41 protein-coding genes and 5 pseudogenes are annotated in these 50,404 nt (G+C 65.4%); 35 read left to right on the top strand and 11 right to left on the bottom strand.

From position 1 onward, the window contains the following. A pseudogene (locus AC5Y5O_RS28235) lies at nucleotides 1–210 on the top strand (PPE domain-containing protein); the annotation flags it as partial. Then, nucleotides 207–521, top strand: coding sequence for a hypothetical protein (locus AC5Y5O_RS28230; protein ID WP_330981157.1), 315 nt, complete (start codon nucleotides 207–209; stop codon nucleotides 519–521). The pseudogene AC5Y5O_RS28235 and the gene AC5Y5O_RS28230, both read left to right, overlap by 4 nt. Before the next feature lie 293 nt (nucleotides 522–814). Here AC5Y5O_RS28230 and AC5Y5O_RS28225 read toward each other — a convergent pair whose 3' ends face one another. From AC5Y5O_RS28225 to AC5Y5O_RS28195, 7 genes and pseudogenes are all read right to left on the bottom strand, one after another. After that, a complete protein-coding gene (locus AC5Y5O_RS28225) occupies nucleotides 815–1,375 on the bottom strand; it encodes a hypothetical protein (RefSeq protein ID WP_330981158.1) in 561 nt (186 codons plus the stop codon). A gap of 53 nt (nucleotides 1,376–1,428) precedes the next feature. Next, nucleotides 1,429–2,067, bottom strand: a complete 639-nt coding sequence (locus AC5Y5O_RS28220) for a class I SAM-dependent methyltransferase (protein WP_330981159.1) — start codon at nucleotides 2,065–2,067, stop codon at nucleotides 1,429–1,431. A 313-nt stretch (nucleotides 2,068–2,380) separates the two neighbouring features. Then, nucleotides 2,381–2,847 (bottom strand): annotated as a pseudogene (locus AC5Y5O_RS28215) (DsbA family protein). Then, complete coding sequence (locus AC5Y5O_RS28210; RefSeq protein WP_330981160.1) at nucleotides 2,840–3,484, bottom strand: class I SAM-dependent methyltransferase; 645 nt, start codon at nucleotides 3,482–3,484, stop codon at nucleotides 2,840–2,842. The pseudogene AC5Y5O_RS28215 and the gene AC5Y5O_RS28210 overlap by 8 nt, the downstream one beginning before the upstream one ends. After that, nucleotides 3,481–4,110 (bottom strand): YHS domain-containing protein, encoded by a 630-nt coding sequence (locus tag AC5Y5O_RS28205; RefSeq protein ID WP_330981161.1) that lies wholly within the window; start codon nucleotides 4,108–4,110, stop codon nucleotides 3,481–3,483. The genes AC5Y5O_RS28210 and AC5Y5O_RS28205 overlap by 4 nt, the downstream gene beginning before the upstream one ends. Before the next feature lie 52 nt (nucleotides 4,111–4,162). Next, nucleotides 4,163–4,813 (bottom strand): methyltransferase family protein, encoded by a 651-nt coding sequence (locus AC5Y5O_RS28200; protein ID WP_330981162.1) that lies wholly within the window; start codon nucleotides 4,811–4,813, stop codon nucleotides 4,163–4,165. Continuing rightward, nucleotides 4,813–5,394, bottom strand: a complete 582-nt coding sequence (locus AC5Y5O_RS28195) for a class I SAM-dependent methyltransferase (protein WP_330981163.1) — start codon at nucleotides 5,392–5,394, stop codon at nucleotides 4,813–4,815. Before AC5Y5O_RS28195 ends, AC5Y5O_RS28200 begins: the two co-directional genes overlap by 1 nt. 158 nt (nucleotides 5,395–5,552) lie before the next feature. Between AC5Y5O_RS28195 and AC5Y5O_RS28190 the strand changes: the two genes are divergently transcribed. The 25 genes and pseudogenes from AC5Y5O_RS28190 (at nucleotide 5,553) to AC5Y5O_RS28070 (ending at nucleotide 35,708) form a co-directional block, all read left to right on the top strand. Beyond that, nucleotides 5,553–6,326 (top strand): helix-turn-helix domain-containing protein, encoded by a 774-nt coding sequence (locus AC5Y5O_RS28190; protein ID WP_330981164.1) that lies wholly within the window; start codon nucleotides 5,553–5,555, stop codon nucleotides 6,324–6,326. A 46-nt stretch (nucleotides 6,327–6,372) separates the two neighbouring features. After that, the gene (locus AC5Y5O_RS28185; protein ID WP_330981165.1) at nucleotides 6,373–7,368 is read left to right on the top strand and encodes a sterol desaturase family protein; all 996 of its coding nucleotides are present in this window, start codon (nucleotides 6,373–6,375) and stop codon (nucleotides 7,366–7,368) included. Next, on the top strand, nucleotides 7,359–7,769 hold the full coding sequence (locus AC5Y5O_RS28180; protein ID WP_330981166.1) for an ArsR/SmtB family transcription factor: 411 nt from the start codon (nucleotides 7,359–7,361) through the stop codon (nucleotides 7,767–7,769). The genes AC5Y5O_RS28185 and AC5Y5O_RS28180 overlap by 10 nt, the downstream gene beginning before the upstream one ends. Beyond that, on the top strand, nucleotides 7,766–9,730 hold the full coding sequence (locus AC5Y5O_RS28175) for a heavy metal translocating P-type ATPase (RefSeq protein WP_330981167.1): 1,965 nt from the start codon (nucleotides 7,766–7,768) through the stop codon (nucleotides 9,728–9,730). Before AC5Y5O_RS28180 ends, AC5Y5O_RS28175 begins: the two co-directional genes overlap by 4 nt. Before the next feature lie 34 nt (nucleotides 9,731–9,764). Then, a pseudogene (gene lspA, locus AC5Y5O_RS28170) lies at nucleotides 9,765–10,218 on the top strand (signal peptidase II); the annotation flags it as partial. A 14-nt stretch (nucleotides 10,219–10,232) separates the two neighbouring features. Continuing rightward, nucleotides 10,233–10,831 (top strand): annotated as a pseudogene (locus AC5Y5O_RS28165) (cadmium resistance transporter). Between the two features lie 64 nt (nucleotides 10,832–10,895). Then, nucleotides 10,896–11,075 (top strand): annotated as a pseudogene (locus AC5Y5O_RS28160) (TlpA family protein disulfide reductase); the annotation flags it as partial. A gap of 482 nt (nucleotides 11,076–11,557) precedes the next feature. Then, the gene (locus tag AC5Y5O_RS28155) at nucleotides 11,558–12,124 is read left to right on the top strand and encodes a hypothetical protein (protein WP_330981168.1); all 567 of its coding nucleotides are present in this window, start codon (nucleotides 11,558–11,560) and stop codon (nucleotides 12,122–12,124) included. A gap of 1,056 nt (nucleotides 12,125–13,180) precedes the next feature. Continuing rightward, complete coding sequence (locus AC5Y5O_RS28150; protein ID WP_342930783.1) at nucleotides 13,181–13,660, top strand: hypothetical protein; 480 nt, start codon at nucleotides 13,181–13,183, stop codon at nucleotides 13,658–13,660. A gap of 1,538 nt (nucleotides 13,661–15,198) precedes the next feature. Then, nucleotides 15,199–16,101: an EspK C-terminal domain-containing protein gene (locus AC5Y5O_RS28145; RefSeq protein WP_330981170.1), complete on the top strand. Its 903-nt coding sequence runs from the start codon at nucleotides 15,199–15,201 to the stop codon at nucleotides 16,099–16,101. After that, a complete protein-coding gene (locus AC5Y5O_RS28140) occupies nucleotides 16,101–16,349 on the top strand; it encodes a hypothetical protein (protein ID WP_330981171.1) in 249 nt (82 codons plus the stop codon). The genes AC5Y5O_RS28145 and AC5Y5O_RS28140 overlap by 1 nt, the downstream gene beginning before the upstream one ends. After that, nucleotides 16,349–16,666: a hypothetical protein gene (locus tag AC5Y5O_RS28135; protein ID WP_330981172.1), complete on the top strand. Its 318-nt coding sequence runs from the start codon at nucleotides 16,349–16,351 to the stop codon at nucleotides 16,664–16,666. Before AC5Y5O_RS28140 ends, AC5Y5O_RS28135 begins: the two co-directional genes overlap by 1 nt. Nucleotides 16,667–16,777: 111 nt before the next feature. After that, complete coding sequence (eccCa, locus tag AC5Y5O_RS28130; RefSeq protein WP_330981173.1) at nucleotides 16,778–21,028, top strand: type VII secretion protein EccCa; 4,251 nt, start codon at nucleotides 16,778–16,780, stop codon at nucleotides 21,026–21,028. A 150-nt stretch (nucleotides 21,029–21,178) separates the two neighbouring features. Next, nucleotides 21,179–21,484 carry a PE domain-containing protein gene (locus tag AC5Y5O_RS28125; protein WP_330981174.1) on the top strand — a complete coding sequence of 102 codons (306 nt, stop codon included), beginning with the start codon at nucleotides 21,179–21,181 and terminating at the stop codon, nucleotides 21,482–21,484. Nucleotides 21,485–21,511: 27 nt separating this feature from the next. Continuing rightward, entirely contained in the window at nucleotides 21,512–22,708 is a 1,197-nt protein-coding gene (locus AC5Y5O_RS28120) for a PPE domain-containing protein (protein ID WP_330981175.1), read from the top strand. An 86-nt stretch (nucleotides 22,709–22,794) separates the two neighbouring features. Next, complete coding sequence (locus AC5Y5O_RS28115; RefSeq protein WP_330981176.1) at nucleotides 22,795–23,118, top strand: type VII secretion target; 324 nt, start codon at nucleotides 22,795–22,797, stop codon at nucleotides 23,116–23,118. Between the two features lie 48 nt (nucleotides 23,119–23,166). Further along, nucleotides 23,167–23,469: a WXG100 family type VII secretion target gene (locus tag AC5Y5O_RS28110; protein ID WP_330981177.1), complete on the top strand. Its 303-nt coding sequence runs from the start codon at nucleotides 23,167–23,169 to the stop codon at nucleotides 23,467–23,469. 93 nt (nucleotides 23,470–23,562) lie between these two features. Continuing rightward, a complete protein-coding gene (locus AC5Y5O_RS28105; protein WP_330981178.1) occupies nucleotides 23,563–24,417 on the top strand; it encodes an ESX secretion-associated protein EspG in 855 nt (284 codons plus the stop codon). A gap of 75 nt (nucleotides 24,418–24,492) precedes the next feature. Beyond that, complete coding sequence (gene eccB, locus AC5Y5O_RS28100) at nucleotides 24,493–25,995, top strand: type VII secretion protein EccB (protein ID WP_330981179.1); 1,503 nt, start codon at nucleotides 24,493–24,495, stop codon at nucleotides 25,993–25,995. Between the two features lie 76 nt (nucleotides 25,996–26,071). Further along, nucleotides 26,072–27,715 (top strand): MinD/ParA family ATP-binding protein, encoded by a 1,644-nt coding sequence (locus AC5Y5O_RS28095; RefSeq protein ID WP_330981180.1) that lies wholly within the window; start codon nucleotides 26,072–26,074, stop codon nucleotides 27,713–27,715. Further along, entirely contained in the window at nucleotides 27,696–29,198 is a 1,503-nt protein-coding gene (gene eccD / locus AC5Y5O_RS28090; RefSeq protein ID WP_330981181.1) for a type VII secretion integral membrane protein EccD, read from the top strand. The genes AC5Y5O_RS28095 and eccD overlap by 20 nt, the downstream gene beginning before the upstream one ends. Beyond that, nucleotides 29,198–30,823 carry a type VII secretion-associated serine protease mycosin gene (gene mycP, locus AC5Y5O_RS28085; RefSeq protein WP_330981182.1) on the top strand — a complete coding sequence of 542 codons (1,626 nt, stop codon included), beginning with the start codon at nucleotides 29,198–29,200 and terminating at the stop codon, nucleotides 30,821–30,823. The genes eccD and mycP overlap by 1 nt, the downstream gene beginning before the upstream one ends. After that, entirely contained in the window at nucleotides 30,820–32,568 is a 1,749-nt protein-coding gene (eccE, locus tag AC5Y5O_RS28080; protein ID WP_330981183.1) for a type VII secretion protein EccE, read from the top strand. The genes mycP and eccE overlap by 4 nt, the downstream gene beginning before the upstream one ends. Nucleotides 32,569–33,162: 594 nt before the next feature. Continuing rightward, nucleotides 33,163–34,533: a type IV secretory system conjugative DNA transfer family protein gene (locus AC5Y5O_RS28075; protein WP_330981184.1), complete on the top strand. Its 1,371-nt coding sequence runs from the start codon at nucleotides 33,163–33,165 to the stop codon at nucleotides 34,531–34,533. Between the two features lie 503 nt (nucleotides 34,534–35,036). Next, nucleotides 35,037–35,708, top strand: coding sequence for a hypothetical protein (locus AC5Y5O_RS28070; protein WP_330981185.1), 672 nt, complete (start codon nucleotides 35,037–35,039; stop codon nucleotides 35,706–35,708). Nucleotides 35,709–35,716: 8 nt separating this feature from the next. Here the strand turns inward: AC5Y5O_RS28070 and AC5Y5O_RS28065 are convergent, their stop codons facing one another. After that, the gene (locus AC5Y5O_RS28065; protein WP_330981186.1) at nucleotides 35,717–36,214 is read right to left on the bottom strand and encodes a hypothetical protein; all 498 of its coding nucleotides are present in this window, start codon (nucleotides 36,212–36,214) and stop codon (nucleotides 35,717–35,719) included. Between the two features lie 89 nt (nucleotides 36,215–36,303). Between AC5Y5O_RS28065 and AC5Y5O_RS28060 the strand changes: the two genes are divergently transcribed. The 8 genes from AC5Y5O_RS28060 (at nucleotide 36,304) to AC5Y5O_RS28025 (ending at nucleotide 45,889) form a co-directional block, all read left to right on the top strand. After that, nucleotides 36,304–36,654 carry a hypothetical protein gene (locus AC5Y5O_RS28060; protein ID WP_330981187.1) on the top strand — a complete coding sequence of 117 codons (351 nt, stop codon included), beginning with the start codon at nucleotides 36,304–36,306 and terminating at the stop codon, nucleotides 36,652–36,654. Beyond that, entirely contained in the window at nucleotides 36,647–37,762 is a 1,116-nt protein-coding gene (locus AC5Y5O_RS28055) for a hypothetical protein (RefSeq protein WP_330981188.1), read from the top strand. Before AC5Y5O_RS28060 ends, AC5Y5O_RS28055 begins: the two co-directional genes overlap by 8 nt. Before the next feature lie 13 nt (nucleotides 37,763–37,775). After that, a complete protein-coding gene (locus AC5Y5O_RS28050; protein WP_342930784.1) occupies nucleotides 37,776–38,723 on the top strand; it encodes a conjugal transfer protein in 948 nt (315 codons plus the stop codon). An 18-nt stretch (nucleotides 38,724–38,741) separates the two neighbouring features. Beyond that, nucleotides 38,742–39,035 carry a hypothetical protein gene (locus tag AC5Y5O_RS28045; RefSeq protein ID WP_330981190.1) on the top strand — a complete coding sequence of 98 codons (294 nt, stop codon included), beginning with the start codon at nucleotides 38,742–38,744 and terminating at the stop codon, nucleotides 39,033–39,035. Next, nucleotides 39,035–39,400 carry a hypothetical protein gene (locus AC5Y5O_RS28040; RefSeq protein WP_330981191.1) on the top strand — a complete coding sequence of 122 codons (366 nt, stop codon included), beginning with the start codon at nucleotides 39,035–39,037 and terminating at the stop codon, nucleotides 39,398–39,400. Before AC5Y5O_RS28045 ends, AC5Y5O_RS28040 begins: the two co-directional genes overlap by 1 nt. After that, nucleotides 39,397–41,997 carry an ATP-binding protein gene (locus AC5Y5O_RS28035; protein ID WP_330981192.1) on the top strand — a complete coding sequence of 867 codons (2,601 nt, stop codon included), beginning with the start codon at nucleotides 39,397–39,399 and terminating at the stop codon, nucleotides 41,995–41,997. The genes AC5Y5O_RS28040 and AC5Y5O_RS28035 overlap by 4 nt, the downstream gene beginning before the upstream one ends. After that, the gene (locus tag AC5Y5O_RS28030; protein WP_330981193.1) at nucleotides 41,991–44,009 is read left to right on the top strand and encodes a hypothetical protein; all 2,019 of its coding nucleotides are present in this window, start codon (nucleotides 41,991–41,993) and stop codon (nucleotides 44,007–44,009) included. The genes AC5Y5O_RS28035 and AC5Y5O_RS28030 overlap by 7 nt, the downstream gene beginning before the upstream one ends. A gap of 104 nt (nucleotides 44,010–44,113) precedes the next feature. Further along, entirely contained in the window at nucleotides 44,114–45,889 is a 1,776-nt protein-coding gene (locus tag AC5Y5O_RS28025; protein WP_330981194.1) for an AAA family ATPase, read from the top strand. Between the two features lie 83 nt (nucleotides 45,890–45,972). Here AC5Y5O_RS28025 and AC5Y5O_RS28020 read toward each other — a convergent pair whose 3' ends face one another. From AC5Y5O_RS28020 to mobF, 3 genes are all read right to left on the bottom strand, one after another. Continuing rightward, a complete protein-coding gene (locus AC5Y5O_RS28020) occupies nucleotides 45,973–47,235 on the bottom strand; it encodes an RNA polymerase sigma factor (RefSeq protein ID WP_342930786.1) in 1,263 nt (420 codons plus the stop codon). A 108-nt stretch (nucleotides 47,236–47,343) separates the two neighbouring features. Further along, a complete protein-coding gene (locus AC5Y5O_RS28015; RefSeq protein ID WP_330981196.1) occupies nucleotides 47,344–47,523 on the bottom strand; it encodes a hypothetical protein in 180 nt (59 codons plus the stop codon). Between the two features lie 50 nt (nucleotides 47,524–47,573). Continuing rightward, the coding region (mobF, locus tag AC5Y5O_RS28010; RefSeq protein ID WP_500028334.1) for a MobF family relaxase at nucleotides 47,574–50,404 on the bottom strand (2,831 nt) is incomplete at its 5' end.

Below are 50,404 nucleotides of genomic sequence, written 5' to 3'. Positions count from 1 at the left end.
GAGCGCGACCGGGAACGTAAAGTGACTGTGCGCGATATCCCGCACACCGAGGACGTCACGGGGCGAGTCGATACGAACCGTTTATCGGTGGCCGCGGCGGCTACTCAGCGCGACCGTAACCCTGAGCCGCCCGACGATGATGACCCGCCCGATGCGGGGACCCCGGTCGTGCGCCGCCTGGTGACCCGCCCGCCCAAGGAGCCGTCGTGACGATCAGCGCCGACGACGAGTTCAACAACCTCGGTGATGCCGAGAAAGTTAAATTCAGCCAAAACGAAACCGCCGCAACGCTGTCACGGCTCGATAAGCTACTTAACGAGCTCGACGGCTTACGCGCCGGCATCGATGACCCCGAGGGCCTGGTGTCGCTCACTCTGGGTTTCGATGGGCGCCTGCTCGAGGTGCGGATCGCTGACGCGATCGGCAACGTGATGACGAATCTGCAGCTGGAGAAGAAACTCAACGGCCTTTTCGCTGCGGGAAACAAGGGTGTCGACGAGATGCGCGGCGAAATCCTCTAACCGCAGAGCACCTGACTGCCTGCATCTCTAGCCGCGGCTATCAACCGTCCGCAACCTGTTTATCTGTAGATCGATTAGGGGTGTACTTGACTGTCGCTGACGGTGGGTATTGGTGCGGTGCACACCGTGAGGGACCAGTCTATCTGTAGAGCTGTACTTGACGATATTCGGGTGCACCGCGCCCGCTGCCCGATCCGCGTGCATTTGAGAGTTTCACGGTGCTGGCTGACGTTAGTTCGTGGTGTGGAGTTTGCGCGGATCGCCGTAGGCAATGTTGCTCAGTCGGTCGGGTGTTAGGGACGCATCATTCCGCCGCCCATCATTCCGCCGCCCATCATGGGGCCCATCATGGCGGGCATGCCGTCGGTGACAAAGCCGGTGACTTCTTGTGCGTGGGCGCGGATGGCGTCGGTGAGGGCGGGATCAGTGGCGGTTTCGGTTACGGCAACACCGTTGGGGGTCAGGGTGATTCGGCGTTGGTAGTCGGATGCTCGGCGGAATAGGGTGGGCAGGCTGTCGCTCATGCAGGTCACTTCTGCGCCCTGGTTGAGGTGGTCATACATCGAGGACACGTGGGCATGCAGTTGCGCGACGAGATCGGGCGCGTCGGATTCGGTGGTGGTGCGGATCCCGCCGGGAATGTTCTCGACGGTACGACGCAGTTCGGTGTGGCGGGCGAACATGGTCATATAGCGGCTCATATCGGTGCCCGAGATACCACCCATCATCCCGGGACCGTCGGCTCGGCCGGCGGGCATCCGAATAGTGGTGGTGCGCAGAAGGTATGCCAGTGCGGCCACGGCGCCGGCCGCACTGAGGACGGCGAGTGCGGTGCGTCTGGGTATTTCGGTCATGTGCGGCTTCTTTCATGATGGTGTCCTGCTCGGAATCACCGCCGCCGGGCAGGTCAGGTCGTGGCGGTTTTGCGGGCGACGACGCGTTCGACGAGCCCGAGGGCGAACCGCTCGACGCGGTCGATATCGAGGTTGTCGGCGGCGCGCAGATGATTGAGGGGTCGGCGCAGGAAGTGTTCGCCGCCCAGCGGCACGGTGAACAGTTCCAGCAACCGCTGTACCGCCCGCACCGCGGCAGCGGTGCTGCGGACGTGATCGACCAGGATGAGCCGTCCGCCGGGGCGCAGCACCCGGGCCATCTCGGTGAGCGCCCGGGTGTGGTCGGGAATGGCGCACAGCCCGAACGTGCACACGACGGTGTCGAAGCTGGCGTCGTCGAACGGCAATCGGTGGGCGTCGGCCCGTTGCAGGATGGCGGTATGGCCGAGGTCGGCGGCGCGGCCGCGGGCGAGTTCAAGCATCTGTTCGCTCCAGTCGATGCCGGTCAGCCTGACAGTCTCTGGGTAGAAGGGCAGGTTGAGGCCGGTCCCGATGGCGACCTCTAGGACTTCGCCGGTGGCTTGGCTGCAGACCCACTGGCGGGAATCGCCGAACAGGTGGCGGTCGAAGAACCCGATCTCACGGTCATAGTTGCGGGATTTTTTGTCCCAATACCGGTTCCAGCGGGCGCTGCGGTCATTTGATGTGGCCATGAGTTCACCTCGCGTCGCCGGTCAGACGTTGCGGTGCGTCCGATGTGGGCAACCAACCGGCCGACAGTCTCACAGTAGTCGCGCAGGCCTGGCCGTGGGTGTCGTTCAGGTCGGGCTCCTCGACCACGCGGACCTCGGCTTCGATCGCGGCCAGCACCACCGTCTATGCGGCCATGGCGAGCGGGTTGGGTCATCGCGGTGATGCCGGTGGCGCGGCACTGGGCATCGGGGTGAATCCTACTGTCGGAGTGCAGATGTGGCTGACTATCGGGTGTTGCACGTTGCCGACGAGGAAGGCCCGGCAGCTGGCTGCCTAATCTCTGAGTGCCTTGTCGAGCGCTGTGGTCACGTCCTCGTAGCTTCTGGGCTGGAACCGGGTGCCGTTGAGGAAAAAGGTCGGGGTACCCTTGCGGTACATCGCCTCCAATTGCCCCTGCTGGGCGGCCGCTTCCACGGCACGTGCGGCCCGCTCAGAGTTGTAGTGCGCTTGCAGCTGGAAGTAGCGGATGACGAAATCACCCGGTCCCCGTATTCGGCCCTCAGCTGTTCGATCACGGGATACAGGGCACCGCAGCCTTCGCATTCGAAGTCGAGAAACTCCACGAAGGTCACGTCACTGCCGGGTGCCGAATTCAGCCGGTGACTGTTCTCGCGCACCACCCGGCCCACCTCGCTGCCTTCCGGCCGCGCTTGGGTGGTAGCCCCGCGATCGCGCACCGACAGGTAGACCAGCACACCGATCGCCAACGCGGCAATGACAACCGCGGTGAGCTTAGGCACCTCTTTTCTGGGCGTGGATGATCTGGAACGGCGCGGCCCAGCTGCGCGCGGGCTGGTGGGCGGTGATGGTCAGGCCGTGCGCGGTGAAGGTGTCGGCGAGCCCGCTGCCCACGACGTCGCGGGCATAGGGCCGTTCAGCCAGCCGCAGGTAGATGCCGTAGACCCACCGCGCGGCCGGTGGTGGATCGAGGTCGATGGCGATGACCTGCCCACCAGCGCGCAGCACGCGCAGGGTTTCCTCGACCGCCCGGTGGCGGGTATCGGTGGGGAGTTCGTGCCAGCCGAACACGCTCATCGCCACGTCGAACGTACCGTCCTGGAACGGCAGGGCCGCAGCATCACCTTCACGCAGCGCCACATTGGTGATCCCGGCGCGGTGCAGTCGGGACCGGCCGACGGCCAGCATTTCCGGGGAGAGGTCGAGAGAATCGATGGTGGCAGTGGGCAGGCGTTTGGCTAGCAGGCGGGCGGCATAGCCGGTGCCGCCGCACAGTTCGAGCACCCGCTGGGGATGTTGGTCGGCGACCAGGCGGGCCAGCCGGTCATGCGGCCGGCCGGGGATGAACCGGTTGCCGGCTTCGAACACAGGCCCGGCGAGAGCGAATTTGAGCCGGTTGCGGCTCCAGTGACGGCTCATCGGTGGTGCCTTTCGCTGGCGGCGATCGGGGGTTGCTGCAGTGTGGAAATGCTTGGGGTGGTGGTGAATCGGTGGGCGCAGTCGGTCGAGCAGAACCACCAATCCCGGCCATTGCGGTGGTGGTGGGCCGCGGCGGTGGCCGGGTCGATGCGCATGCCGCAGACCGGGTCGCGCGGATAGTGTGCGGCGGCCAGTGCGATCGTGTGCAGTGGGATCGGGGTGGTGATATTGCGCAACCGCGGTGCGCCCATGGCAGTGGTGGGTAGCCCGAACTCGCCGGCGGCGTCGATGATCTGGTCGGTCAGTACCGCCTGCCCGGCGCCGGCCAGGGCGGTGATCCGGGCGGCGATGTTGACCGCATGCCCGAATAAATCCCCGTCGCGGGCAATCGCGGGGCCGTGATGGATGCCGGCCCGTATCGGCAGAAATCCGTCTTCACTAGCCACCCGGTCGGCCAGCTCGGTGATCGTGGCCATCATCTGGGTGGGAGTGTCGGCGGCCAGCATGGCCGCGTCCCCGATCGTCTTCACCAGCCTGGTGCCCGGTTGTAGGGCGCTGTGGGCGAGTTCGGCCAGTCGCGCGGCCAACTGGGCGGCCTCGCGGTCCCCGCAGGCCTCGGTGAGCACGCTCTAGCCGGCCAGGTCGACGAACGCCACCGTCACCTCCACGGTGTCGAAGTCAGTTGTCGTGTCGGGCAGCATCATTGGCCTCACGTCGTGAGTTGGAGCGGGTGCGGCCCAGATGCGGCAGGAAGCGGCCCACCGTGGCGGTGTAATCGGTGTAGGCGCGGCCGTGGACGCGGCGCAGGTAAGGCTCCTCGGCCCGGCGCACCTGCAGCTCGATCCCCGCCACCGCGACCAGGAGGCCGACGACCGCAACGGGGTTGGGGACCATCAGGGCCAGCCCGGTCAAGGTGAGCAGCAGCGCGGTAAAGATCGGGTTACGCACTATCGCGAACGGGCCACCGGTGACCAGGGCGGTGGTCTCGGTCTCGTCGACCCCGATCCGCCACGACGCCCCCAACCCGAGTTGCGCGAACAGAGTCAGGGTGATCCCGGCGACCGCCACTACCATCCCGACCACCTGCACCCACGGCCGGTCGACGATATCCAGTGCCGGCAGACCGGCCAGGGCCGCCGCCGGGGCGGCGATCCCGACCAGCAGATACCCCACGTCGGCGAGGACCAGAGCCCACCACTCCAGAGTTCCGTCGGGACGCCAGGTGCGTCGGTTGCCACTGTCGCCGGTTTGGTGCAGTTGGATGCGCCGGCGACCCGCGCCGATCACCACCATCATCGAAGCAAACAGGACCAGGACCGCGACGGCCATCATTGCTCACCGCCGGTGGGTAGCGGCTTGGCGGCCACGCCGAGTAGGTAGTCGCCCTGGATGCGGGTCAGTGAACCCAGGACGACGAGCCCGTGGTGGGCGAGTTCATCGAGGAATTGCTCGGCGCTGAACCGGTCTACGGTCGGGTGGTCGAACAGCCGCTTGTAGGTGGGCCGGGCGAGGGCGTGGGCGGTGACTTCGTCGAAGTAGAACCGCCGTCCCGGCGCAAGTACTCGCGCGACTTCGGCGACTGCCTTCCGCCAGTCGGGAATGTGGTGGACGATTCCGAAGTCGAACACCGCCCCATAACTGCCGCCGCCGGCATTGAGTGCTGTGGACAGGTCGGTCGCGCTGCCCTGGACCAACCGAACCCGGTCGCCGTAGGCGGTCAGACGCCGACCGGCCCGTCGGATCATCGCCGGGTCGAGGTCCACGGCCTCCACGGTGGCAGCGCCGAATCGCTCCAGTATCAGCTGCGATCCGTATCCAGATCCGCACCCGATTTCGAGGGCTCTGCTGTCCGGGGGCAGCCGGCCGCCGAACCGCAGCAGTACCGGCACCTCGTGTGGCGTTGCAACCACCGCCGCGGCGGCGAGTTGATCAGGGCCGTCTCCGTCCGATTCATCAACACCGCAAACCCCTTCCCACCCAGTCGGCAATCGCCACGGGTATCAACACCAACGGACGACATCGGTGGCATCGCCTGTTAGCGATCTATGCTTGACGCTATCATCGTCGTATGACGATTAATAGGTCTGGCGGTGATCTCACCGTTGACCCGCGCTGGGGCGGGGCGGCGCTGCTGCGTCCGGGGGTGCTGGCCTTCACCGGGTCGATCGGCACCACCGATACCCATGTCCATCACGCGGTACAGGTCATGACCGCCACAACGGCTTTCGCGGTGCTCGACGAGCACGGCGCTCGACACTGCGGGACGAGCGTGGTCGTGCCCGCCGATGCACCGCACCGGATCGAGGTCGGCGCCGAGGAAGGCACGGTGGTGTTCCTGGAGCCGGAATCCGCGCCGGGCCGATCCGCGCATCTGCGTGCGGTCCGCTCCGGATGGGCCGTCACCACCGCCCTCACCCACGCCCAGCGACGACCGCTTGCTGTCGTGGTTGACAATGTGGTCGCGCACCTGGCGTCCGCCGGGGCAGGCGAGGTCGCGCCGCGCCACCGGGCGGTCGATGACGCGTTGGAGTTGCTGCCCGACCTTGTGGCGGCAGGCCCGGTCAGCGGTACGGAACTCGCTGCGCAGGTGGGTATCTCGGCGAGTCGGCTGACGCATCTGTTCACCGAACAGGTGGGCATCCCGCTGCGCCGGTACGTGTTGTGGTCGCGTTTGCAGATCGCGATCACCCGGGTGCAGGCCGGTGACGACCTGACCGGTGCTGCGCACGGTGCGGGGTTCGCCGACAGCGCGCATCTCACCCGCACCACCCGCGACATGTTCGGCCTGGCGCCTTCGGTGCTGAGCCGGCACGTGTCCTGGGACCTTCCCACCAGCGGTTAGCCGAATCATTCAAGCTCGCCTCGGGTAGGGCGCCGACCATCAAGCCATGAGCACGATTACTTCTTCAGCCGTGGCCAGCATCCCGGTCCACAGGGTGGCCCGCTACGGCTACGTGCCGTTCATGCTGATCGGCCTCAACGGCACAGCCATCACCCTGACCGCCTTGGGCGCACCGAAACTGTGGCTGCTGCCCATCTTGGGCGTCGCGATCGCGACATCGTTTCTGGTCGAGCGGATCATCCCCTATGACCGCGACTGGAACCATGACCGCGCCGACACCACCCGCGACCGCCTCCACGTCGCGGTCAACGAAGCCCTCATCCTGGCCAGTGTGGGGGCCATCCCACTGGTGGCCGCGATCGTTCCCGCTCCGCAGCTGTGGCCGCACAACTGGCCATTTCTGCTGCAGGTCCTTGCCGCGATCCTGATCGCCGACCTCGGCATCACCGTCGCACACCTGGCCAGCCACAAGATCGGCGTGCTGTGGCGCTTCCACGCCGTGCACCACAGCATCACCCGCTTCTACGGCCTCAACGGCCTGATGAAACACCCCCTGCACCAAACCGTCGAAATGGCCGTCGGCGTGGCCCCCCTCATCTTGATCGGCCTCCCCGTCGACGTCGCCTCGGTGCTGGCGCTGGCGGTGGCAATCCAGTTGCTGCTGCAACACTCCAACGCCGACTACCGCATCGGCCCCGCCAAGTACGTCTTGGCCCTCAACGAGGGGCACCGCTTTCATCACCTCAAATGGGCCGGCGTCGGCGACGTCAACTTCGGGCTGTTCACCCTGGCGTGGGATCACCTCATGGGCACCTTCTCCTACGACCGGACCCGCCGATTCGATTCCACCCAACTGGGCATGGCTGCCAAACCCGACTACCCCAGCAGCTACCTGCACCAGATGATCTACCCGTTCACCCGCAGCGGTGGCTGCACACTCAGCTCCACCCCCACCGAGCCCGCCAACGAGACGCAGACGGCGGGTCCCAACCCCACGTCGAAGCATCGCCGCTTGTCGGATATCATCGCCATATGGCGATGAATAAATCGGATGCCTGCCTCGTCGGCAGTACCTCAGGGACCTCCTCCAATTTGGATGCCGCGGTGGCGCTGTTTCACAGCCTCTCCGATGGCGCCCGGCTGGCGATCGTGCGCCGGCTGGCCGACGGGGAAGCCCGCGTGGTCGACCTGATCGGTGAGCTGGGGTTGGCGCAGTCCACCGTCTCGGCGCATGTGGCATGTCTGCGGGACTGCGGACTGGTCACCGGCCGCCCCGAAGGACGACAGGTGTTCTACTCGCTGACGCGCCCCGAACTGCTCGACCTGCTCGCCTCAGCGGAGACGCTGCTGGCCGCCACGGGCAGCGCGGTGGCGCTGTGCCCCAACTACGGAACCCGCTCCCGCACGGGCGCGACGACCACCACGAAGCAGGCCCGGCGATGAGCGACGCATGCGGCTGCGGCAACGACGAACCCCGCGGCGCCGACGAGCAAGAGCATGAGCCCGAGCGGCTCTGGCAGATCAAAGAACTGCAGTTCGCCGCTATTTCGGGGGTGTTCCTGCTGGCAGCGCTGATCGCTGGATTCCTCGACGCCGCCGCCCCGGTCGTCCTCACGCTGCAAGCGGTGGCGCTGCCGGCCGGTGCCTATACCTTCGTGCCGTCCACCCTCACGCGGCTGGCCAACGGCAAGATCGGGGTCGGCACGCTGATGACCATCGCCGCGGTGGGCGCGGTGATCCTCGGCGAGGTGGGCGAGGCCGCCATGCTGGCCTTCCTGTACTCCATCAGCGAGGGACTGGAAGAGTACTCGCTGGCCCGCACCCGCCGCGGACTGCGTGCATTGCTGTCGCTGGTGCCCGACGAGGCCACCGTGCTGCGTGACGACGCCGAAATCGTCGTCGCACCAGCAGAATTGCAGATCGGCGACCGGATGCTGGTCAAGCCGGGTGAACGTGTTGCTACCGACGGCATCATCAGGCAAGGCCGCACCGCGCTCGACGTCTCGGCCATCACCGGAGAGTCAGTTCCCGTCGAAGGCGGGCCAGGCGATGAGGTGTTCGCCGGGTCGATCAACGGCACCGGCGTCCTCGAGGTGGAGGTCACCACCACCGCCGAGGACAACTCGCTGGCCCGCATCGTGCGCATCGTGGAAGCCGAACAGTCCCGCAAAGGCGCCTCCCAACGCCTGGCCGACCGCATCGCCAAACCGCTGGTGCCCGGGGTCATGATCGCCGCGACCCTGATCGCGGCGATAGGCAGTCTGCTCGGTGACCCGGCCACCTGGATCGAACGGGCCCTGGTGGTGCTGGTCGCCGCCTCCCCGTGCGCCCTGGCGATCTCCGTGCCAGTCACCGTCGTGGCCGCCATCGGGGCCGCCAGCAAGCTGGGCGCACTGGTCAAGGGCGGGGCCGCACTGGAAGCGCTGGGCAAGATCCGCGGCGTTGCACTGGACAAGACCGGCACACTCACCGCGAACCGGCCCACCGTCATCGACGTGGCCACCACCAACGGCGCCACCCGCGAACAGGTGCTGGATCTGGCGGCTGCCCTGGAAGCGCGCAGCGAACACCCGCTGGCCGCGGCGATCCTCAACGCGGTAGACACCGTCATTCCCGCTGCCGACGTCGAGGCCGTTACCGGTGCCGGGCTCACCGGACATCGCGACGGGCACACCATCCGCCTCGGCCGCCCCGGCTGGCTCGACCCGGGCCCACTCGCCGGCGACGTCGCGCGCATGCAGCAGGCAGGCGCCACCGCCGTCCTCGTCGAAGACAACGGACAGTTGATCGGTGCCATCGCCGCGCGCGACGAGTTGCGCCCCGAGGCCGCCGAAGTGGTCACCCAACTGCGCCGCGACGGCTATCACGTGGCGATGCTCACCGGCGACAACCACGCCACCGCCGCCGCGTTGGCCCACGAGGTCGGCATCGAGGCCGTGCACGCCGAGCTGCGCCCCGAGGACAAGGCCCGACTGATCGAACAGCTACGGGCCCAGCGCCCCACGGCGATGGTCGGTGACGGCGTCAACGACGCCCCTGCCCTGGCCACCGCCGACCTGGGTATCGCGATGGGCGCGATGGGCACCGACGTGGCGATCGAAACCGCCGACGTCGCGTTGATGGGCGAAGACCTACGCCACCTGCCGCAGGCCTTCACGCATGCGCGCCGGGCGCGGCGGATCATGCTGCAAAACGTCGGCCTATCCCTGGGCCTGATCGTCGCGTTGATGCCGCTGGCCTTGTTCGGGGTGCTCGGACTGGCTGCGGTCGTGCTGGTCCACGAACTCGCCGAAATCGTGGTCATCGCCAACGGTGTACGGGCCGGGCGCACCAAACCGCTGGCCGCGCCGGTGAAACGGCCCGCCAGCCCGACCCGCGCGGCGGCGGTCGGCGCGACGTCGTGACGCCCCGACCACCTCAGCTGGGCAGCCGACGGTGATGCGGGCGCGGATCACCCTGGCCGCCACGGCGGTCCTGGTCGCGGGACTGGACCTGGCCGTCAAGATGTGGGCCGGCCGCGCGCTGAACGACGGCAGCACAACTGATCTCGGGCCGCTAGAACTGCGGCTGACGTTCAACCCTGGTGTGGCATTCAGCCTCGGCGACACCCTGCCCCACGGTCCTGCTCGGCGTCACCGGCGTGATCGTGGCCGCACTTGCGGTGTTCGCCTTCCGCTTCACTCGCACCGCTGCGCTGCCCTTCGTGCTGGCACTGGCCGCACTACTGGGTGGCGCTGCGGCCAATGTGATCGACCGCGCCGCTGATGGGCTGGTCACCGACTACCTGCACACGGGCTGGTTTCCCACCTTCAATCTCGCTGACGTCTTCGTCGTCACAGGCGCAGCCGTACTCGCTCTGGCTAGCTGGCGGGCAAGTGCCCCCGCAGACACCGGGACGGGTGCACGATCGCGTCGTCCGTGCTGCCAGCGATCGGGCTGTTCACCGTCACCAACATCGACGACATCATCGTGCTCTCACTGTTTTTCGCCCGCGGCGCAGGACAACCCGGGACAACGACCCGGATCACCGCAGGCCAGTACCTGGGATTCGCGGGCATCCTGGGCGCGGCGGTGCTCGTCACGGTGGGTGCGGGAGCGTTTCTTCCTCCAGAAGTCATCCCGTACTTCGGACTCATACCGCTCATGCTGGGGCTGTGGGAGGCATGGGAAGCCTGGCGTGACAACGACGGCGATGACGATGCTGCGAAGGTGGCAGGCAAGAACGTCCGCGTCTGGACCGTCGCTGCAGTCACCTTCGCCAACGGCGGGGACAACATCGGCGTCTACGTCCTTGTGTTCCTGTGTTCCTCAGCGTGGGACCCGCAGCCGTGGTGGCTTACTGCATCGTCTTCCTCGCGCTCGTCGCGGTCCTCGTCGTCGCCGCCAGATTCGTCGCCACCCGCCGGCCGATCGCCGAAGTCCTCGAACGCTGGGAACACATCCTGTTCCCGATCGTCCTGATTGCCCTGGGCATCGTCATCCTGGTCAGCGGCCTCGCCGACTAAGGGTCAGGAAGCCCCTCTCGCGCACCGGTTCACCGCCGAAAGCGTTGCCGCCCAAAGGAGATCTATGCGTAGCGTCACGCGATCTGTCGCCGTCATGGCAACCCTTGCCATCGCTGCAGCACAGGTCACCGGCTGCACCACTGGCGAGGATGCCGTGGCCCAAGGCGGCACTTTCGACTTCGTTTCCCCCGGCGGCAAGACCGCGATCTTCTACGACCCTGCTTCGGCACGGGGCACGATCGGCGCAACCGCTCTTGTAGGTTCGCACGGCGAATTTCGCACACAAAAACAGGGAGTGCAAGCAACACGCCGTACCGGCGTAGCGCCGAGATTTCTATTGCTAGACACGTTCATAGAGTACATGTACTTCACGATAAATATGCAGATAAACACGCATATTTAGCTCTCTGTAATCTAGTTAACTACAGATAAGCGGTTCACACTGCTATGTGTGCGAGACGTGTTGGCGCGCAACACAAAGTTGAAAGGGCTCGGCTTGAAGTGGGAGTTCGCCGAGCTCTTTCCGCCACACCGTGGTGGGGCGTCTTCAACCCTACCGCCCCGGAAATGCCAGCCATGCACAATCTTTCGCCCACCAAAAGCGAATCACCGTCAGCGACATCCGAACTGGCGTGGACCAGCGCAGCCGATTCGAGGACGACGAACGCCAACGATCGAGGAAATATCGCGTCAGCCGTGGTGCCCAGGAGGCTTTACCCTGGAACCGTGAATTGGCCAACCCCGCCGGCACCACCTCAGCGAAACAAGGCAGTAGCCATCGCAATCGGGACATCATTGGTGGCCACGGTTATCGCGATTGCCGCCCTCATCGTCGGCATCATCGACCTAACTCGGCCGACGACCTCAGCTTCGCCAACCACAGAAACGTCAGTCTCCACTCCGGCCCGTCAACCCAACCCAAGCGACATTGCTGCCGCGAACCGCGCATTGTGTGGTGCGATCGCGCCGATGACGACGGAGAGTGATCGGATCTCAAAGGCCTACTCAAGCTTGGGCCCGGCAGGCAGCCCAACATATAGCGCGGGCGTATCGACGTTCATGGGCGACACCAGAAACTGGGTGGGAAGGATTCAACCGGTCATCGATGGACACTCGAATGTCGATCCCTACTTACTTCGCTCGCTGCAGCGCTTTGTCGATGACCGCAGATATCTCATCGCTGATCTTGAGGAAGGCGAGCCACAGCCGTACGACCAAACTGACTGGAATGACAGCTTATCGGCGTACAACGGTCCGTTGGTTACATGCTGGAACGTCGTTGTCAACTGGTAGCAAAAGCGATGGCTCCTCGGAAATGCCAGTCGTGCACAATCTTTCACCCACCAAAAGCGAATCACCGTCAGCGCCAGCTGAGCTGGCGTGGACCGGTGCAGCCGATTCGAGGACACCGAGCGCCAACGATCGACCAGATTTCGCGTCAGTCGTGGTGCCCTGCAGGCTTTACGCTGGAACGGTGAATTGGCCAACGCCGCCGGCGCCACCGCGGCGAAATCAGGCAGTAGCCATCGCAATCGGCACGGCGTTGGTGGCGCTGGTTGTCGCGATTGCCGCGCTCATCGTCGGCATCATCGACCTAACCCGGCCGACGACCTCAGCGCCGCCAGCCACAGGAACTTCTTCGTCGCCAGCCCCCCACGCTGCGCCGGCGAATAGCAGCGGGGCCGATCGAGCCCTCTGCACAGAGATCGCACCACTGATGTCCGAAAGCAATCGAACGGCGCAAGCATATTCGAGGCTAGGCGCGGCGAATACCCCCGAGTGGAATACGAGTGCGCGAACATTCATCAGCGACACGCGGGATTGGGTACGGCGAATCCAACCGGTGATAGATAGCCATCAGGACGCGGACCCCTATTTTCGACGGTCGCTTCAACGATTCGTCGACGACCGTAGGTATCTGATTGCTGACCTTGAGGCTGGCCCCTGGCAGCCATACGACCAGACAAACTGGAACGACAGCCTGTCGGCGCTGGGCGGTCCACTGAGCATTTGCTGGGATTTAGGTGTCAAGTGGTAGTTGAAAGCGAGGGCTGCCAGGGCACGCGAAGGGTCTCGACCGCGACTTAACTCATTAAGCCGACCAGCGAGCGTACCTTTCGTGATGAGTTTTCCGTGGCTAGTCCCGCTTGCGGGCCTTAAGCTGGATTAATGTCGACGACGCATCATGGGGGGCCCGGCACACAGGTAGGGCCGCGCTCGGACCCGTTTCTGCCGGGTGCTCCTCCTCCTGCCCCTCTACCCACTCCGCCAGGGGCGAACTGGCCATACTCGCAACCGCTACCTCCGCGACGAAGCAAGACGCTGGCCATTGCTGTCGGCGCAGCAATCGTGATCTCTACCGCGGCGCTCGTGGTGGGCATCATCGGCCTGATACGGCCCACAACGTCAGCCGCGCCAGCTGCCGGAACATCGTCGCCGCCCGCACGGTCGGCTCCTGTCGACATGGCCGCCGCGAATCGGGCGCTCTGCAGTGCGATCGCGCCTCTGATGGGCGAGAGCGATCGAATGGGAAAGGCCTTCACCAGTTTAGGGCCGCCAGACTCAGCAACGTCGGCTGCAGGGGTGCCGAAGTTTGTTAGCGATACCAAGGATTGGGTGGGGCGCATTCAGCCGATCATCGACAGTCACCCCGACGTCGACCCGTACTTCCAGCGGACGCTCCAACGCTTCGTCGACGACGAGAAGTCGTTGGCAATCGACCTTGCTGCCGGTCCGTGGCAGCCGTATGACCAGACCATATGGAACGACGCGTTAGGCGCAGAAAACGGGCCTATGAGCACCTGCTGGGCTCTGGGAGTCAAATGGTAGGGATGAGCGCGCCGGCGGGTATGCCACACCGGCGATACTCGGCGGTGATCCTTGGCGGATCCTGGCCGCACACAGACCCGCAAAGCTGCCAGTCGTGTTCTGAGGCGCAGCATGGCGAAGGCGTTAAGAATCTCGATTTAGCGGACGTAGTGCGTGGGGCCTCTGATCGGGTTGCTACGGAACTTTCGGGCCATGTGGCGGATGGGTTTGTCCAGGCCTGCGGCCGCATTGCCGCTATGTACGTTGGACATGCCGACCGTTGGTTCGCGTTCTCCCGGGTTTCCGAGGAGGTTGGGCGGCTCGGCTACGGTCTGCGCGAAGATCTCGACCAGATCGATCTACAGGCGCACCAGGAGATTGCGCGCCTAGAGGAGCAAGCCCGGCTCGGCATGGGAATGATGGCGCTGTCCGAGATTGGCCTGGTCATCGCTAAGGCGCGTGCGGAGGCGATGGCCAAGTCTGCGACAGCGACCGCCGCCGTGGAAAAACTGGCCCCACAGCTCAACCCGGGCGGCGGTCAAGGGTCCACGCCAGCAGGAGGCCCGCCGGGAAACGGCGACGACCCCGTCGATCCAAAGCTACGTGAAATGCAGGAGGCCGGTAGTGGCCCCGGCGGCGGACGCGGCATAGGCAACATGCCAAAAGGACCAGTACTTGGAAACCCGCCGCCAGAGAACCCGCCGCCTTCCCCATCCCCAAAGCCAGGCAACGCTCACAATGCTGCCCCGCCCGGGCAACAACCTGGCGATCCAGGCGGACAGATAAACCCTGCTGACAATCCGACGGGGAAAAACGGCACTCCGGACTCTTCTCCCAATCCCAAGCCGGGTAATCAACATGGGGGCTGGGATAACAACAACATGCCCCTGCCGCCCTTGCCGTTTAGTGGTGGCAGTGGGGGCGGTCTCCCGTCGCCGTCGAGTGGCGGCGGTATGGGTGGCGGAATCCCTGGTGGCGGTGGTTTTAAGTTGCCGGAGTCTCCGGGCGGTCTGGGTGGTCTGGGCGGTGGTGGTTTGCCGCAGGGTTTGACGCCTACGGGTTTGTCTTCGGGAGCTGGGGGGATGGCTTCGCCGGCCGCCTCTCCGACGGATTTCTCTCGTGGGTTGGGCGCGGGTTTGGGTGCTGGTCCCGCGCCGTTGGCTCCTCCGGTGACGCAGCCGTCTCCGATGTCGACGAGTGCGGCTCCGGCAGGTGCGTATTCGCCGGGGCCGGCGCCGGTCGCTGCTTCTGGGGGTGCGCCGGCGGTGTCGTCACCGGTGGCTACGCCCGCCCCGGCGGGTGGCGGTGGTGTGCCTGCGGGCCCGGTCGGGCCGTTGCCCCCGTTCGGGTCAGATGTCCCTCGTGCAGCGGCGGCCGCTTCGGCTGGGGCGGCGGTAAGCCCCGCGTCGGGTGCGCCGCTGGCTCCATCGTCTCCGGGTGGGGGCTCGTCAGGGTCAGCGTCGGTGGCGCCGCTTCCTCCGGGTGTGGTTGGTTCCGGCGTGGGAGCCAGCGCGGGGGCTGCGACTGAGGGAGTGCGCTCGTCGCGGCCGGATCCTTTGTTGGAGTCGGCGTCACAGCTGGTTTATCAGTTGCTGCATGCTTCCCAGAAGAGCAAGTACTTGTTTATGGACTGGTGTGTGGGGGTGTTTCGCACGCAGTCTGGTGTTGAGACCGTTGTCGTGAATAGTGATGGCGCGGGCTACATTCCGGCTGGGGTGTTTGTGCCGCGTTCGGCGCGGATGCTGTTCGCGGATTCAAGTTTGAGTCCGGCATTTCGGGAGCGGTGGTTTAGCTGGGCGAACCCGGCCGAGACGATGCTGGCTTATGCCGAGCTCGCGACGAGGAACAGTCCGGGTGTGGAGTTGTGGGCGTTGGCGGTGTCGACAAGTTATGGCGGCTCGTCGGTGCCTGCGCGGGCCGTGAGTGTCCCGCACTTTGAGGATTGCCCGGTGGAGCTGTCCCCGATTAAGGAGACGGACCCACCGATGCCGCTTGACGAGAGTCATATGCATCGGTTGGAAGTGGTGGATCGTGCTTTGTATGCGCGGCTGCTGGGTTTCGGTGATGGTCCTTTGCCTGATCCTTCCGAGGCGTGGCGGATGACGCAGGAGGCGGCCGAGGCCGCGCTGGGGCGCGCGGGTGCGGTGCGTGATCTGGCGGTGGCGCCGGTGATTCGGGAGGTATTGGGGACGTTGCGCAGCGGTGTGCCGGTGAAGCAGCAGCGTTGGACCGCGCTGGAAGGTGCCTATTTCGAGGCGGTCGGGATGGGTACGAGCCTGCGCCCGGGATTGATCAACCGGGATGGCGCCTCACCGCATGTCCTGGCGTATTTTGATTTGTCGAGGTTGATCGAGATTTTGCTGCTGTGGAGCCTCGATAATGAGACGGGTGGGCGGGGTATTAAGTATCCCGAGATCGCGTATCTGACGCGCCAGATTTTGGGTCATGGGGAGGGCAGCTGATGGAAGGCCCGATTTTTAGCGCCTTGGTCGATATCGCCGCGCTGACCGGCAGGGCGGCGGTGAGTATGCCGGTGATCCCGCCGCTGAAGGCGGGGCCGATGCTCGATGATGTGTGCGCCGAGTTGTCGCAGCAGATGGAAAGTCGGAGTCGGGAGATGGCGGCGGAGTTAGCACGGACCGCTGCGCAGCTTGAGGCGATGATCTTCGAGGGGAAGATCGGCTTTGCCGAGGAGATGGGGGAGAGCTGATGCCAGCTCAGGTAATTAAGGTGACGCCGCCGACGCTGCTCGAGGCTGCCGCTACGGTCGCGGCGACGTCGGCAAGAACCGCACCGACGCCGGGCGCGGTGCCGACGCCGGTGCCGGGGTCTCCGTTCGACGCTGCCTGGGCGGGCTTGGGGGCCACGATGGGCGCTGAGGCTGCGACGATGACGGCCGAGGCTGCCGGCGAGGGTCCGGCGCTTCAGGATATTTCGCAGGCGGCGGTGAGCACACTGCAGGCCGAGGATGATCGCAACGCGACTCAGCTTCAAGCGGTCGGACAGTCGGCCGTCATTACGGTCTGAAAACCGCAGCGGGCCAGCACTGTTCGGCAGCACGTCATGAACCCGCTGCACGATGTCTGGGGTAGCCGATTTAGCGCGGATTTGGGTGCAGACACGGGTTAGGGTGATGAGGTGACCACTCACAAATTTGAGCGCCCGGGCGATCCTGTCCGTCCCCCGAAAACTGGTGGCGGCAAGATCAAGTTAGAGCCGCCTATTGTGGCGCCGGTCCCGCCGCCGCGAAGCATTTGGGGCATCGTGTTGCCGGTCGTGCTGTTGGTTGGGATCGTCGGCTTGATCGTGGTGATGTACGCCTCGGGTGCTCGCCAATTAGCCGGTGGTTTCGGGCTTTTCGGTGGGATGGCGGCTTTTAGCGCGATCGGCATGGTGGTGCGTAACCGGGGGGCGTCCCGGAAAATGTCGTGGGGCGAGCTGACGGCGCGGCGGCGCAAGTGGTTCTCGCAGCAAGACGACACGCGCGACATTGTGGATGTTCAGCGCCGAGCGCAGTGGGAGCATCGCTGCCATTTCCATTGGGCGCCAGAGGATTTGATTGCGGTAGCAGGCTCGGTGCGGATGTGGGATCGCGAGCCGGGCGCGGACATGTTTTCGGTGGTGCGCGTCGGTGTCGGCAAGGTGAAGCTGGCGATGATGCTGGAAAAGCCGGAGATCGCACAGGCTGCTGACCTTGAGCCGGCAACGGGGCATGCGTTGCGCAAGTTCTTGAACGCCCAAGAGTACGTCGATGGTGTGCCCAAAGCGGTGTGGTTGCAACGTTTTCCCGGCGTCGGGATCGTAGGCAACCTCGAACAGGGGCGCGCATTGGTGCGTGCGATGTTATGCCAGCTGGCCGCCTTTCACAGCCCCGGTGATCTGGAAATCATCGTGGTGAGTTCTGCACCGACGCAATGGGATTGGGCGAAATGGCTTCCTCACATGCAGCATGCCAGCGTGCGCGATGGCTGCGGTGAGCGTCGGATGCTGTTTTCCTCACCGGCTGAGTTGGAGGCGTTCTTCGATGAGGACCCCGACAGCTCGCGGGAGTCGTGGTCGGCGCCGTCTAGTGGCATGTCGGCTGGCGTTGGGGCGCAACCACTTCGGGTCATTGTCGATGATCACTGCGCGACCCCGGAGGACTGGGCGGGACTGACCGGCGCGCTCGGATATGCCAGCACCTGCTTTATCCGATTGGCAGAGCGTGTCCCACCGCGCCCGGGCGGCACGCTGGGCGGCGGCGCCAAGCAGTGGGTGGGATTTTCGCCGGAGACGACCTACCGCATCGACGGGGGAGTGCTGCGCAAGCAGGTGCTGCTCAGCGAGCAACAGCAGCATGCGGCGACGATGTATGGGACGTCGGACACGAAGTCCGACGAGCTCGAGGAAGCGTTCTACGCGACCGCCGATCAGATGAGCGTTGACGGCGCAGAGCGTTTCGCTCGCGCCCTGGCCCGGTATCGCGCTAAGGGCTCGGCGAGTGTGGCCCTCGTCGACGAGGCTGAGCAGCGAGATGTCTTGGATGTGTTGGGGATTCGTGACCCCCGCCACCTCGACACCGACCGGTTGTGGGCAGCGACCCGGGCGCAGGGGCCGGGCTGGATGCGTTTCCCGATCGGGCTCTACACCGACACCGGTGAAACCGTGTGGCTGGATCTGCGGGAGGGCGCGCAGGGCGGCATGGGGATGCACGGGTTGTTCATCGGCACCACCGGCGCCGGGAAGTCCGAGGGTTTGATCACCGAGATCTCCGCGGCATGTTTGACGCACTCCCCGGAGGTCCTCAACATCGTGTTCACCGACTTCAAGCTGCGCTCGGCGGCCGGGGCGATTAGCCGGTTCCCGCATGTGGTGGCCGCGGTGAGCAACCTGTATGAGGAACGGCATTTGTTGGGGCGTCTTTATGACACTCTCGACGGTGAGCTGGATCGCCGGGGTGAAATGTTGGCCGCTCTTGACGATTGCCCGGATGTGACCAGCTATAACCGGCGTCGTCTGGTTGATCCGACTTTGCCTCCGATCCCGGTGCTGTGGGTGATTACCGACGAATACAACGAGGTGTTCGCCGACCCGATCTGGGGGCCGAAGTTCCGCAAGCTGTATTTGCGGATTGCCCGGGTGGGCCGCTCGTTGCATGTGTTTTTGAAGTTGGTGGGCCAGACCAAGGACACCCAGAATCTGCGCGACATCACCAAGTTGCTCGGCTACAACATTGCGGCGCGCACCGGCACGGAGGAGGAATCCAAAGCCGGGATCGGCGATGCCCGGGCCGCTCATATCGCGCCTCGGGGCGAGGAAGGCACCGCCTATCTGCGGGTGGCGTTGCGGGAGGCGCGCAAGTTTCGCTACTTCTTCACCTCGGCTGATTTCGTTCCTCCCGAGGAGGGCGCGGAGGCCGCGCCGGCGCCGCGCCGGGCGGCCACGGAGTTCATTCCGCGGGTGTTCACGGTCGACGAAAGCGAGGATGTTGACGGCCGTCTGGCGCCCGAGCCTGAGCTCGTTGATCAGGCGAGCGCCGCGCCGGCGGCACCGCGGACTCCAGAGCAGGAGCCGGTCAAGATGGTGACGGCGATCGCCGAGTCGTTGCAGGCCGGTCCGGAGCGGCCGCCGCGCCCCATCTGGCTGCCGGTACTGGGGGATCCCACACCGGCCGATGAGTTGGTGGCCCGCTGGCGGGGACGGCCGTGGCATGTGGACTATGGCAACAACCCGGGACTGTTCATGCCGGTAGCGCTGGCCGACTATCCGCGCGGGGCCCGCCAGGAGCCGTACTGCATGGATTTGCTTCGCGACAACGCCCTCGTTGTGGGCGCGCCGACTCGGGGGGCGACTACTGCGGTGATGACGATGGTGACGTCCACGGCGCTGCTGTATCGCCCGGAGCGGGTGCAGTTTTACTGCATCGCGGCCAGCGGCCCTCAGCTGGCACGGGTTTCGGATCTTCCGCATGTGGCGGCGGTGGTGGCGGGCACCGACAGCGAGGGTGTCACTCGGATCATCGCGACCGTGGAAGCGATCGTCAACGAGCGCGATAGGGCGTTCACGACACAGCGCCTTGACATGGACCAGGTGCGCGTTGCGAAATTCGGCGCCGACCAATATGCCGGTGCCACACCGGTTACCGATGTCCAAGCGGCACGGTCGGTCGACGGTGGCGACGTCGTGTTGATTATCGATGGGTGGAAGAACTTCACCGAAACCTATACGAATCTGGCGCCGCGGGTCGCGGCGCTGATGCGGGCGCGGAACTACGGGGTGCGGGTGGTCTACACCCACACCAGCACCCTGTCGGGGATTTCCACGGGCATTAAGACCGAGACCGGGGTGACGCTGGAGCTCAAGCTGGTCCAAGAGCACGACACCACCGTCAAACGTGACCGGGCCGATCCGGAACGCAACCCGGCGCGCGAGGTCCCCGACAAGCCGGGCCGTGGGCTGACCCCCGATGGGCACCACATGATGGTGGGCTGGCCGGCTTTGGCTCATCCACCCACTGAGTCCGGCGAGCCGGACACGGCAGCGCGCCAGCTCGAGGCAGACGAGTTGAGCGCGGTGGTGCGCCGTGTGGCCGGGGTCGCGAAAGCTGCTGCGGTGGCGCGGCTGCCGGAGAAGGTTCTCCTCGACGATGTGTTCGCCGGGATCACTGAGCCGCTTCCGGCTCGGGTGGTGCCGTTTGGTCTTGCTGAGTCGAATCTGCCTGGCGCGCCGCTGGTTCCGGCGACCATTGACTTTTTCGATCACCCTCACGCGGTGGCGACGGGGCTTGCCGAGTGTGGTCTGAGCACGTGGCTGCGCGCGATGATGCTCGGCATCATGCGTTCGTATCGCCCGGAGGACGCGACCATCATTTTGTTGGAGCACCGCCGCGCCAATATCGGTGTGGTACCGCCTACGCAATGGTTGTCGGCCTACGCGCAGAATCCCAACCAGATCGCCGAAATCGTCAAGGAATTGGCGGCGCTGTTGGAAAAGCGTCGGCCGCCGCCGGGCGCCACGCCTGAGGATTTGGCCACGAAGCGATTCTGGGAGGGCCGCGAATTGTTTGTGATCATCGACGGGATCACCGCGTGGCCGGGTGCCAGCAGTCCATTGATGCCGCTGGCCCAATATGTTGCGGAAGCCGAGGATTTAGGGCTACACATTGTGGCTACCGCCGACATCGCGCAATTCAGCTATCACGCGCAATCAGGGCAGGGCGTGTTGGGCAAGATGATGAACATGACGCCACCAGTGGTGGTGATGAATGGGTTGCGCCAGCACGGGGTGATCGTTCCTGGGGTGTATGCCGAGCCGCAGCGCGAGGGCAAGGGTCGGCTGGCTCGTCGCACGGCCATCGACAATGTGCTGGTGGGGTGGTCTGAGCCGCCGTTTGTGGGCAAACGCCGTTAACCGGCGGATAGTGCGACGAAAAAGTGGGTATAGGTGTACGACCGTTCACACGCGGGTGTCGCGTGTGAACGGTAAGATTTAGCGTCAGACGTTGTCCGCGGGGCCATAAACTGGACACCACAGTCGGGATGTATTTGGGGAGGCTGAATTATGACGAATCCACTATTGATCGCGGCTCCGGTGCTCGCCGGCGCTTCAGCTGCCGAAGAGGGCGGTGCAGCGACGATGGGCGGCACGATGGCCGGTGCTGCCGGCCCGGTGACGGCAGTTCTGCCACCGGGAGGCGAGGACGCGTCAGCGGCCGCGGCCGCCGGTTTCGCTGCGCACGGTGCCGCCACCGACGCGATGCTCACACAGCTGACCCTGGTGCGGTCACTGTTCGCGCAGACCATCGCCAGCAGCGGCGTGGCTTACACCGCGATGGACGCGGCGAACGAGGCGACGCTAGTCATCTAGCCAGGCGCCGGGGGAGGCAAAGACGCGATGAGCGCGTTTGGGGACGCCGGTGCTGTCCCGCCGGACATGAATCACACCCTGATGATCGCCGGGGATCTCGGGGCGAGCTTGGTGGGGGCGGCGGCGGGCTACGAATCAGTAGCCGACATGCTGATCGCTGAGCTGACGGCGATGGGGTTGACCACCTCGACCACCGCCATGGTGGGGTGGCAAGGCCCGGCCGGGGAAATGATGCAGATGTCTGCCGCCGAGTTCATGGAGGTCTGTGCGGCAGCGTCGGCGTGGATTCGTATCGGTCAGATTCAAGCTGCTGAGGTGGCCGCGGCCCACACCGCGGCGGTCGAGCAGATGATTCCCGCCCCGGTGGTCTGGACCAACCGCGCCACCCAAGTCGGCTTAGTCGCCACGAATGCGTTCGGGCAGAACACACCCGCCATTAATGTCCTCGACGCACAGTATGTTGACTTTTGGGTGACCAACGCGACCAGCCGCACCCAATACGGCGCGGTGGTGTCGACGGCGCTGGGCGCGATTTCTGCACCGTTTCCGCTGTCGCCAACGGCCTCGAATCCGCTGGGCCCCGCGCTGGGTGTTGCCCAGGATGTAGGACAAACCGGAGGGCAAAGCGCGTTTCAGGCCGCCTCCAAAACGATGACCACCGCGGCCGACGGGCAGTCGCAACCGACGTCGATCATGTCGTCGATGGCGGGTCAGGCCGGTGGCCTGTTTGGCCAGGTGGGTTCGGCCTTCGGACAGGTCACGTCGGCGGGCCAGCAGCTGCCGTCGATGCTGGGGCAAGCGCCTCAGCTGTTTTCCGGGATGTTAGGCCCACTGTCGTCGATGAATGGTCTGAACAGTGCCGCCGCGGGCGGGCTGGGCCCCGAAACCGCCGCTGCGGGAGCGTCGATGGGGGGAATGGGCGCCGCCGGCGGAGGCGGGGGTGGACTGCTGACCGGGTCGTCAGCGTTATCGAGCAGCTTTGTGCGCCCTGCCAGCAGCTTTAGCACCCCGACCGCGCCCACCTTGCCGGGCGGTTGGCAGGGTTCCTCGACGACGGCGGGCGAGTCGTCGCCGCGCCCGGCCGGTGTGGGCGGCGGCGGCCTTTACGGCGCCCCGGGGGCGGCGGGCCGCGAGACTGCCAGCGGGGAGCAGCAGCGCCCGGGCCGCACCATGCAGGTCACTGAGCGGCCCGGATCGAGTAGGGGGGAGCGGCAACGAGCCTGAGAAAAAAGCGTCTGGGACCCCCTCAACGGGCTTCTAGACTCAGAATCACCACCGACGGCACACCATTTGTTGCAAGGAGAATTTAGATGTCACAACCCATTCACGTTGATCAAAGTTCAGTGGTCAGCCTGGCCGGACAGATGGACGAATTGTCCCATCGCGCGCAAGACGTTTTGTCTCGCTATTCGGACCTGGTGCAGCATGGCAATTCCGCGCAGTACCTGCGGGGTAGCGCCGGGTCGACCAACCTGGTGACCGCTGAAGAAATCCACGAGGCCCAGAACAAGATCCAGTCGCGATTCCAGTCGGTCAACGAACTGCTGCGCAGCGGTGCCTCGCAGTACCACAACACCGACTCCGAGGCCCAAGGGCACATCGCGTCGGTGGCGGGCCACCTACGTTTCACCTGATCCCTGCCAGCACAGCATTTTTCGCTACGACGAGCAAAGGAATTCACGATGTCAGAAGGACCAATGATCTACCACCCGGCCGGCCTGGCCGATATGACGGCCGGCATGCACAGCTTCGCTCAGGAGCTGGATTCGATTGGGCAAGAAGCACATAACTTGCTCGCGTCCTCACGCGACTTCTTCTCGGGGCCGCACGGTGCTGAGGCCTACGCGCAAGCGCAGCAGTTGATCAACGAGGGCATTCAGGACGGCAAGGATGTCATCTTCCGGCACGGGGACACCATCGACGGAGCCTCGCAGGCCTTCCAGGCCGCCGACAGCACCGTTGGCCAAAGCTTTCAGTCGATCTAGGTCAGGGTTTAGCCGTCAGAACCCGTATAGAGGGGGGCCAGCTGCGGCGGGCCCCCCTCTTGCGCGTCACATCATGATCGGGGGTTGCGAGCTGTGTTGAACACATCGGTCGAATGCGTGTGGGCTCTGCAAGCGTTGCTCGGTGTCGAGCGGATGCCGATCAGCTTGCATCTCAAGCCCTACATCCCGTCGGCGCACTCCGATCTGATCGTCGAGACGGACGCGGGCAAGGTTCCCCTGGCCAACACTGCGCAATACCACAGCTTGGTGCAGGCGGGCGTGATCGACGAGCACGGCCGAGTCGACGCCGCGGTGCGGGATTGGATGACGGTACTCGGCCGCGCCGAGCGCGAGGTGGTCCTCACTATTCGCCGGCCCGATCAGCCTGCGACGCAGGACTGCGGCGCCACGGTGCATGAGCGCGTCATGGCGGTGTGCCGTTACGGCCGCTATTTGGCGATGGCAGCGCGCGACGGCGAGGAGATGGTGATCGGCGGGGTGGGCGAAAGCGATGAGCCCACACACCAAGTCGAGCTGATGTGCCACATGCTGCTGCCCGCTTTCGGTGATCACCCGCCGGCCGACATCGACGGCATCAACGTCCCCAAAGGCATGATGCAAATGGCGATCGACGCGGCCGGGCGCGAACCGGAAGCGATGGCGGCGGCGCTGCGCCGGCTGGGCCTGGGTCCGTGGGAGGTCGAGGTGGTGCAGGCGGCCGCGGACTTGGATCAGTCGGCGATGGCGGTGGTGGCCGTCATCGACCACTGCCCCGACGTGCGCCCCCACTCACGCGTGTTGACCGTGGCCGACACCGAGTATGGGCGGATCAGTTTCACCACCACCACCGGTGCGGACGGCAAGGAATGGACGAGCATCTGGCCGACCACCGCAACCGGTCTGCGCGACGATCTGGCCAACCTGCTGTCTGCTCCGCAGCTGGTCTGACAGTCGCCATGACGTATGTCTTGGGTCGCCCAATTAGCGCGGATATCGTGCAATGAGCGCCGGTAAGGTTTCCTCATGGCCTTGAATCTCACGTCGCGACTGCAGGTTACGGCGCACTACTTCTGGAATCGGCGCAACGCGGCCGCATTGAGCCATCACGGCGTACGCCTGGATTACGACCCGGAGCAGCGCCGCATCTCAGCTCTGGTGCTCGGGTATACCTTGACCATCGTCATGATCGCGCTGGCCGCCCTGATGGCCTACATCAAACCGGCTGGGCAGGTGGGCAAGTCGCAAATCCTGGCCGACCGCGACACCGGCGCCATCTACGTCATGGTCGATGGCCGGTTGCACCCGGCGTTGAATTTGATTAGCGCCCGCCTGATTTCGGGGGAGGACGCCAACCCGACTTTCGTCAAAGCCGCCGAGCTGGCCAAGTATCCCCAAGGTCCCATGGTTGGAATCGTCGGTGCGCCAACGCAAATGCCGGTGCGCCCCGGCTTGGAGTCGCAGTGGGCGGTGTGCGACAGCGCCCCGACGGCCACGGCAACCAAGTCGGCGGGCCAAGCCCCGGTGGTGACGACGATCGCTGGGCCACTGGCCGGCCGGCGCTCGGCACCGCTGACGATGCCCAACGCGGTGCTGGCCCGCCACGACGACAAAACCGTGGTCATCTGGGACGGGCACCGCTCTGAGATCGACGTCTCCAACAAACCGGTGGCGTTGGCGCTGGGCGTGGATTCCTCAGCACCACAACCGATTCCAATGTCGAGGGCGCTCTACGACGCGATCCCGGCCACCGATCCGTTGGTCGTTCCCACGATCGCTAACGCGGGGCAACCGTCGCCATGGGATTTTGGGCGGCCCGCGCCGATCGGCTCAGTGCTGTCGGTTCATGACGTTCAGCAGTCCGGTGATCAGTTATTTGTGTTGCTTCCCAACGGGATTCAACATATTTCGCCGTTTGTGGCGTCGCTGCTGCGCTCGTCGAACTCGTTCGGCGACCTGGCCCCGGTGCTGGTGTCGCCTGACCGACTCACAGCCGTACCGGTGGTCGAGTCATTGCCGGTGTCTTACTACCCGCCGACCCGGCTGCACCTGGTGGACACCAACGTCAACGGCACCACCTGCCTGGCGTGGTCGAAAGGCTCCACCGACAAGGCCGCCAAGATAACCGTGCTGTCGGGCCAAGGGCTACCCACCCCGCCGGAATCCGATGACCGGCTGGTGCATTTGGTGAAAGACTCCCGCTCGAACGGCGCGGTGGCAGAGGCCGATCAGGTCTACATCGCTTCTAACGCAACGAATTTGGTGATGACCACCAACGCCGACCCGGTGTCAGTGAGCCGCGACTCGCTGTGGTGGGTGTCTGATCAAGGCGTCCGCTACGGCATCGAGCTCGACGACTCGGCCCTCAAACCACTACACATCGCCACCGCCTCGGCGCGCCAAGCGCCCTGGGTTCTGATACGCACCCTGGCGCCGGGCCCGGCGCTCTCGCGCGCCGACGCCCTCACTCAGCATGACACCCTGGCGCCGGTAGCCGGGGCCGAAACACTGCCAACGAAAACCCCCTGACCAGTAACGATGACGAAAATCCAGGCCAACGCAACTAGCGCGGATATCGTGCATTGCCGCTGATAGGATCAACAATATGACCGAGCGTCCAGACCCCGAAATCGACGAGAACGCGCCGCGGCCGCACCCCCCCACAGACACTTCGGGCAGCGCCGCAGAAGACCCGGACAGCGCTGCGCATCGCGACGATCCTGCTCCAGCGCTTGACGAACCGCCTGCCGGGTTGGGCGCCTCAGCGCAGACCGCTGCGCACTCCCGCTTCGATTGGCCGGACCGCCCCCATGTGGGCCACCCCGAGGACCCCACCAACCCCGGCGGCGCCTCATCGGTTCCACCGGGTGCACACCGTGTCGACCCTGCCGGCGGGGCACCGAGGCCGATGTGGCCGTCGCCGGCAGCACAGGACTTTCCGCGGCCTGACGAGGAAGTGACATCGGTGGTCGACCTGTCGAAGACTGCCGCGTGGGAGGCGCTGCAGCGCCGCCGCGGCGCGTGGCCAGCCGCGGCGCCCCCGCCAGCGGGCCCAAACAATTGGCGGGCCGGCGGCGATCGTTATGGGCAGCCACCCGGCGCGGCCCCGTCCGGACAGTTGCAGCCCTACGGCGCGCCGCGCCCACAGGGTGAACTGCCGCCGGCGCCGGCCCGCCCGGGTGACAACGCGCCCCACCCGCAATGGCAGCCGCCTTCTGGCCAAGGCGAAACCGAAACGCCAGAGGAGACCTACTCCTGGTCGCAGGCTCAGGGATCCGGCACGAAGTACAACTATGTGGACAACATCCGCAGCAGTGAGTTGGTGCCGATCAAACGCACCCCGCCGACGCGAGGCTGGCGCAAAGCTCTCTATCGGGCCACCTTCAAGCTGATTAATCTCGGTCGATCCAGAGACGAGCGTGAGCAAGACGAGCTGGAAACACAGATTCAGTCGCTGCTGCGCGGCAAATACAAAATCGGTGTGCTCGGCAAGGGCGGGGTTGGCAAGAGCACCGTTTCGGCTAGTGTCGGGTCGGTTTTCGCCGCGCTGCGTAAAGACGACCGGGTTGTCGCCGTCGACGCAGACACGGCCTTCGGCAAGCTCGCCAGCCGGATCGACCCCTCAGCCTCGGGCTCCTACTGGGAGTTAGCCGCCGACCAACACCTGGATACCTTCGCTGACATTCGCGGCCGATTGGGCAGCAACGCAGCAGGTTTGTATGTCCTTGGCGGAGAGTCGGCGACGGCACGGCGCCGAATCCTTGACCAGGCGGTCTACCAGGCAGCGACGTTTCAGCTCGACAGGCATTTCACGTTGTCCATCGTCGACTGCGGATCGACCCTGGATTCCCCGGTAACCCGCGCGGTCCTCAACGACCTCGACGCGCTGATCGTGGTGTCCTCGCCGTGGTACGACGGCGCGTCCGCGGCCGGGCAGACCTTGGAGTACCTGGCCAACGACGGCTACACCAGCCTGCTCAACCGAACCGTGGTGGTGCTCAACGACTCCGACGGTCACTCCCCAAAGCGTGATCGCGCGCTGCTGGTCGAACGGTTCAGCCAGGGGGGCCACAAGGTGATCGAGATGCCCTACGACGAGCACCTGCGCCCGGGTGGGGTGATCGATCTCAAGGGAGACATCAACCGCAGCACCCACCGCGCGCTGCTGAAAGTGGCCGCGGCGTGCGCCGAGCACTTCGCCGCCACCACCGACGGCCCGAGGGGAATCCATGACCGCCACCGCCGATAAGTCCGCGGCCACTGCGGCCGAGACGCTGATCCCTCCGTCGAGCCGGGTGTCGCTACTGGTGGGGGACACCCAGATCGATTTGCTGCTTCCTGCGGCGGTGCCGCTGGCCAAGCTCGTCGAGCCCACCCGCGACACCATTAACCGGCGGCTCAAATCGGTCGGGGCCAAAGAGCTGCCCGGCGGCGCGTTCGTGTTCGCCCGCGCGGCCGGCATGACGATGCTGTCGGGGAAGCTGTCCCTGGCAGCCCAGGGGGTCCATGACGCGGAGCTCCTCGCGTTTGTGCCCGCGGCGACAGCCCAGCGCTACGAACCCAACATCGAAAACGTCAGCGCGGCGATCGCGAAGTGGGCCAAACAGCATTTCCCGGCGGTGACCGCGCTGGATGCTGCCCGGGTGGCCGTTGCGCTGACCCTGGTCGCGTTGAGTGTGGCTGCGCTGCTGGTGTGGCGGCTGCGCTGGGCGAGTGCGGGTGGATGGCTGGTGCCGACGATTTTCGGAGCCACCGCACTGGTCTTGGCCGGTGCCGCGCTGCTGGCTACGCGCATGGGCGCGGACCGGTTCATTGCCGGCGCGACAACCTGGGCGGTGATCGTGGCGCTGGTCGCCGCCGGCGCGACCACCCCGCCCGGCGCGCATCCCGGCGCGCCCCACGCCGTGCTGGCAGCAGGTGTCGCGCTGATCGCGGCCGCGGCCTTGGGCAAGCTCACTGGTCGCTACTGGGTGGCCGCGACCGCCGTGGTGACGGTCTCGGTGGCCGGGCTCGGCAGTGCGGCGGCACGGATGTTCTTCGCCGTGCCGGGCCAACGCATTGCTGTCGTGGTGTTGGTGGGGGTATTGACGGTCTCGCTGGCCGCCCCGGGGATCGGGCGCCGTTTGGCGCGCGTGCCGCGCCAAAGCTTCGAATCAATCACCGGCAAAGACATGTATGAACGCTCACCCAGCGATCCTGAGGACACCATTTCCCCGGTCGCTGACAGCCCGCGCGATATTACGTTGACCGGTGAACAGGTGGGCGAGGTTGCCTTGCGGTCTAACCGCGTGTTGATGGGCCTGTTACTGGGCACGGCGGCGACACAGGTGGCCGCGTCGTGGTTCGCGGTCCAGCCGGGCGTGGGAACGCAGTGGACCTTTGTTGTGGTCAGCGCGTGCATTGCGCTGATTGCGGTGTTGCGGGCGCGCGCCTTTCGGGACCGCCGCCACGCCATCACGCTGGTTGTCGGTGCGGCGTTGTCGCTGTTTGCCATCCCCGCCCATTACGGATTTGCGGCCAACGCCGGCGCGACCGGTGCGGTGTTGGCGTGCGCGGCGGCCGTGGTGGGCATTGCGCTGGCTGCGCTGCTCGCTGGGGCGATCGTGCCCACCCACATGTTTTCTGAGCCGGTCCGCGAGGTCGTCGAGTACGCCGAATACCTCGCTACCACTGTGGTGGTGGTCTTCGCCGCGTGGACGATCGATCTCATTCAATTCGTGAGGTATCACTGATGCGTGTCAAGGCCGCGGCCTCCGCATTGGGTGCGGCCGCTTTGGTGGCCGCCCATGTGATCGCTGCGCCGGCCGCGATGGCCGTGGCGCCGCCGGTGATCGATCCAGGAGCGTTGCCGCCGGCGGAAACACCGGGCCCGGCCGAAGAGATGCGGCAAAGCGAGGCGTGCATCCTGCCCGTCGTAATTGCCGATCCGAACGTCGCCCAGCCCGCCCCGGGTAACGCGATGCTCAACGTGACGCAGGCCTGGCAGTATTCGACGGGCGCCGGGGTGACGGTCGCCATCGTCGACACCGGCGTCACCCCCAATCCGCGGTTCCCGTCGCTGTTCGCTGGCGGCGACTATGTGCAGGGATTGCCCAATGGTGGACTGACCGACTGCGACAACCACGGTTCCTTCGTCGCCAGCATCATCGGCGCCGCCCCGTCGAACCCCGCCAGTCGGCCCGCGTCGAAACCGGCCGGTGCGGGGGCACCGGCCGCTCCGCCACCGGTGCCTGCCAATCCGGCACCTCCGCCGCCGACTCCCAAAGCGCCGCCGCCCTCAACGGTCACGGTGACCGCGCCCCCACCGCCGCCACCCCCGCCGGGAGGCGATGCTCCCGCCGACGGTGCGGGAGGCTCCAACACGGGGCAACCGCTGGTGGCTGGACCCCCGCCGACGGGACCTGACGGGGTGGTCGGTGTGGCGCCTGACGCCACGCTGATCTCAATCAGGCAAGCCTCCGCCGCGTTCTCTCCGGCCCATCCGACCCCCGAAGAACAAGACCTGCACCGCAAAGCCGGTGATGTCCTGTCATTGGCCAAAGCGATCCGCACCGCGGCCGACCGCGGCGCGAGGGTGATCAACGTGTCGCTGGCGTCGTGCACCAACGCTGCGGCACCGGTCAATCAAGACGCGCTCGGGGCGGCGGTGCGCTACGCCGCGGTGGACAAGGACGCGGTGATCGTGGCCGCGGCCGGCAACCGCAATGACCCCATGCAGCACGACTGCGGCCAGAACCCGGTTTTTAACCCGCTCAACGTCGATGACCCACGAGACTGGGCCGGGGTGCGCACCATTGTGAGCCCGGCCTGGTTCTCCGATTACGTGCTCGCTGTGGCAGCGGTGACCCCGGAAGGCCAGCCGATGCCCGATTCCATCAACGGTCCTTGGGTGGGGGTCGCCGCGCCCGGATCGCGCATCATGGGGCTCTCGAGTGTCAACGGTGCGGCGGTCAACGCCTCACCCGGCACCGACCCTGGCACCGGAAACGGAGTGTGGGGCACCAGCTTTTCGGCGGCGTACGTGGCCGGTGTCGCTGCCCTGGTGCGCGCCAAATACCCGGATCTAAGTGCACACCAGGTGATTCGGCGCATCATGGAGACCGCCCACAATCCCGCCCACACCGTCGATAATCAGGTCGGGCACGGGGTGGTGGACCCCGTGGCCGCCCTGACCTTCGATATCACCCCGGGTGACCCCAAGCCTGTCGAGCACCTCAGCACGGCTCTGCATGTGCCACCCAAGCCGCCGACCCCCGATCTGCGGCCACGCAACGTAGCCCTGCTGGGCCTGGGCGTCGTGGTCCTGGCCGCCGGCGCGCTCTTTGGTGTAATGGCCATCAAACGGAGAATGTCGTGAAAGCGCGCCCGGTCACCATCCGTCCCGCCTTGGGCGCTGTCGTCGGCGCCGAGGTGATCGGAATCGGCGCGTTCGCCGCACTGCCGACGTGGCTTTTCGGGTGGTGGCCCGCAACAGGGATCACCCTGGCCGCGGTGGTGCTGCTGGTCGTCACGGTGCACCGGCGCAACGCCGCAGCCTGGGTGCTGGACCGGTCACGCTGGATGCGCGCTCGCCGGCACACCACCGCCGTGGGCGCTGCGGTGGACATCAGCCACGGCGGCAACGTGTACGGAGTGCGCACCGCCGACAATGAGGCCGTCGCGATGATCGAAGTCGACGGCCGACCGTATTCACCGACATACCTGCGGGGTTCGACGCTGGCGTTGACCGACAATCTGCTGCCGCTCGACGTGGTGATCGGTCTGATGGAACAACCCGGCGGTCTGCACCTGGGTATCGACGTCGCGACCGCAGGGTATCGGGTCCGCCCGGGCACCGGGTACCCGCAGCTTTACGGCACATTATTGGCGGATCGGGGCGCAGCCGGGCAACGCACCACTCATTTGATCGTGCGCCTCGACATCAACGAATCGGTCCGCGGCCTGATGTACCGCCGCTCGATCGGTTCTGCGGCAGCCGCGGCGACCGAGCGCATCGTCAAAGCCCTTGAGCAGCAAGGCTGCCGGGCCCGCGTTCTCAACGCCGAAGAACAAGACACGATGCTCGAGGACCTCAGCATGGGCCTAGCTTGTGCGCCGCCCCGCCCGCCGGTCATCGACGAGGTCGAGGACCTCGATACCGCCGCGGCCGGTGAGGGTGCCGACCAGCTCGAGCTGATCGGCTCGGGCGGCCGCCATCAACGTGCCGCGGGTGCCGCGTCCGCACCGCTGACCGCTGCGCAACGGACACGCCCCAAAGCCGACGTCGGGTGGAAAACCATCAACGCCAAACCCGGTTATGTGACCTCGTATTACTTTTCGCCCGAAGACATCACGACCGAATCGTTCAACCAGATGTGGTCACTGCGGAGCGACCACATCGTGCATGTGCTGATGCTGCGCAAAGTCCCCGCCGGCCCGGTGACGGTGTCGGCGCTGGTGCGTACCAACGACCCTCGCCCACCAGAGCAGCCCCCCACGTTGTTCCTCAACACGTTGCCGGGCAGCCAGTACAACGCTGCACTGCGAGCCGCGCCGACAACCCAACCCGCGCTGCATTTGCCGGCTCGGCCGTTGACTGCCGTCGACGAGGTGCAGGTCCCAGTCGGTCCGACCGGCATCCTGGTCGGAGCGGCGCTTCGTGACGACAAGTCGGCGTGGCCGCCGATCCAGCGCGACGACTTGGTGATGTGGCCGTTGACCGACGCGGCGCAACCGACCCGCATTGTCATGGACACCTCGGATTTCTATGTACGCCAGCTGCTGATCCGGGCCGCCGCGGCGGGCGAACGTGTCGCCATCTACTCTCGCGAGCCGCGGCGCTGGTATTCGGTATCGCAAACCAACATCGCAGTGGTCGAAGCACGCCGGGCCGCCGAGTTCGTACCAACGGTGATCGTCAACGATCGGGCTACCATCGCGCCGCAGGCCGGGCTGTCCTCAACAGTGATCACTGTGGGCCACAGCCCAACCGACGCCATGGTGCCCGATATTAGGTTTGAGCAGACCTCGGAGTCGACCGTGCGCATCACGACCGCCGCACGAACTGTCGACCTATCCATGGTGGTGTTCCGTCAAGAACAAACGTGGACCGGCAGCGCCTAAAGACCCGTGAAAATAGCGGACGGCCACGGGGTGTCGAGGATTTAACCTTAAATCATGGCTGCGCAGAACACCGTGATCGCACTTGATGGAACCCGGCGCTACCACTCGGCGGATTCGAGTGGCCTGTTCACCATCAAAGAAGTCAGCCAGGCCTGCGGCCTGCCAGGGCCGGTGATCATGCAGCTGGTGCCCCGGACTTGGGTTGAACCAGTGGGTTGGCTCTACACACTCGACCAAATCCGCGCGGCCATCACGATTTCCGAGGATCTACACCCTCCGTCTGAGACCAATCAGACTGAGGCGCAACGGGACCCGATCGAAATGCTGTCCTGCGCGCGTTGCTTTGTGCTCACCGACGTCGCCGATGCGAGAGTTCGCGGCTGGCTCAACGTCGTAGAGCCTGACAGCAGTGGGCCGGCGGCCTGGGATGGCAAGGATTACTGCGCGCAGTGTGTGATTCGGTGCCCGAGCTGCCGAACCGATGTTAGTGACGGTCTGTGTGAGACGTGTTTCGGCGCGCGGAAGATTCCGAGGCCGCCACTTGCAACGAATTTTGTGCAGTCAACGCCACTGCGGCGGCCTTACCGTTGATGAATGGCAATTGCGAACAGCACTGACGGATTTCGGCCACCGGTAACCCCTTTCGCCGGATGGACGCGAGACGGTCACGGGCGGCTGGTTCCCTTGGAAACGGCGCCCCACGTCGGTGGGTTCGCGCCGCCGGGAACCGGCAAAACACGCCGCTGGCTGGCCCAGTCCGCGGTGCTGTGGCCCGGCCCCGCGTTTGTGTCATCCAGTAAAGACGACCTGATGCAAATGGTGGCGTCGCGCCGCTACGGCCCTACAGCGCTGTTGGACCTGCGCCCGATCACTGCGCCCTACTATCCCAAAGACTATGTCTCGTACCGCTTTGACCCCACAGCGCTGATCACCAGCCTCAACGACGCTATAGCAACAGCCCAAAGCCTGCTGAGCACATCAGCAATTGCCCTGTCCGGCAGCGCATTTCGCCAGGGCTCCGATCCTGGGCCGTGGGATCAGCTAGCGCTTGCACCGCTGGTGTGCCTGCTGTACGCGGCCAGCCCAGAGGGCACCGGGCAGGGGATGGAGTGGACCCTTGAAGCCTCAGAAAACGTCGAAGTCGGCCATCGTCACGACGCTTACCAAACGTCATGGAAACCCGGATGGGCCAGCGCCGCCGCGTGGACGGCTGACCCGCTGTTCGAGGCGCGAGTGCGCGCCGTGCTGGAAATGGAACCTAAGCAACGCGATTCGGTGAAAATGACCGTGACCAAAGTTCTCACCGCCTGGCTGCTTACAACCAAACGCGACCGCAAGTTCCCGTCGCTGGACTTGTCGTTCTTCGACGGCGCAGACGCCACGCTGTTCCTCCTGACCCCTGCTGATGGAACGGTCGCTGCGCAAGCAATTGTGTTGATGGATCAGCTGATCAATCGGCAACGTATGAAAGTGGCGCAGTGGGAGGAATTTCACCGCATCGGGCTGTTCCTCGACGAGATCACCAACACTCCGATTCCTCGGCTTCCCCAGTATTTGGCCGAATCGCGTGGGCTCGGATGTTCTATTTGCTTTGCGGCGCAGGCCGGTTCGCAACTCGATGCCATTTATGGCCCGTTGCAAGGCAAGGCCATCCGAGATGTCACTCCCGCGGCGATGATCATGTACGGCTCCCACGAGCGCGATATCATGGAATCGGCCGCATTCTGGTCAGGCAAAGCAACACGCAGCCACCAAAGCTACGATCACAACTCGGATAACAAAAGCACCAGCCGCCACTTCGGGAATGCCTTGGAGCCAGCGGAGTTGCTGCCCCGCAACATCGGGGAGGCCCGGCTGATCCCCAGGGGCGCGCCAGGCGAGATGGTAGAGCTGATCGATTGGGACGAGTTCATCACATACCTCGACGAGCTGCGCGCCGCTCGCCGGCGGCGTGTAGCATCTTAAACACGTTGTTACAGTGCTACTTTGGTGCCAATGAAACTTGCCATCTCAAAAAATGGAGTCTTTGGACGTGAATAGTCTTGACGAAGACACGGCCGCCGAGGCCGCCGAAACGACACGCATTTGAGGCTAGTCGCCGACGACACGACGCGCGACGGGTCGGATTGCCGTAGGTCAGAGCTTGGCGATATGTCAGGGCCCTGTGCGGCGGTGAGCGTTGGCGCCGTCTCCGACCACGGGGGCTGGCGGGCGTGGCGCTGACAAGTGGCCCGCCGGCTGAGGCGTGTACCACAACCTGCTTGTGCTGTCGCGGAGAAGTCACGCGGGCCGCGCGCACTCCCGCCAGCGGACGTCACACACTGTGGGCACTAAACAGCAGCGCCGCCTCAGTGAATCAGTAACAGCAGGCAGCGAAGCCCAGATCGGAGTCATCCTGGGCCCGCGGCAGCCCAGTGGCGGCAAAAAATAGCGCAGGAGAGCGTCTTTGGGCGCTTTACGCTCAAAGTATGGCCGTTGACCTGCCTCCGGACCGCTTCGATGACGTCCGGCGAGAATGGATCGCCTACCACCAATGGTGGTCGACGATTCAGCGCTGCCGCGCCGAGCAGCTCGGGCGGATCGTGCGCAAACGGCAGCGCATTCGCACCTCGGCGGTACCAGATCCACACGACGACACCCGAATCGATCCACTGTGGATGCGGGCAGCCAAGTCGCGGGCCGCGCGCGTGGAGGTGGCCTTCGTAGTGGCGGCAGCCGTCATTGCGCCGATCGGGTGGGCAGGGGGGTGGGTGTTGAAGGCCATGCTGGTCCGCCTGATCCCGCAGACGCTGCGCGGCTTCCCGGTCGCGGCGATGTTGTGGGCTGGGGCTGCCTTCGCCGCGCTGACGGTGGTGATTTCTCAGCTCGTCTACGACCCGGCAGGCTCATTCGGCCAAATCGCGGTACTGCCCTGGCTGTGTTTACAGCTCGTCATGATTCCCACGGTGGCGGGCATCTACGGCATCGCCGAGGGCTGGCTGGCTGTCGCAGGATCTGACCAATGGTGGCCGCTGACCCCGGTCAAAAAGCCGATCACGCCCGAGGACGCGGCGGCCATTTTGGGTGCCTACGACATGACCGGGCCAGGGGTGGTCGACACACGACCGCTGCACGAGCCTGGCGAAAGGACGCGCCCGTGACCAGCGATTCACGCAGAGTTGGCGTCGGCGATCGAAGTGGTCGAGCCGTGCCAGGCGCCCAACTGCTCATCGGGGTTCAGTTCGATGAGGACGCGCCGAATAAGGTCGATGCGCCGCTCGACAGCGGCATGGTCCTCTTCGAGCCGGTCGAGTTCGTCGCGGAGCTGAGCCGTGAGCCGTTCTGTGATCTCGTCTTCACTGACAGGCCGAAGTGGGTGCTTCTTTTCGCGAAGGCCGGCCCGGTTACGGCGGGGAGTGAGGCTCATGGGATGGCCGCCGAGCAGCACGACCGCCGCAGAGCCGGGTTGCCACCCGAGGGTGGCGTCCAGGCGCAGCAAAGTGCCGACAGCCGGGGTGTTTTGGGCTTTGCGGCGGCGGGCCTTGACGAGGGTATCGACACCGGGGCCGCCGCGATCCGCCACTTCCTGCTTAGACATGTTCAGCTGCGCGAGACGGGCCTCGACGAAGTGGATGAGCCGGTCGATCCCGTCGGCTGGGGCGGTCATATCCCGCACCCTACCGCACGAAATGCCCCATATCCGCTACCAGATTCCGGACCCGGATTTCTGTCACATCCGATAACTAGGGTCGTTTCATGAGAATACTGATCGCGTTCCTCTGCATGGGTTTTCTGGCCACGATGGCCACCGCGCTGGCCCTCTTCGAGGTGTTAGCCCGGACCTGGCCGCTACTCATCGTCGCACTCGGCGTTGTCGTGGCCGTGCGGCTGCATGATCGCCACGCCCGCAAAGCCGCTACACCGCCAGCCACCCTGCTTCCGGCAAGGAGTGTCGCCGTGCCCCGGCCGGCGCCCGCACCGCAGCCGATACAAGCCCGTCCCGCGGGCTGGGTGCTCGTCCCCGTGTGGGTGGACAGTCAGGGACAACCTCAGCGCCACCCGGTCATCGACGGTGACGTGATCATGGAGGACAGGCGCGGTGGCTGAGGGGACAACGTCGACCCAAGACTGGATGCTCGCGCAGCTCTTAGATGACGGGCCGGTCCTGACCGTCACCGATCAGGTTGAGCCCCAAGCCGACTGCGCCAACAGCGAGGGGCCTACTGGAGTCGAGGACGACGCGGTCGACCAGCACGACGGCACCAACCCTGCATCAGCCGCCGAGGCCGCTACCGCGCTGCCGCACGAACTCGACGAGCCCGCCGAAGTGGGCGAGCACACCGATCCCGACGTCAATCGCGGGGCAAAACGAACGGCCGTCTGGCTGGGCTGCGGTGCTGCGGTGGTGGCGGTGCTGATCGTGGTGGCATTCGCCGGATTCGGCGGCGGCCCGGACCCAGTGTCACCGCCACAGCACCACGCCACCATCGCCGCGGTCGCCGCCGCTCCGACGACCAGTGCCGCCGTGCCACAACAGGATCAGGCCGTGCCGTATACCCCCTGGAGCACCAGTTGCACCCCAGACGGAGGTGCGGGCGACCAGCTCGCCGCACGCTCAACGCTGGCGCTGACCGACACCGCAACCGACTCGGCGTGGGTGTGTGGCCGCGGACCACAGGAAAGCCGCCTCGACGGCCAAGTGCTGCACGTGCAGTTCATGTGCGACCCGTCGCGCCCGAACTCGGCATGCAGCTACATGCTCAATTCGCTGTCGGTGACTCCGGGCTGGGTGGCCAAAACCCAAGGCGGCAAAGAGGAATGGATGCAGCACCGCGTCGTGACCAACGTGCAGTTCAACTTTTTCAACGGCAATGAACTCGTCACGGATCCACTGCCAGTCGACACACACAGCGTCCACGGCCCGGTCTCGGTGACCTTGCCCAGACGAGTCCTGGTCTCCCGTGTTGATGTGATTATTCTGCACACCGATCGTCCGCCGGCGAATCCGCTGCCAAGCTCGCCGGCGGCTGCGCCGAGCGCCGGCGCGGGCGAGCAGCCGCCCAACGGGCTGATGGATTCCCTGCTGGGTGCACCGGGTTCTGACCCGGCGTCGCCACCGCCGGCCGATCCCGCCAGCGGCGCCACGGCCGGCACCCCAGTCGATGCCACCTTCGCGATGAGCCAACTGCAGTTCTTCGGCCACTCGCCTAACTAAAGGACCAGCTTTCATGAGCACCATCACGATGTCGAGGACCTGGCAGTCGCGCATCGGCCGCGGCCGCGGTCTTCTTCGTCAGGCCGCGATCGCGGTCGTGACGCTCTTTGCGGTGTTCGGGTTCGCCGCCTCGCTGAAGGTCTTTTTCAGTGCATCTCATCCTGATAGCAGCGACGTCGCCGCAATCGCCAACCGTGCCGGCAATCAGCGCGCCGCCGCGGGTCAGTTCGCCGCTGATTTCGTTGCCGCGGTGTTAACCACGCCGAGCTCCAAACAGTCGACGCTGCAACGCTTCATCACGCTTTCCGAGTCCGACAGAGCGTTCGCGGCGGCGCAGTCGGCTCCGCCGCCGCCAGCGGTGATCAACACCCCCAAAGTGTGGTCGGTGGTGCCCAACGGCTCGGTCGGCGACGTCGATCTGTATGGGGTTGTCGTGGTCGTGCAGCAACGCTCCTACGCGTCGGCGGAAGCAGCGAGCGCGTTTTATGGTGTGCCCGTGGCGGTTTGGCACTACCAACCGCGCGCAATGGACTGGCCGGTGCCGATGAGTAACCCCGGCCCGGGCGCCGATGTGAAACAGGGCTACGACCACCCGTTGAGCCCCAGCAGCCCGGTCTATCCCGTGGTGAGCGGCTTCATCAACACGTACCTGACGGCCACGAGCGGCCTGGACCGCTACGTTGTGGCCGACTCGTGGATCAAACCGATCGGCGGCTATCAAAGCGCCGTGATCAAGAACGCCGACACCGCCACCGAAGTCCCTGACGCGCCGGCCCCGGGGACCCGCGTTCACGTCCGAGCGCGCGTCGTCGCGCAAACTTCACAATTTGCCGCACTCAATTTTACATTTCCGCTGACTGTCGAAAATAACGGCGGAACATGGATGGTCACGAGCATAGACTCAATACCGCAGCTCAGTAATAACAGCAACCCTGTGCCGGCCACCTCAACACACAATTAACTAGACAAGGAGATCATCGTGAACGCGACACATGCACAACTTCTGGCCGCAGGGCTCTTCACTTCCGGAACCTCGCTGGCCTACATGCTCGAAGGGCTGCTCGCCGCGGCCGCGCTCGTGGTGGGCACCGTCGCCACGTTGGGCAAAGCGGGCAAAGAAGGCGCCGGCGCCGGCATGACCCACCAATTCCTGGTGATCGGTTTATCGGTGACCATCTTCTTGTCGGCGGGTATCGCAGCACTGTTCACCCACGAGTTCCAAAGCCACGGTGTCACCAACCACGTCAACGTACCCAACCCGTACGGGCAGTAATGGCCGACGAAACCCCGGCCAAGGTTTGGTCGGACCAGCGCGATCTGCCGATCTACCTCGGCGACTCCGGAGACGGATTCCGCCTGCCGTTCAAAGAGAAATGGCGACTTCCTGACACCACAGCACTGCTGGTGGGCTTTGTCGCCACAGCCTCGCTGATGACTCTGAACCTTCAAAGCGGCAACGCCTTGATCATTGGTGCCGTTGGCGCGGCGCTGACCGCCGCCGCGATCTGGGCGCTGTCCAAACTACCCGCTAGCCGGCCCTCACTGCGTACTCGACTGCAGTTCTGGCTGGCCGACCTACACCCGCACGTCATGTGTTCGCACGAGCCGGGATCGCCGAAACACGGTCCGCGGCAATGACTGTCACACCCAGCGAAGCCCCCATTGAGGCTGTCGGCAACCTGCGCTTCACCCACAGCGGGGTCTACGCCGAGTACCTGGTATCGGGGTTGCCGTTTATCTTTTTGCCCAAAGAGTCGCAGGACTTGGTCGCCGACATGCACGCCGAGCTGCTCCGGACCCTGCCATCAGGCTCGCTACTGAGCGGCCTGACAGCGCCGGTGGCAACCCGCAACATCACCCGGCGCATGATCTATGCCCACCCTGATCTGCACCCAGACAACGTCATTGACGCCACCGCCATGCCCGAACATGCCGAAGCCTGGGTGCAGCACTGCCAGCGCTGGGCCCCAGCCCTCCACGCCCGCAACTCGCGGCGGCGCATCTACTGGCTGAGCCTTCCGTTGGATTACGGCCTATCCGGGTCGACCACGGCAGGAGGATGGCAACGCCGCCTCGACTCGATCATCGGCCGCGACAAAGATAGCGCGGCCGCCCTGGCGCACTACCGCCAGCTGGCCGCCACGATGATCGCCAAGCTGCCCCCGGCGCTGTTCGCGAAACCGGTGAGCGTCGAACAGATCTGGTGGCATTGGAACTACACCGCCAGCCGCCACACCTGGCAGAAGCCCATCCCCAATCAACCCTATAACCCTGATGCCCGACTACCGGGATCCGCGTTCACACCGGTCTGGAAAGACCTGTCCGCTGCCGCGCTCCGTCAACGGCGATGGCGGGCCGCGCGCACCGAGGCTGACATATTCCTGCGTACGTATCGACACGAGGACGACGGTGTGGCCGACTCGTATCAAGCCATCGTGGGACTGGAAAAATGGCCCGACGCCGGCCTGCGCTGGCCGCGCTCAACCATCTTCAAGGTGCTCGATGATGTGACCGGACCGGCCATCACGTTGGACTGGACGATTCATTTCACGTTCGACACCGCTGAGGTGGCCGTGGCAACCGCACACAATGTCATCACCAACATCAAAGACCAAGCGCGCCAACGTGGCCGCCACGCCGACAGCGACGACGAGCTACTACGCAAACTCGTCTCCGGTAGGCAGCTGGCCTCTGCACTCAAACAGGGCAGCGCCGAACGAGGCGTCAACGCAGCGGTCGTGGTGATCGCCGCCGCCGCAGACGCCGCCGCCGCCGACACCGCGATCTCAGAAGTGATCCGCCGCTATCGCACCCAACGACTCGAGCTCAAACGCCGACGCGGCAGCCAACCCACATTGTGGCGCGCCCTGAATCCGGGAACCGAAACCACCGCAGGCCTGCATGAGATTCGAAACCCTTCCACCACCAACGCATTCGCGAAACTCGTGCCACTGCTGGCCACCAGCCTCGGCAACAACGTCGGGGTCCCGCTGGGGGAGACCATCACCAGCCCCGGTCTGCGCGAGATCGTCCTCAACGACCTCATCGGCGCCCCCGGGCGCGACAATCCGGGCAACCTAGTCATCGGCGGATCCCCGGGGCGCGGAAAGTCGCAGTGCGCCAAGAACCTCGTCCGGTCATGGCTGGAATTAGGTGCCGGTGTACATCTCATCGACCCCACCGAGGCGCGCGAACACCAAACCGCATTATCCACATTCGACGCCAACAAAAAGGTCATCATCGACCCCAAAAACCCCCAATTCAGCCTGGACGGGCTGCGCATTTTTCCGTTTGAGTATGCCGCAGAGCGCACCGTAGACCATTTGCTGCCGCAAATAGGATTTCCGCCAGTGAGTCCTCAGGCTTCACGGCTTAAGGGGCTGCTCGCCCCGGCCTCACGAAACGCCAACGGCATCGGGTGCCTCAACCAGTTGATCGGGTTTCTAGCCGACCGCAGCAGACCAGACCGGGTCAGCATCGATGACGACTTACTCATCGCGTTGGAAGGCCTACGGGCCGAGCGGCTGCTGGCGCCGATGTTCGACGACACCCTGCCGCTGCCGGACTTGTCCAAGCAGCTTGTCATCTGGAACTTCGGCGGCCTCAAATTGCCCACTGTCACCGAGGAATACCAGGCACACCTACACCACCTAACCACCCCGAGTCAGCGTGCCGCCCAAGCCCTTTACGGAATGGCCGCCAACCTCGCGGAATCGCTGTTCTTTTCCCGCGACACCCAACCCGACATCCTGGTCGTCGAAGAATGCGCGGCGTGGACACATTCTCCCGGAGGGCAGCGCTGCGCGAACAACGTGATCCGCCAAGGCCGTAAAGCATGGACGCTGTTCATGGGGATCAGCCAGTCACCCAGAAACGACTTCGGAGTACTGGAAGACGAATACATTGAGCAACGACTCTGCTTGGGCTTCAAAGAAACTGCCATCGCCGAGGACACACTGCTGTGGTGCAACCGCGACCTGGATCGCCACCCGCAGCTGCGCAGCGACTACGTCACCAACACCAGCCCCGCGGCGATGCCCAACCACGGCGACGACACGATCGACAGCCGCCACGGCAAAGTCATTCCCGGCCGCGAAGGCGAGGCGTGGTTTCTCGACGAATTCGGCGGGTGGGGCAAGGTCAAGTTGTTCGGCGCACCGACCCGCGAGCTTGCCGAGCTCTATGACACCAACCCACAACGCAAGCGACAACGCCAAAGGATCAGCGCGTGCTAGCGCGAGCACATTGCTGGCTGCAGCTGCATCCGCGGGTGGCGCGGCCACTCAAGGTGTATGCACTCCTGCAGGTGCTGGCGACCATCGCGGTCACACTGGCTCCGGGAGCGAGTGCATCGACCAATGCCGCGGTGCTGAATTGGACTGGCCTGCACGATAACTACGGCGTCCCCATCGGCGACTTCTACCTGTCGGTGGCCAGCGTTCCCGATCAGCTCACCCAGGGCGGGCCCGACGCGCAGGCATGGGACCCCTCGTCATGGGGGCCGTGGATGGTGCACGCCCTGGAAGTGGTGTCGACAGGTTTGGCGGCCTCCAACATCTTGACCGCCGAAGCGGGGGCTTTCATCGGCATCATCGCCTTGTCGCTGTGGGTGATGAAACTGACCATTTCGACGTACTGGCTGACCGTGTTCGGCGAAATCGCCAAAGCAATCACCGCTGCGGTCATCACCGTCACCACCCGGTGGGGCTTGGTCGCCATCACCGTGCCGCTGGGGGTGTTCCTCGGCGTGCTGGCAATACGTCGAGGAGAAGCCGGCCGCGGCTGGACGATGATCCTGCTGGCGATCATGATGCCGGCCTTAGCCATCACCGTGTTCTCCGACCCGGCGGGAATGATGTACGGCCCCAATGGGATGCTGGCGTTCGGGCGCAGCATGGGATTTAGCACCGCCGAAGCGGTCACCCACAACGGCGCGATCGGCAGCGGCGGTTTCACCGGTCAAGTCGACACCCTCACATCAAGCCTCATCACCCACGTCGGGCGAGAGCCACTGGAAGTCTTCAACTTTGGCCATGTCGTCGACACAAGGCCCGGGTGCGCAGCACAGTACACCGCCGCGCTACAGCAAGGCATTTCTGACGGGCCAATCAAAGCGATGGGCCGCTGCGGTGATCTGGCCGCGGTGCACTACGCCCAAAACCTGGATGGCACAAACACATTCAACGGGGCCATCTTGGTCATGACAGCAACCCTGTTTGGCTGGTTCATGATCTCCTCGGGCGCCTCGGTGTTCAAGGTGTCGCTTAAAGCGATGTACACGACCGCCAAGCTGTTGCCCAGCGTGTTCGCCGGCGGCATTTCCGGGGCTGCGCAAGAACACGCCAAAGCCACCGTGTGGCGATTTTTCAAGCATCCGATAGAAGTGATGGTGTTCGTCACGTTCGTCAGCGTGATGGGGCTAGCGATCGAGCGGCTCATCTCCCGCCCCTTGCCGGCCGAGTTGGGCGGCAACAACCCGTTCGCGCATGTGCTGATCATGGGCGGCGGTTCGATGGCGGCGCTGTATCTGCTCCGCCATATCCGCGCCGACCTGCAGGGACAACACCCGGGTCGCGGACTGCTTGGCCGTGCCGGCGACGTGGCAATGGGGCTGGCCATGCACGCTGGGTTGCGGGGGGCCGGGTCGGCGGCGTTGGGCGGTATGCGAGGTCTGCACGGCAAGGGCAAAACACCCTGGGAGCAGCTCGACGAGCATTCAGCCAGCAACCCTCAAGACGTGCTGGGCCAGCCTCAAGAAGGCTTCTCCCCAGTTCCCGCAGCCGCACCGAGCGACGGCGAAGACTCCGCACAGTCAGCCGCCGGCGCCGCGACGTCAGCGCCGACGGCGGCGTCCGCCGGCGCCCATCCCATCGTCGCTGCGGCCACGGCCGGCGGGGAGATCGACCAACTGATCGCCAAGGCGGGCACGGGGTTAGATCCGCGCCGCCGCCCCCGACGCGAACCGCGTGGCCGGGCCGCCGGCCAGGCGAACGCCGCCGGGCATGCAGTCCTCGACGCCAACGGGGCGGCCACCGCAGAGCCGGGCGCTGCCGGGGAGGTCGCGCCCATCAATACGGCTTCCTCTGCCGCGTCAGACGCAGGATGGGACAGCCCGCCACCGCTGTCGGCATATGCCGATCACACCTCCGCTGATGTGCCGCTTCCGCCGGCGCCCCCACCTGAGGATGCCGCCGGGCCGCCACCACCAGAAGACGAGCCCTCGGTCGCCCCGATCTCGGGCCACTAACGGAGCAACGCAAGGGGAGACGGTCAGTACGTCCGAGCGTTTACGATGACACGGGTGGAAGGGGGAGCGGTGAGCACAACGAAAGAGGCCGATCGGGGGCCCCGATGACCACGACCTCAGCCACCGAACAGCGCCGCGCCTTCGACGAGGCGATCAACCGCTTCAGCTCTGGCGACCCCGCGTCAGCACAGCAGGCGTTCACCGCGATCACCGACCAAAACCCGGCGATGACCGATGCGTGGCTGGGCCGGCTGGCCTGCGGCGATCACAGCCGCGACGCCCTGGCCGGGGCGTACCTCAACTCCCGGGCGCTCTACCGCGAAACCCGCCGCATTGGCCAACAAGATGGCGCGCTGCAGGCCGTGGTGTCCGCGCCGCTGTATCTGCAGCTGCAAGTGTGGTCACGAGGCACGATCGCTCTGGCCTTTGCCAGCGTACTGATTAGCGCGGGCGAGTTCGATGAAGCGATGACGGTTCTCAACGACCGCGACCTCGCCGACGATAGCCAAACGGCGTTGTGGCGCCAATTCCTCACCGCCACTGTGTATCACGCCACTCAGCGCTGGCCGGATCTATGTGCGGCCACCGAGGTGTGCCCACCCGCCAACGCCACCTATGTTCCCAACGATGTCCTGGCAGGCGCTCAAACACTACGCGCCATGGCGTTGGCCTCGCTGGGACAAGCACAGTCAGCATGGGACTTAATAGCCGAAGTTACGACGCAAAACGCCTACATTGCAGCGGATTTGGCGCTCACCAAAGGGTGGTGCCTGCGTGAACTAGGCGAATTCGAGGCGGCCAACGAGGCGTTCCGCAGCGCCACTATCGACGGCGTCGTGATCCCACCAGCCCGCGTGGCACTCGAGCAGCCCGATTTTCGGATCGTCACCACCGACGCCGACACCATCGCCACCAGAACCGACAAATGGGACCCACGAACTGAAACCAGCCGTGACGCCCGCGCGGCCGCCGCGTTAGCGAGCGAGCGCCAAGAAGTCCTCAACCGCGCCCAGACCCGCGTCGACGAACTGATCGGTCTCGAAGACGCTAAGGAACAAATAGCGGTGTGGCGCACCGAGATTCAGATCGACCAGCTGCTCGCCGAGCAGGGCGACGGCGGCACCACGAGCAACGAAAACCACATGGTCTTTCTCGGCCCCCCCGGCACCGCCAAGACCACGTTCGCCCGGGTGGTCGGTGAAGTGCTCTTCGGACTGGGCAAGATAGCCCGCCCCGACGTCAAAGAGGTGACCGAAGAAGACATCGTGATCGGCTACGTCTCACAGACCGCGGCCAAGATGAAAGAGGTATGCGAAGAAGCGCGCGGCGGCGTGCTTTTCATCGACGAAGCCTACCGGCTCGTCCCCAAAACCGAGGGCCACTCCTTCGGCGTTGACGCGATCAACACCCTGCTGAAGTACATGGAGGACTACCGCGACGAACTGGTGGTGATCGTCGCCGGATATCCCAAGGAGATGCAGGACTTCCTCAAAGCCAACAAGGGCCTGGCCGGACGATTCCATTTCACCCTCACGTTCAACAGCTACACCCCCGAGGAGATCGTGGCGATCGGGCGCCACCTGGCGGGCAAGGAACGCCTCGTCGTCGAGGACCCCGCCTGGGACATGCTGCGCGCGGAAGCAACACATCTGCGTTCCGTGCCCTACGAGAGCGGCACCATGCTCGACGTCGCCGGCAATGGCCGCTACGCCCGTAAAGTGGCGGTGGCCTGCCGGCGGGAACGGGCCCGCCGCCTGCACAGACTGGCGTCGAACCCCCAAGACCTCGACCAGCTCGTACGGGCAGACCCTTCTGCACTAAAGGTCAGCGTCGAGGATATGCAGCGCGCGCTCGCTGAATCCCGCCCGGCCACCGGATAGGCACCGTTAGCTCCAAGGGGCACGCGCACTCGCCGCTGCAGGAGGACGTTCTCGGTGAATTTTCTGCGAACGCGACAAGCGACTTATTCCGCTTCGAAGTAGCGGGCAGCAGTATCGCGAATTGCCCTCAGGCGCTTAGAGATCGGGCTGTGGTTGCGGTAACCCATGATGTCGGCGATTTCGGTGAGGTTGGTGGTCCCGCTGCGCAGGAGTACGACGACTTCCCGCTGTTGGGGATCGAGAAGAGCGAGAAAGTCGCTGAGAACGAGGCGGTCGACGATCTCGGTCTCCGGACCTTGGACGGGGATGGTGTCGGTGAGTTCGACGAACCGGACTTTAACCTTAGAGCGCTTGCGGTACAGCTTGCGTTCGAAGTCCTCACGGGCGTAAGTCCAGTGGTTGGAGAAGTCGTCTTCGACTCGGTGGCAACGCACAGTCTCGAGGATGGCGCGCAACCGCCCGGTGTTGTCCGCGGCTTCGACGGTATCGCGGATGAACTCCGCGGCGGCGTCCTCACCGGTCCAGATGTCGCCTCCCATACGCGGGTTCGCTGCGGTCGCCGTGCTCAGCACCGAACCGTCGTCGAGCGGGGCCAATTGTGGCTCGACGCCGTTGTCGACCTCGGGCCAGGTGCGCAACTCGGCTTCCATCACCTCGGTCACTGGCGGGATCCAGAAGTCGAGGTCGTGGGCCAGCAGACGGATGGGGTCATTGCCGGTGAACCCGACAAGAGGGGAGCCGGGCATGAGATGCCGCCACACCGTGGCGGCCCAGGCTTGGGACAACCGTCGCTCGAAGTCGGCGGGGAGATAGCGGTCCGGGCGCCAGACATCAGAGATAAACGGCCATTGACCTCCTCGGCAGAGCGGCAACCCAAACCGTTCCAAGGTTCGGCGTGGCAGGAGGTGAAACAGTGGGGCGTACTCAAAGTAACGAGTCCGAGTGCGAGGGACGAACACGACGTTGACGTCGCCTTGGTCGATGATCTTCAGCATTTCCGGTGGGCACTCGTCTTCGGTGAAGAACCGCCGGCGGTACTGGGCAGCTTCCCAAAGCATGTTCCATTTCGAGACGGCAAGTTGCTTAGTGAGCCTGGCGTCACTGTTGGCTGCTCGCATCGGGATGGTGACGTACTCGGGCCGCATCGGTGTATCCGGTCGGATCACGGCGCGGAACATGAACGCCGCCGACATGTTGCCCAGTCGCGGGTACCAGTCCGGGCCGGCCATCTCGTCGTCGGGATGAAGCAGCACGTCGTAGCGATCATCATCGTGATCGTGTGGGAGGTCGCTGCCGCCTGGGTCGGGCATAGTGCTTGAGGAGTCCGTCGTCGAAGTCGTCGTCATGTCTTGGTTACGACAGTTTCGCCTAGTTTCGTTCCCCGGTCCCCACAACGAGGGGGCGATATGTCGTCGAACCAAATCACCGTGCCGGTGAGGGCGGTGGTGTTCGGATCAGCCGGGCTTGATTACGCGGGTGTAGCCGACGAGGTCGCCGGCCCGAAGCTTGTGGCCCGTCGGCAGGATGTTGAGGTCGTCGGATCGATCCCACCGGCCAGCGGCGACCAGTGCGTTGGCGTAGTCGCGGATCGCCGATCGCAGGGCGGGGCGCGACCGCCGAATCGGCCACCTCACAGCGGGCGATCGATCGCGTCGGCCGGTCGGTCCGCGTCACCGCGATGTGGTCACAGTTCGAGCCCGTCGGCGCGGTCGCGTTCTTCGCCGCGTTCGCTGCTGCGCTGGGTGGCGTGGCGTAGCCGGTCGTAGGCGGCTTCGCGGGCGCGGGCTTGGGCGCTGTGCGCATGCCAGCTGGCGCGGCGATCTGCGCGCCTTTGGTCGTGGCGGTCGAGTAGTGCCCCGACAACTGGGGGGAGTAGGTCACGGTCGGTGCGTTCGGCTTCGGCGTGCATGGTGCGGGGCCGGTCATCGTTGGCCAGAATCATGCGGAAGAAGTGCGCGGCGGCGTATTTGTTGCCGCGGCGCAGGGTGTGGATTTCCGCGCCGGAGGCGACCCGGCTGTGTTCGTGGTCGGCTTCGCCGGTGATGGGTTGGTAGATGTAGGCGTGGTTTTCGTCTTTTCCTCGGGTCATGCCGACGTAGGCCATTGCGCGTGAGGCGTTGTCGCTGAGCACGGTGAAGCAGGCTCCCGGGGTGTTGGAGTTGCCGACGGTGATGCCTTGGGCGGCGTGCAAGGTGGTGGCGTAGCCCAAGGTGATGTGTTCGCGGAGGTAGTCGCCTTCGAAGATGGTCCGCGCACCGTCGGTGAGCCGTTCGGCGGCGATGCGACCGCGCTGGGCGTCGACGCCGACGACGTGCCAGCGGTTGCCGTTGCGGACTTGGTCGATCTGCTCGCCGGCCCGCTGGTCGGCGCCGGGTTCCACGGTCAGGCTGGCGTCGTTGTTGCGGCTGATGATGATGTCGCCGGCGCGCGCGTCTTGGTCGCGCGCGACGCGCACGGTGTCGGTGAAAACCTTGGCCTGCTCGGGGGCGACGTCACCGGCGTGTGCGGCGGCCGCGGTGAGCGCGCCGTGCAGCTTGCGGTTGATGGCGTCGGCGATTTCCCAGCGGTCGCAGATGATCGCGGCGTCTTTCCCGTCAGCGCGGGCTTGCAGGTAGGCGTTGGTGGCGTCATCGGCCATGGCGATCGGGTCACCGGAGTGCAGGCGCCCGTTGTTGCGATACCAGCCCACCGCTTTGCGTAGCCGGTTGCCGTGCGCGGAGCGCAGCGCCAGCGACATGTCACGTTCGGCGGGGTCGCGCATTCGCCACACTTCGCCGAGGCGCTGTGACCAGGGCAGCTCGTCGCACAGGTTCTCGAACATGCCGCCGCGCGCTTTGACCGGCGAGAGTTGGTAGGCGTCGCCGACGAGGACCATTTTGGCGCGCCCGACGACCGCGCACGCCAGCAGTTTCTTGAGCTCGGGGGTGCCGAGCATGGAGGCTTCGTCGACCACGATCACGCTGCGCCGGTCGATATCGAGCTGATTGTCTTCGATGAGTTTGAGCGCTTTGGCCACGGTTAGGCCGCGGTCCCCGGCGCCATCGCGCATCGCCTCGTCGACCGCTTTGCCGGTGGGCGCGAGCACGAGGACTTCTTTGTGGGCGCGGTGCGCGGCGCCGCGCAGCGCTTTGAGCGAGTGCGTTTTGCCGGCGCCGGCCGGCGCCTGCAGGGGCTGCACCAGGTAGGGGGAGTGCGCGATGTTGGCGATGGCGCGCGCTTGGTCAGGCGAGAGGTCACCGAGGTCGGCGGGGCGCACATCGAGGCGCGTGCGCGGGTCCTGGTCGTCGACCATGGCGAAGATGCGTTCCTCTTCGGCCATCACCACGTCCACCGTGTACAGCTCGTGTCCTTCGCGGTGGTGCACCTCGCGTGGCGCGCTGACCCGCACGGCGACGGTGTCGACGATCTTTTCGATGGTGGTGCGCGGATCTTCGGGCACGTCGACGGGCAGCAGCGCACCGACTAGTTCCACGAGGTCGGCGCGGGTGAACGCGCTCTTGTCGATCGCGCCCACCATGCGCGCCAGCCGTGTGCGGTCGGTCAGGGTGCGCGGAGCGGCGCGGCGCGCCCAGCGCGCTTCGGCGTGCGCGGCGCGGTCCATTTCGAGACCGCGCGTATCGGCGCGCCATTCGGCTTTGAGTTCGGCCCACGGCTGGGATTCGGGTTTGGCGGGGCGCGTGGCTTTTTGCGCGGTAGCGAGCTGTTGCGCGCTGGGCTCGCCGTCGATGACGACGAGGTTGTTGCGCGCCCATTCGCGCAGCCGCGTGGAGCGCCGCGACCACGCTTTGAGGCATTTCTTGGTGACGCCGGCGATGTCGGCCATGCCGGAGCGCTCGTCGACGTCGCGCCACTCAAAGCCGCGCTCGGCGTGCAGTTCGTGGCGCAGCACCGCTTGGTAGATGACGCCGGCGGCTTTGGCTTCGTGGTGCAGCGATTTGGAGTCGATCGACACCAGGACGCCGTCGCCGCGGGCTTGCCGGTTGGGCACGATGACGTGGGTGTGCATGTGCGGGTCCCCGCACCGCGACGTTTCGTGTTGGTAGGCGATCGCCACCAACCCTGGCAGGCACTGCAGGTCTTTTTTGCCGGTCACCGGGTTGTGCACCCGGGTGTAGCCGGCGTGAGTGTGCAGGTAGTCCATTGCGGCCTTGACCGCCCGCGAGTGCGCTTCGGCGATCACTTTCTCGTTGATCTCGCTGGTCAGGGCCCGCACCAGCGACACACTTTTGGGTGCGGCGAACGTCAGATCGAAACCGTGCACCGACTCTTTGGTGAAGGCACGCCCACTGGCGCCGTTGGGGGCGATTCCCTCGTCGAGCCAGGTGGTGGCCACATCCCCATCAGCAAACCCGCTCGCGAGCGCTGCGCCGGTGAGCCCGGTCAGCTCAGCAACCTTCACCGCGTCGCCGGCCACCACCCAGGTCGGCACCCGAGTGTCACCTTCGGAGTAGTACTCACCGAGCCCACCCCCGGCCGCTTGACGGTCCATCGCGGCCTGTTTGGCCTCGTTGGCCG

The organism is Mycobacterium sp. NGS40 (assembly GCF_059812735.1).
This window is presented reverse-complemented; position numbering and strand designations above follow the sequence as displayed.

Excerpts from the sequence above, each read along its gene's own strand:
- AC5Y5O_RS28190 (WP_330981164.1), top strand. The coding sequence starts at position 5,553 with ATGACGATTAATAGGTCTGGCGGTGATCTCACCGTTGACCCGCGCTGG.
- AC5Y5O_RS28140 (WP_330981171.1), top strand. The coding sequence starts at position 16,101 with ATGGAAGGCCCGATTTTTAGCGCCTTGGTCGATATCGCCGCGCTGACC.
- AC5Y5O_RS28185 (WP_330981165.1), top strand. The coding sequence starts at position 6,373 with ATGAGCACGATTACTTCTTCAGCCGTGGCCAGCATCCCGGTCCACAGG.
- AC5Y5O_RS28210 (WP_330981160.1), bottom strand. The coding sequence starts at position 3,484 with ATGAGCCGTCACTGGAGCCGCAACCGGCTCAAATTCGCTCTCGCCGGG.
- AC5Y5O_RS28200 (WP_330981162.1), bottom strand. The coding sequence starts at position 4,813 with ATGGCCGTCGCGGTCCTGGTCCTGTTTGCTTCGATGATGGTGGTGATC.
- AC5Y5O_RS28125 (WP_330981174.1), top strand. The coding sequence starts at position 21,179 with ATGACGAATCCACTATTGATCGCGGCTCCGGTGCTCGCCGGCGCTTCA.
- AC5Y5O_RS28075 (WP_330981184.1), top strand. The coding sequence starts at position 33,163 with ATGGCAATTGCGAACAGCACTGACGGATTTCGGCCACCGGTAACCCCT.
- AC5Y5O_RS28060 (WP_330981187.1), top strand. The coding sequence starts at position 36,304 with ATGAGAATACTGATCGCGTTCCTCTGCATGGGTTTTCTGGCCACGATG.
- AC5Y5O_RS28025 (WP_330981194.1), top strand. The coding sequence starts at position 44,114 with ATGACCACGACCTCAGCCACCGAACAGCGCCGCGCCTTCGACGAGGCG.
- eccB (WP_330981179.1), top strand. The coding sequence starts at position 24,493 with ATGGCCTTGAATCTCACGTCGCGACTGCAGGTTACGGCGCACTACTTC.
- AC5Y5O_RS28110 (WP_330981177.1), top strand. The coding sequence starts at position 23,167 with ATGTCAGAAGGACCAATGATCTACCACCCGGCCGGCCTGGCCGATATG.
- AC5Y5O_RS28020 (WP_342930786.1), bottom strand. The coding sequence starts at position 47,235 with ATGACGACGACTTCGACGACGGACTCCTCAAGCACTATGCCCGACCCA.
- AC5Y5O_RS28065 (WP_330981186.1), bottom strand. The coding sequence starts at position 36,214 with ATGACCGCCCCAGCCGACGGGATCGACCGGCTCATCCACTTCGTCGAG.
- AC5Y5O_RS28175 (WP_330981167.1), top strand. The coding sequence starts at position 7,766 with ATGAGCGACGCATGCGGCTGCGGCAACGACGAACCCCGCGGCGCCGAC.
- AC5Y5O_RS28050 (WP_342930784.1), top strand. The coding sequence starts at position 37,776 with ATGAGCACCATCACGATGTCGAGGACCTGGCAGTCGCGCATCGGCCGC.
- eccD (WP_330981181.1), top strand. The coding sequence starts at position 27,696 with ATGACCGCCACCGCCGATAAGTCCGCGGCCACTGCGGCCGAGACGCTG.
- AC5Y5O_RS28120 (WP_330981175.1), top strand. The coding sequence starts at position 21,512 with ATGAGCGCGTTTGGGGACGCCGGTGCTGTCCCGCCGGACATGAATCAC.
- AC5Y5O_RS28035 (WP_330981192.1), top strand. The coding sequence starts at position 39,397 with ATGACTGTCACACCCAGCGAAGCCCCCATTGAGGCTGTCGGCAACCTG.
- AC5Y5O_RS28040 (WP_330981191.1), top strand. The coding sequence starts at position 39,035 with ATGGCCGACGAAACCCCGGCCAAGGTTTGGTCGGACCAGCGCGATCTG.
- AC5Y5O_RS28225 (WP_330981158.1), bottom strand. The coding sequence starts at position 1,375 with ATGACCGAAATACCCAGACGCACCGCACTCGCCGTCCTCAGTGCGGCC.
- AC5Y5O_RS28095 (WP_330981180.1), top strand. The coding sequence starts at position 26,072 with ATGACCGAGCGTCCAGACCCCGAAATCGACGAGAACGCGCCGCGGCCG.
- mycP (WP_330981182.1), top strand. The coding sequence starts at position 29,198 with ATGCGTGTCAAGGCCGCGGCCTCCGCATTGGGTGCGGCCGCTTTGGTG.
- AC5Y5O_RS28070 (WP_330981185.1), top strand. The coding sequence starts at position 35,037 with ATGGCCGTTGACCTGCCTCCGGACCGCTTCGATGACGTCCGGCGAGAA.
- AC5Y5O_RS28115 (WP_330981176.1), top strand. The coding sequence starts at position 22,795 with ATGTCACAACCCATTCACGTTGATCAAAGTTCAGTGGTCAGCCTGGCC.
- AC5Y5O_RS28180 (WP_330981166.1), top strand. The coding sequence starts at position 7,359 with ATGGCGATGAATAAATCGGATGCCTGCCTCGTCGGCAGTACCTCAGGG.
- AC5Y5O_RS28135 (WP_330981172.1), top strand. The coding sequence starts at position 16,349 with ATGCCAGCTCAGGTAATTAAGGTGACGCCGCCGACGCTGCTCGAGGCT.
- AC5Y5O_RS28220 (WP_330981159.1), bottom strand. The coding sequence starts at position 2,067 with ATGGCCACATCAAATGACCGCAGCGCCCGCTGGAACCGGTATTGGGAC.